General features: G+C 39.3%; 48 protein-coding genes and 1 pseudogene (2 of these 49 cut by a window edge). 12 read left to right on the top strand and 37 right to left on the bottom strand.

Translation table 11 applies throughout. The features are described from left to right. The 5 genes from ACE198_RS17325 to ACE198_RS17345 form a co-directional block, all read right to left on the bottom strand. A protein-coding gene (locus tag ACE198_RS17325; RefSeq protein ID WP_375376417.1) for an IS3 family transposase occupies positions 1–834 on the bottom strand; the annotation gives its coding sequence in 2 pieces (ribosomal slippage) (positions 1–189 and positions 189–834; 1,557 coding nt in all); it reaches 722 nt to the left of the window's first position. Between the two features lie 123 nt (positions 835–957). After that, positions 958–1,779, bottom strand: coding sequence for a formate dehydrogenase accessory sulfurtransferase FdhD (fdhD, locus tag ACE198_RS17330; RefSeq protein WP_375376418.1), 822 nt, complete (start codon positions 1,777–1,779; stop codon positions 958–960). 33 nt (positions 1,780–1,812) lie between these two features. Beyond that, on the bottom strand, positions 1,813–4,170 hold the full coding sequence (locus tag ACE198_RS17335) for an FdhF/YdeP family oxidoreductase (protein ID WP_375376419.1): 2,358 nt from the start codon (positions 4,168–4,170) through the stop codon (positions 1,813–1,815). 170 nt (positions 4,171–4,340) lie between these two features. Continuing rightward, entirely contained in the window at positions 4,341–4,697 is a 357-nt protein-coding gene (locus tag ACE198_RS17340) for a Na-translocating system protein MpsC family protein (protein WP_375376420.1), read from the bottom strand. 580 nt (positions 4,698–5,277) lie between these two features. Further along, positions 5,278–5,451: a hypothetical protein gene (locus ACE198_RS17345; protein WP_251462426.1), complete on the bottom strand. Its 174-nt coding sequence runs from the start codon at positions 5,449–5,451 to the stop codon at positions 5,278–5,280. Positions 5,452–5,776: 325 nt separating this feature from the next. On the opposite strand from ACE198_RS17345, the gene ACE198_RS17350 reads away from it, so the two are divergent. Both ACE198_RS17350 and ACE198_RS17355 read left to right on the top strand, forming a co-directional pair. Further along, positions 5,777–7,009 (top strand): benzoate/H(+) symporter BenE family transporter, encoded by a 1,233-nt coding sequence (locus ACE198_RS17350; RefSeq protein WP_375376421.1) that lies wholly within the window; start codon positions 5,777–5,779, stop codon positions 7,007–7,009. Between the two features lie 163 nt (positions 7,010–7,172). Continuing rightward, positions 7,173–7,415, top strand: a complete 243-nt coding sequence (locus ACE198_RS17355) for a glutaredoxin family protein (RefSeq protein WP_375376422.1) — start codon at positions 7,173–7,175, stop codon at positions 7,413–7,415. Positions 7,416–7,490: 75 nt separating this feature from the next. On the opposite strand, the gene ACE198_RS17360 is transcribed toward ACE198_RS17355, so the two are convergent. The 3 genes from ACE198_RS17360 to ACE198_RS17370 form a co-directional block, all read right to left on the bottom strand. After that, the gene (locus ACE198_RS17360) at positions 7,491–8,264 is read right to left on the bottom strand and encodes an arylamine N-acetyltransferase family protein (protein ID WP_251462431.1); all 774 of its coding nucleotides are present in this window, start codon (positions 8,262–8,264) and stop codon (positions 7,491–7,493) included. A gap of 52 nt (positions 8,265–8,316) precedes the next feature. Continuing rightward, on the bottom strand, positions 8,317–10,617 hold the full coding sequence (gene helD, locus ACE198_RS17365) for an RNA polymerase recycling motor HelD (protein WP_375376423.1): 2,301 nt from the start codon (positions 10,615–10,617) through the stop codon (positions 8,317–8,319). A gap of 143 nt (positions 10,618–10,760) precedes the next feature. Further along, positions 10,761–10,946 carry a hypothetical protein gene (locus tag ACE198_RS17370; RefSeq protein ID WP_098573213.1) on the bottom strand — a complete coding sequence of 62 codons (186 nt, stop codon included), beginning with the start codon at positions 10,944–10,946 and terminating at the stop codon, positions 10,761–10,763. Positions 10,947–11,142: 196 nt separating this feature from the next. Here ACE198_RS17370 and ACE198_RS17375 point away from each other — a divergent pair, with 196 nt between their 5' ends. Both ACE198_RS17375 and ACE198_RS17380 read left to right on the top strand, forming a co-directional pair. Next, the gene (locus ACE198_RS17375) at positions 11,143–12,000 is read left to right on the top strand and encodes an SPFH domain-containing protein (RefSeq protein ID WP_251462436.1); all 858 of its coding nucleotides are present in this window, start codon (positions 11,143–11,145) and stop codon (positions 11,998–12,000) included. 13 nt (positions 12,001–12,013) lie between these two features. After that, the gene (locus tag ACE198_RS17380) at positions 12,014–12,169 is read left to right on the top strand and encodes a type II toxin-antitoxin system antitoxin (protein ID WP_098573206.1); all 156 of its coding nucleotides are present in this window, start codon (positions 12,014–12,016) and stop codon (positions 12,167–12,169) included. A 269-nt stretch (positions 12,170–12,438) separates the two neighbouring features. Here the strand turns inward: ACE198_RS17380 and ACE198_RS17385 are convergent, their stop codons facing one another. The 6 genes from ACE198_RS17385 to ACE198_RS17410 form a co-directional block, all read right to left on the bottom strand. Then, positions 12,439–12,570 carry a hypothetical protein gene (locus ACE198_RS17385; protein ID WP_285851434.1) on the bottom strand — a complete coding sequence of 44 codons (132 nt, stop codon included), beginning with the start codon at positions 12,568–12,570 and terminating at the stop codon, positions 12,439–12,441. Positions 12,571–13,064: 494 nt separating this feature from the next. Next, the gene (locus tag ACE198_RS17390; protein ID WP_373561686.1) at positions 13,065–13,148 is read right to left on the bottom strand and encodes a putative holin-like toxin; all 84 of its coding nucleotides are present in this window, start codon (positions 13,146–13,148) and stop codon (positions 13,065–13,067) included. 264 nt (positions 13,149–13,412) lie between these two features. Then, positions 13,413–14,360 (bottom strand): sugar ABC transporter substrate-binding protein, encoded by a 948-nt coding sequence (locus ACE198_RS17395; RefSeq protein WP_375376424.1) that lies wholly within the window; start codon positions 14,358–14,360, stop codon positions 13,413–13,415. A 39-nt stretch (positions 14,361–14,399) separates the two neighbouring features. Beyond that, the gene (locus tag ACE198_RS17400) at positions 14,400–16,463 is read right to left on the bottom strand and encodes a PAS domain S-box protein (protein WP_375376425.1); all 2,064 of its coding nucleotides are present in this window, start codon (positions 16,461–16,463) and stop codon (positions 14,400–14,402) included. Beyond that, positions 16,405–17,229 (bottom strand): CheR family methyltransferase, encoded by an 825-nt coding sequence (locus tag ACE198_RS17405; RefSeq protein WP_251462529.1) that lies wholly within the window; start codon positions 17,227–17,229, stop codon positions 16,405–16,407. The genes ACE198_RS17400 and ACE198_RS17405 overlap by 59 nt, the downstream gene beginning before the upstream one ends. A 32-nt stretch (positions 17,230–17,261) precedes the next feature. Then, positions 17,262–20,000 (bottom strand): hybrid sensor histidine kinase/response regulator, encoded by a 2,739-nt coding sequence (locus tag ACE198_RS17410; protein WP_375376426.1) that lies wholly within the window; start codon positions 19,998–20,000, stop codon positions 17,262–17,264. 323 nt (positions 20,001–20,323) lie between these two features. Between ACE198_RS17410 and ilvB the strand changes: the two genes are divergently transcribed. After that, on the top strand, positions 20,324–21,991 hold the full coding sequence (gene ilvB / locus ACE198_RS17415) for a biosynthetic-type acetolactate synthase large subunit (protein WP_375376427.1): 1,668 nt from the start codon (positions 20,324–20,326) through the stop codon (positions 21,989–21,991). 82 nt (positions 21,992–22,073) lie between these two features. Here the strand turns inward: ilvB and ACE198_RS17420 are convergent, their stop codons facing one another. Continuing rightward, entirely contained in the window at positions 22,074–22,511 is a 438-nt protein-coding gene (locus ACE198_RS17420; protein WP_375376428.1) for an Rrf2 family transcriptional regulator, read from the bottom strand. Between the two features lie 221 nt (positions 22,512–22,732). Here ACE198_RS17420 and ACE198_RS17425 point away from each other — a divergent pair, with 221 nt between their 5' ends. Beyond that, entirely contained in the window at positions 22,733–23,584 is an 852-nt protein-coding gene (locus ACE198_RS17425) for an SDR family oxidoreductase (protein WP_375376429.1), read from the top strand. 96 nt (positions 23,585–23,680) lie between these two features. On the opposite strand, the gene ACE198_RS17430 is transcribed toward ACE198_RS17425, so the two are convergent. Next, positions 23,681–24,229, bottom strand: a complete 549-nt coding sequence (locus ACE198_RS17430) for an NADPH-dependent FMN reductase (RefSeq protein WP_375376430.1) — start codon at positions 24,227–24,229, stop codon at positions 23,681–23,683. A 106-nt stretch (positions 24,230–24,335) separates the two neighbouring features. Beyond that, complete coding sequence (locus tag ACE198_RS17435; RefSeq protein WP_098573182.1) at positions 24,336–24,524, bottom strand: Fur-regulated basic protein FbpA; 189 nt, start codon at positions 24,522–24,524, stop codon at positions 24,336–24,338. A gap of 439 nt (positions 24,525–24,963) precedes the next feature. Between ACE198_RS17435 and ACE198_RS17440 the strand changes: the two genes are divergently transcribed. Further along, positions 24,964–25,149, top strand: a complete 186-nt coding sequence (locus ACE198_RS17440) for a hypothetical protein (protein ID WP_144548516.1) — start codon at positions 24,964–24,966, stop codon at positions 25,147–25,149. 118 nt (positions 25,150–25,267) lie between these two features. Here ACE198_RS17440 and ACE198_RS17445 read toward each other — a convergent pair whose 3' ends face one another. The 6 genes from ACE198_RS17445 to ACE198_RS17470 all read right to left on the bottom strand — a co-directional run bounded on the left by ACE198_RS17445 (position 25,268) and on the right by ACE198_RS17470 (position 33,917). Beyond that, complete coding sequence (locus tag ACE198_RS17445; RefSeq protein WP_375376431.1) at positions 25,268–29,227, bottom strand: S8 family serine peptidase; 3,960 nt, start codon at positions 29,225–29,227, stop codon at positions 25,268–25,270. A gap of 184 nt (positions 29,228–29,411) precedes the next feature. Next, complete coding sequence (locus ACE198_RS17450; protein WP_375376432.1) at positions 29,412–30,074, bottom strand: amino acid ABC transporter permease; 663 nt, start codon at positions 30,072–30,074, stop codon at positions 29,412–29,414. 12 nt (positions 30,075–30,086) lie between these two features. After that, positions 30,087–30,725: an amino acid ABC transporter permease gene (locus tag ACE198_RS17455; protein ID WP_375376433.1), complete on the bottom strand. Its 639-nt coding sequence runs from the start codon at positions 30,723–30,725 to the stop codon at positions 30,087–30,089. A 90-nt stretch (positions 30,726–30,815) separates the two neighbouring features. Then, positions 30,816–31,622, bottom strand: coding sequence for a transporter substrate-binding domain-containing protein (locus ACE198_RS17460; RefSeq protein WP_375376434.1), 807 nt, complete (start codon positions 31,620–31,622; stop codon positions 30,816–30,818). 18 nt (positions 31,623–31,640) lie between these two features. After that, complete coding sequence (locus ACE198_RS17465) at positions 31,641–32,369, bottom strand: amino acid ABC transporter ATP-binding protein (protein ID WP_375376435.1); 729 nt, start codon at positions 32,367–32,369, stop codon at positions 31,641–31,643. Positions 32,370–32,564: 195 nt separating this feature from the next. Next, positions 32,565–33,917, bottom strand: coding sequence for an amino acid permease (locus tag ACE198_RS17470; RefSeq protein WP_375376436.1), 1,353 nt, complete (start codon positions 33,915–33,917; stop codon positions 32,565–32,567). Between the two features lie 312 nt (positions 33,918–34,229). Between ACE198_RS17470 and ACE198_RS17475 the strand changes: the two genes are divergently transcribed. Beyond that, positions 34,230–34,907, top strand: coding sequence for a cell wall hydrolase (locus tag ACE198_RS17475; RefSeq protein WP_375376437.1), 678 nt, complete (start codon positions 34,230–34,232; stop codon positions 34,905–34,907). A 67-nt stretch (positions 34,908–34,974) separates the two neighbouring features. Here the strand turns inward: ACE198_RS17475 and ypfJ are convergent, their stop codons facing one another. Together ypfJ and ACE198_RS17485 are read right to left on the bottom strand one after the other, a co-directional pair. Next, positions 34,975–35,814, bottom strand: coding sequence for a KPN_02809 family neutral zinc metallopeptidase (gene ypfJ, locus ACE198_RS17480; RefSeq protein WP_375376438.1), 840 nt, complete (start codon positions 35,812–35,814; stop codon positions 34,975–34,977). Positions 35,815–36,040: 226 nt separating this feature from the next. Next, entirely contained in the window at positions 36,041–37,840 is a 1,800-nt protein-coding gene (locus tag ACE198_RS17485; protein WP_375376439.1) for a S9 family peptidase, read from the bottom strand. Between the two features lie 332 nt (positions 37,841–38,172). Here ACE198_RS17485 and ACE198_RS17490 point away from each other — a divergent pair, with 332 nt between their 5' ends. The 3 genes from ACE198_RS17490 to ACE198_RS17500 are packed head-to-tail and all read left to right on the top strand — an operon-like array spanning position 38,173 to position 41,246. Further along, positions 38,173–39,333 (top strand): Gfo/Idh/MocA family protein, encoded by a 1,161-nt coding sequence (locus tag ACE198_RS17490; RefSeq protein WP_375376440.1) that lies wholly within the window; start codon positions 38,173–38,175, stop codon positions 39,331–39,333. Positions 39,334–39,357: 24 nt separating this feature from the next. Next, positions 39,358–40,095: a ThuA domain-containing protein gene (locus ACE198_RS17495; RefSeq protein WP_375376441.1), complete on the top strand. Its 738-nt coding sequence runs from the start codon at positions 39,358–39,360 to the stop codon at positions 40,093–40,095. 50 nt (positions 40,096–40,145) lie between these two features. Then, the gene (locus tag ACE198_RS17500; protein WP_375376442.1) at positions 40,146–41,246 is read left to right on the top strand and encodes a Gfo/Idh/MocA family protein; all 1,101 of its coding nucleotides are present in this window, start codon (positions 40,146–40,148) and stop codon (positions 41,244–41,246) included. Between the two features lie 127 nt (positions 41,247–41,373). Here ACE198_RS17500 and ACE198_RS17505 read toward each other — a convergent pair whose 3' ends face one another. The 4 genes from ACE198_RS17505 to ACE198_RS17520 form a co-directional block, all read right to left on the bottom strand. Continuing rightward, on the bottom strand, positions 41,374–42,945 hold the full coding sequence (locus ACE198_RS17505; protein WP_375376443.1) for a SagB family peptide dehydrogenase: 1,572 nt from the start codon (positions 42,943–42,945) through the stop codon (positions 41,374–41,376). A 23-nt stretch (positions 42,946–42,968) separates the two neighbouring features. Continuing rightward, complete coding sequence (locus ACE198_RS17510; RefSeq protein WP_375376444.1) at positions 42,969–44,918, bottom strand: TOMM precursor leader peptide-binding protein; 1,950 nt, start codon at positions 44,916–44,918, stop codon at positions 42,969–42,971. Then, positions 44,915–46,879: a putative thiazole-containing bacteriocin maturation protein gene (locus tag ACE198_RS17515; RefSeq protein ID WP_375376445.1), complete on the bottom strand. Its 1,965-nt coding sequence runs from the start codon at positions 46,877–46,879 to the stop codon at positions 44,915–44,917. Before ACE198_RS17515 ends, ACE198_RS17510 begins: the two co-directional genes overlap by 4 nt. Positions 46,880–47,038: 159 nt before the next feature. Next, positions 47,039–47,359 carry a heterocycloanthracin/sonorensin family bacteriocin gene (locus ACE198_RS17520; protein ID WP_311315848.1) on the bottom strand — a complete coding sequence of 107 codons (321 nt, stop codon included), beginning with the start codon at positions 47,357–47,359 and terminating at the stop codon, positions 47,039–47,041. A gap of 319 nt (positions 47,360–47,678) precedes the next feature. Here ACE198_RS17520 and ACE198_RS17525 point away from each other — a divergent pair, with 319 nt between their 5' ends. Continuing rightward, on the top strand, positions 47,679–47,936 hold the full coding sequence (locus tag ACE198_RS17525) for an HPr family phosphocarrier protein (RefSeq protein ID WP_251463559.1): 258 nt from the start codon (positions 47,679–47,681) through the stop codon (positions 47,934–47,936). A 63-nt stretch (positions 47,937–47,999) separates the two neighbouring features. On the opposite strand, the gene ACE198_RS17530 is transcribed toward ACE198_RS17525, so the two are convergent. The 8 genes and pseudogenes from ACE198_RS17530 to ACE198_RS17565 all read right to left on the bottom strand — a co-directional run. Next, positions 48,000–48,695: a YoaK family protein gene (locus ACE198_RS17530; protein ID WP_251463560.1), complete on the bottom strand. Its 696-nt coding sequence runs from the start codon at positions 48,693–48,695 to the stop codon at positions 48,000–48,002. A 447-nt stretch (positions 48,696–49,142) separates the two neighbouring features. Next, complete coding sequence (locus tag ACE198_RS17535; RefSeq protein ID WP_375376446.1) at positions 49,143–49,313, bottom strand: hypothetical protein; 171 nt, start codon at positions 49,311–49,313, stop codon at positions 49,143–49,145. A gap of 173 nt (positions 49,314–49,486) precedes the next feature. Then, positions 49,487–50,473 carry a Gfo/Idh/MocA family protein gene (locus ACE198_RS17540; RefSeq protein WP_375376447.1) on the bottom strand — a complete coding sequence of 329 codons (987 nt, stop codon included), beginning with the start codon at positions 50,471–50,473 and terminating at the stop codon, positions 49,487–49,489. Positions 50,474–50,486: 13 nt separating this feature from the next. Next, positions 50,487–50,579: pseudogene (locus ACE198_RS17545) on the bottom strand (SEC-C metal-binding domain-containing protein); the annotation flags it as partial. A 1,223-nt stretch (positions 50,580–51,802) separates the two neighbouring features. Further along, positions 51,803–53,926 (bottom strand): glycoside hydrolase family 3 protein, encoded by a 2,124-nt coding sequence (locus tag ACE198_RS17550; protein ID WP_375376448.1) that lies wholly within the window; start codon positions 53,924–53,926, stop codon positions 51,803–51,805. A 190-nt stretch (positions 53,927–54,116) separates the two neighbouring features. Further along, on the bottom strand, positions 54,117–55,316 hold the full coding sequence (locus tag ACE198_RS17555) for a helix-turn-helix transcriptional regulator (protein ID WP_375376449.1): 1,200 nt from the start codon (positions 55,314–55,316) through the stop codon (positions 54,117–54,119). A 27-nt stretch (positions 55,317–55,343) separates the two neighbouring features. Continuing rightward, complete coding sequence (locus ACE198_RS17560; protein ID WP_375376450.1) at positions 55,344–56,399, bottom strand: LLM class flavin-dependent oxidoreductase; 1,056 nt, start codon at positions 56,397–56,399, stop codon at positions 55,344–55,346. A 184-nt stretch (positions 56,400–56,583) separates the two neighbouring features. Then, positions 56,584–57,671, bottom strand: the 3' portion of a protein-coding gene (locus tag ACE198_RS17565) for an NCS1 family nucleobase:cation symporter-1 (protein WP_375376451.1). It continues 448 nt past the right edge of the window; the window shows 1,088 of its 1,536 coding nt (coding positions 449–1,536); the start codon falls outside the window, past its right edge — the gene reads right to left on this strand; its stop codon occupies positions 56,584–56,586.

Genomic DNA, 57,671 nt, shown 5'->3' on the forward strand with positions numbered 1-57,671 from the left:
CATTCATCTTTTCATTCTCAGGAGGGGTGCGATTAAGCCATTTATAATAAGAAGAGCGTTGAATTCTCGCAATTTCACATAATAGCACAATGGAGAATTTCTCTTTCTCATGAAGTTCTTGAATAGCTGTATATTTATCGGCCAAACGGACCTGGCTTATCTCTTTAACCGCCTCCTTTCGAGTTCCTCCAACTTTTTTAAGAATGCATTCTCCGCCCGAAGGCGTTCATTTTCCTGCTCTAACCGCTTCATTTCGCGCTGTATTTTCTCTTCAGGGGTTAACTCTGATTCCGTTTTACGCTTCCCCCTCTTATCTTCTAGACCGTCCGGTCCTTCCTTCTCAAACTTCTTTATCCATTGATACACCTGTTGATAGGAAACATTAAAGTGATCAGATGTTTGTTGATAGTTTTTCCCGTTCTGTATGCAATACATAACAATCTCAAATCGTTCCTCAAATGTCGTGGATCGGCCTTTAATCATAGAGTTCTTCTCCCTTTTCGTCTCTTCTATTTCTCTATGATCATTATAAATCCTAATCCATCCTTGTAACACTGAACGACTTGATATTTCATACTTACGTACAATCTCAACTTGAGAGAATTGACCCGAAAGAAAGTCATTAACCGCAGCTGTTTTTACTTTCTTCGAATACCGCTTCCATTCCCCCGAACCCTGAAGCCATTCAGTTCCATATGTCTGAAATTGATAAATCCAATCATTCAGAGTTCTAGAAGATATGTGGTGTTGTTTACAAAAGTCTGAAACTGAGATTTTTCTGTTTTCATAAGCCGTTATTATCTCAAATTTTTCTTGTGATGAATATTTCCCCATAGAAAAAGCCCCCAAAAAAGTAAACAGATTTTTATTATTTCATCTGTCTACTTTATCGGGAGCATATCAAAATGGAGGTGCCTGACACTATTATCTGTCCACTAAATGAATTTTTCAAAATCCCTATAAAACAGATATTGATGAACGCTTATTTTCAATCCCTTTTATGCGCTCCTGATGGGTATACACATTAAATCCGTTCGCTCGGATAAAGCCAACTGCTGTAATTCCTAGTTCTTCTGCTAAATCTAGAGCAAGATTGGTAGGTGCAGATTTTGATAGAATAATTCCTACTCCAATCTTGGCTGCTTTTAGTAACACTTCGGATGAAATTCGGCCACTGAAAGCAATGATTTTATCCTTAAGTGGTATACGGTTAATCAAGCAATAGCCAAAAAGTTTATCGAGTGCATTATGTCGACCGATATCCGTTCGTGCTGCCACAATTCCATCCCTCGTACATAGAGCTGCATTATGGACCCCGCCGGTTTGTTGAAAATGTGAAGAGTTTTCTTGCATTTGCTTCATTAACTCACGGCATTGTTCTGGTGTAACCGTCAATTTGGTCATAACCGTTTTCGCTGTCTTTACATCGTTATGAAAGTAAAATTGCCGCCCTTTTCCACAACAAGATCCAATAAATCTCTTCGAATGGAAATCTTTTTGGATAGAATGTTTATTTACAAGATCAACGTATGCAAAACCTTTTTCTTCATCGATATGGATTGATTGAATATCCTGGTAGACTCGAATCACACCTTCAGAAGCTAGGAACCCGACCACCAATTCTTTCAATTCAGAAGGGGTGCACACCATGGTGGCAAACTCCGTTCCATCTAATATAATCGTTAGGGCAGATTCGACGGCAATGTCATCCTCTTCCTCGATGAAGTTTTGTCCATTGTACTTGACAATATTTTGAGAAGTAGTAATTTCCTTTAACAAATGAAGTACCCCTTTCCATGGATTTTCTTACCCTTAACCAACCTCTGTTTCGAGATCAGCAATTGGCTTTTCTAAATATTGAGTATCTTTCCGTGCATGATATCGTTCTGCTTTTTCTACATTAACAATGATGTTATAATCCGGAATGCCGGCAAATTTCTCATAACGACCGCGCGGCAGCAAATAGTTCCCTTCTGGAAAATGAACTTCTAAATTTCCCTGTGCAATATCAACAAACTTAGCCGTACCTTGGAAGACACCAAAGCCGTTATAAACAACAATGCCTTCTCCCTCAGCAATGCTTAATTTTTGCCCATCAACAGGACTCATTAAAATATCGTAACGACCGGCACCGTTTAACGGATCCACTTCTTTATACACCATCGAGTTAAACTGCTTGCCACGGCGGGAGGTAATAATAAATTGTTCCGGTTTTTTATTTAAATCCGGGATATCAACTGGAATTAACGTACCTCTGCTATCTGGTGTTGGACAAACTCCATCTTCACATAACCAAGCACCACCCCACTGGAACACGTCTCCTTGCTTTTTCAAATGCTGAATTCCATTGTAATCAGGGTTTGCTTTGGCAATTTCCTCACGAATGGCCTGACCGTCAACAAAATCTACCAATTGGGCTGTTTCTGGTTTCACACGCTTCGCAAGGTCAAGATATATCTTCCATTCCGCACGTGCTTCTTCAATCATATTTTTGTTACCCGTAATTTCAGGAGAGAAGTAAACCATCCGTTCTGTTGATGTACTCGTGCCGCCTCCTTCTTGCTCATAACGGGTTTTCGCCGGTAACACGATGACAGCTTCTTTCGCATCAACTAACGTAGATGTGTTTAAAATAATATCTTGATGAACGCGAATCTCCAGTTCGGATAAGGCCTTCTCAATAAAGTCAGGGTCTGGCATCGTTTCTAAGAAATTACCACCAGAAAGGTAATATAATTTCACTTTCCGCTCATGATCTTCTGGAAGGACAATGTTTTCTAGGGTAACGCCAACGATATCCCCCTGCCAGTTTGGCAGGTCAAATCCCCAAAGCTGTTCGATTCGTTCTACATTTTTTTCGTCCCAGCCTCCGCCAGGTAAAACAAACGGATCTGCCCCCATTTCTCCGCTGCCTTGCACACTGGAGTGTCCACGGAACGGCATAAGACCAGCGTGCTTTCGCCCTAAGTGTCCACGCAGGAGGGCCAAATTTGCGACTTGAGAAATATTGTCTGTCGCAAAAGAGTGCATCGTCAGTCCAAGCGCCCACGCATATACCGCATTTTTGCTGTTCGCTAGAAGTTCAGCTAATTCTATGATTCTATCTTTTGAAACGCCTGATGACTCGATGATATCTTCCCAAGATTGATCTTGGACCTTCTTCTTCAATTCTTCGTAACCGTTTACATGGTCCTCTACGAACTCATGATTAATCGCCGAACCATATGCTTTTACTTCCATATCAAACCAATGCTTCATAATTCCATGCATAAAGGCAATATCCCCGCCGATATTGACTTGATAGAAATCATCGGCAATTTTTGTTCCGAATAAAGCAGACTCAGGGTTTGAAGGAATCCAATACTGATCCATGGCTGGTTCGCGGTATGGGTTAACCACAATGATTTTGGTCCCTTTTTTCTTGGCCTCAAGCATATATTTTGAAGATACCGGTGATGAGTTCGAAGCAACACTTCCCCAAAACAATAAGACATCTGTTCCAATCCAATCTAGATAATTGGATGTAGAAGCTCCCACACCAATCGAACGTTTTAAAGCTGTTTTACTGGGAGCGTGACAAATACGGGAAGCGTTATCAATATGATTCGTCCCAAGAAAACGCGCGACTTTCGCTGCAACATAATAACTTTCGTTTGTAATCCCTCGAGCGGTTAAATAAAAAGCATATTGTTTTGGATCCAACTTTTTCATTTTTTCTGCAATGAGATCCATGGCGTCATCCCAAGTAATCCGTGAAAATTTACGTTCCCCTTTGCGACGAATCATCGGATAAGGAATCCGCCCCAGCTTACGAAGTTCAGTGCTATCATATTTCTTAAGTTCATCAATGTCTGCATGCAGGATTTCAGGTTGAATCGCAGGCATTGTATTTAGGCGAAGCACATTCAAACGTGTGGTGCAAACGTGTGGTCCATCCAATGTTTGGTCATATAACCCAGACACACCAAGTGCACAACCGTCACAAACCCCTTTCGTTATAATCCGTGTGGCATAGCCGATATTATCTTTATTATCCCATGCGATTTTCATTGTATCGCGGATATGCTGCGGCTTAATCTTTCCTAGTCCAAATGGAATCGGACTTACCCAGTATTTAGGAGCAGGTAACTTTGCCTTTTTTTGTGGTCCTGGATGTTGCGTTTTCCCCATTTTCATTTCCTCCTTAATTATGTCAATTGCTATTTTTCGAATAAAAAACCACCTAAGAAAATATTCATCCGTTAAAACGGACAAATAGCTCTAGGTGGTTAGTCTTTAACAGGGTCGCTGTCAAGTGCCAACAATATGTAGTTGAATGATGTTTTATCAAAATCAACTTTTTAGCTAAACTTTTCCTCAATATCTTGATCAAACACGAAGATTGACATCCCCATATCGTCTTCAATATCAATATCCACAAAGACACGAATGAATTTTACGCCCAGTAGTTCTTCCATTTCCTGAGGGTAGTTTTTTTTATAAATCTCTTTGACCATTTCTGTACGAGCAGATCGTAACATTTGTTTCCCATCTTCAGCTGAAGCAATAAATTTTTCAATCGGAGATAAATTACCTTCCAATTCACAAATTGCCCAGTTTTTGCAAAACTTTGTACGAACTTGACTAGGGCCTTTACCCATATGACGTTTTCTGTAGGCGCGAACAATATTACTGAATTCTGCTTCATATTTATTCACATGACTCAACTCACTTGTTTTTACTCAATATTATCACTATGTTAATGATGTTTATTCTATAAGTATACTATATAACGGAATAAAAATAAAAACCATTGTAATAGATTCTTTGAAGATTCCTTAAAAAAGGCGGAATCCCATTTGAATCATTACAACGGTTCGCCTCAAACAGGTTCGCTGTTACGCACCAACTGTTATAATATTTTTCCCTTGTCATATGAGTTAAACCTTTAAACCGATCAACAGGTTCGCTGTTTCGTATTAAAAGAGACTCATATTTAATACATCGTAAATTTCACAAATTGTTCACATTTATCTTTTTAATCATAGCATGGTAGTGAAATCAGGACAATAGAAAATATTTTCAATTCCTGTTAAACCTGAATACATTATAATAAAACTTTTTTTGTTGAAAATATGCAATTAGCAATTGCCGAAAATGAATTGAATCTCTAATTGATATTTTTGACATTCGCTTTGCCCATTCATTGGACCAAATGGAGAAATATCCGCTTTTACATCTTTAGTAAATGCGGATGTAATCCAGTTTGATCAACAAATTTCATAAAACAGCACCTTCTTATTTTATTCGTTTCATTCTTTTTTCCTTTTTGGCTTTCATGAGTTTTTGCTTTTTGACCATTTTCCTTCTTTCTAACTCTTTGGAACAATCTTCACTCCATGAAATTAATTCTTCATCAGACATTGTTGGTATTCTTTCAATTATTTCGTTTAATTTTTCCCATCTATTCATGTTTAAAAACCCCTTCAAAAGATTATGTTGATAGTCTTTGTTGAGTGTAACTTCTTTTATACAATTTTTCTTTTTTCTTTTCTTTTTTCCCTTGGCTAGTTCACTGAAAGTTATAGCGACCCTTGTTTTAGTGGGTCAAAGGTTTGGATAGAATCTTTCATATTGAAAAAAGTGGATGAGAATAAAAGATTCAAATTGGACCTTTTAAAAACTTCGAAATCATCTATGATTAAAGAACAGCTTCTATTGCAACCATTATATAAAGGTACAAATACATGCGAAAGGAACTAATAGAAGAACTATTAACTAAAAAGGGGCAAAATTTATGGATCGTACCCAAGAGAAAAGCAAATGGAGAAGGAATATTTTATTAGATCTAAATACCAAAAATATAGCTGCGGGGACAGTTGCAGGAATATTCGTGATAACAGGACCATCAGCTCTAATACTAGAAGCCTCTTCAAATGGAAATTTTAGTACAGCACATACCATCCTATGGATATTTTCCGTTTATGTATTTGGAGGCTTATTAGGAATTTTCTTACCATTATACTATCGAATTCCTATTGTCGGGGGTCACTCCTTAACAGGAGTTGCATTTCTTGCTACTATGACAAACCAGTTTACTTTCAATGAATTAATAGGGGCATACATAGTTTCAGGGCTGTTGTTGTTACTCGTTGGATTACTAAGTTTTTTTTCAAGATTAGTAAATTTGGTACCTAGGGAAATTATTTCGGCGATGCTATCAGGAATGATTATGAAATATATGGTGAATTTTATTGTTTCCACAACCCAACTTTTTCTAGTTGGGGGTATTTCTCTGATCACTTTTTTTGTTTTTAGTAGATGGAAGACAAAAATTCCTCCTGTGATTGCAGCAATTGTCATTGGGACGATTGTACTATCCCTAACCTATCCCATAAATATAGGTAATTTGGTTCCAGGAGAGTTTTTTCCACAAATTCAACTACCAAATTTTAATACAGCTAGCTTTCTTTCTGTATCAATACCACTTGCATTACTAATTTTAAGTAACGATGTGGCAGTTGGGATAGGTGCATTAGAACAAAATCATTATCATACTCCCATAAATCGAATAGTTTCCTTTAGTGGAGTATTTTCTGTGATCTCGGGCTTCTTTGGGGGGCAATCGGCAAATATTGCCGGTATGGCAACCGTCATTTGTTCGGATGAAGAGGCAGGTCCGAAGGAAAAAAGATTCATGGGAGCAGTTGTTTCAGGTGCTCTCTTATTAATCTATGGCCTATTTTCATGGAAACTCGTTCCTTTTATTCAAGCCTTGCCAAAAGAATTTATCTCCATCATTGTTGGATTTTCACTTCTTGGAGTGTTCAGCAAAAATATCCATCAAAGTTTCTCTAGTCCATCAATGAAAATAAGCACAACATTCGCCTTAATTATTGCATTATCCAATATTACAATATTAAATATAAGCTCTCCTATTTGGTCCTTATTGATAGGTACTGTAATTGCTAGATATATAGAAAAGGATACAATGGGAAAAATTGAGAATGATGGAAAAAGAACTGCTTAATTCATAATTAATATAAGTAACATTTTTCGAAATGAAAAAACATGAATCTAATTCTAATGCGCCCCAACTAAACCTTAATCCTTTTTACTACTTCAGTATAAAATGGTACACATAGAAACAGAATTCATTGTACAATGGCTATAATGAAATGGAGGTAATAAAAATGAAAAAAGTAATAATTTATTCACAAGAAACTTGCCCGCCTTGCCATGCGGAAAAATTATGGTTTAAAGAAAATGGGATTGAGTTTGAAGAAAGAGACATACGGAAAAACGATCAATATTTGCATGAACTGATTGGACTTGGAGCAGCAGCTACACCAGCAACCGTTATTAAAGATGGGGATAAAGAAGAAGTAATCCTAGGATTTGATCAAACGAAATTGGCTGAAATATTAGGAATATAAAAAGTACGAAAGAAAAAACACTGTATGATCAGCGATTGTTACTGTCATCAGTGTTTTTTGTCTTCGTATTTTAATTTATAGCCCAAAATGTTGATTTGCCAGCTCTAAAAATTTCTTGTGATCAATGGTCTCTTTAGAAAGAATTCCATCTTCCCATTGGGTAAATGTGGTATCAGTTAGGGTAATATTTCCGTTTTTGGTTAGTCGGGTGATTAATCGATGTTTGTTAAATGAGGATTTCGGGTGTTCGGAAATAATCGTTTGGATTTCATTCAGATTCGCATCTTCAATAGATCTCTGCGAATCAAAAATATAGCCTATTTTCCACTCAGTATCCTTATTGTTTAGTTTCATCTCTAAACAATAATCCCCTAGTTCATGATTTACTTTTCTAACCCTAAACTCTCCATTATCAGAAGTAACAGTCTCACCCGATAAAGGCACAGGTTTTAAAGGTAAATTCCCCCCAAAGCCTGTGTCAATTAAATACGTCTGTCCCTCGTGATTTAAAAGTACCGTTACATGCGTCCTTCCAAGTTGAATATACTCTTCAGCAGCATGATTATAAACAACACCGTCTGTTAGGACTGCGTTAAAGCCATTTTCTATGAGATAAAAATAAAAAAGCGGATTTAATTCGTAACAAAGGCCGCCTTCGTTTCTTGCCACAATTTTATTGATTACGTTTTCCTTTGTAATCTTACCTGTTTTGTTTTCAATAATTGATAAATTTTCAAATGGGATGTTACGTGCTGTTTTTTCAAGAACCTCCGGTAACTTTTCAAAGGTAATTTTTTCGATATTGGGCATACCTATTCTTTTATGAAATAAGGTTGTAAGGTTTTGCATATCCTTCTCCCCCCTGTACTTTTTTTGCACTCCACAGCTTTTTAACTGACCACTAGAAACGTCCCGGTGGTACTCGATCCAATAACAAGTCCGAAGGTGAACTTGCGTATAGATACAATCGATGCATTGGTCTTGTCATGGCTACATACAACAATTTAATATCTAACTCTTCATCACTGTACTTTTCATCTAGAGCAACAATCAGTACCGCATCAAACTCCAATCCTTTTGAAAGGTATGAAGGTAAGATAACCACGCTGCCCTTTTTCATATCTTCTTTTTCTTCTAATAGCTGTATTGGAAGATTGCTATTTTCCAGCATGTTATGTATTCGTAGGCACTCTTTGTCGGTTCTTCCAATAATCGCAATCGAGTTCAACTCTTCCTTTTTGATCATCTGAATATCATCTTCAAGGATTTGTTTTACTTGTTCTAAATTTGCAGGATCGATTTTCGTAAAGCGGGGTTTGTCCCCATGGCGGATAACTGGTTCCACTTTTGGCAAGTCTTGATTCATAATGGATAGTATGTCATTGGCTAACTGCATGATCTCGACCGTGGTTCGATAACTCTTTTGTAATGTTTGATAATTCGCAGTTGGAAATATTTCCTTGACTAACGGTTCCCAGCTTTTTAACCCTCGATATGAGTGAATCCCTTGCGCTAAATCTCCCACAATCGTAAATAATTCTGTTTCAAAACCCGCTCTAAGTGCGGCAAATTGAAAATAACTATAATCTTGGGCTTCATCAATGAAAATACTCTTCATTTTATATGGTTCTTCGATTCCTTCTAATTTTGCCTTCATATAGAATAACGGGGCATAATCCTCTAGTTCTAGTGCTTTTTTATCATAATTTCTTTGACAATATTTACTTAACGCTCTGCATTCTTTCTCTGAAAGTGTACGTGCATACTTTTGTAAAAGTTCAGGCGAAGTCATCAGTTCCTTGTATAAAGTAAAAATATCTTTCTTAACAAAAGGCGCCATATAATTTTTTATCGCGACCTTCGACTCCTTCTCCACAGAACTGATTCTTTTTTCTTTTGAATCCATGAAACTGATTACTTTTTCCTTCCTTTTTTCTGATTCCGGCCGGCCGCTAAAAAGAAGTTTTTCTAAAGCATCGTCATATTTGTTATTAATTTTAGAAAGAATCATCGATTTTTTTAATCTTAGATCATTTGCTAAGATATTTTTAATTTTATCCAGTCTCTTATAGATAGGTAAGTATTGAAATTCTTGGATAAATAGTTTTTTGAGTCTCCCTCCTCTTATCAGGCGAGATTTTTCAATCATAAAATCCTCGGAAGGGGCCAAATTAAACTCAATTTCTTTTAAGTAATTGTCGATGACCTCCTTAAATTCCAGCGATCCTTTATAACTGGAAACCCATTGAATCATGTTTGATTTTTCGTTTCCGTTAATGAGTGCCATTAATTTTGAATTAGGAGAGATTAATTTCATTTTCTTCCCTAAACACTTACTCATAAATTCAATATAAGTCGTTTGTTTAATCTTGTTTACCCCGAGATCAGGAAGGACCGCGGAAATATAATCAATAAATAATTTATTAGGTGCAAGAATCATCAATTTTTCTGGAGGAAATCGATATCCAGAAGAGTATAGAAAGTAGGAAATTCGATGGAGAGCAATGGTTGTTTTTCCACTTCCAGCAGCTCCTTGAACGATAATGGGATGTTTAAGTGAGGCTCTAATGACTTCATTTTGTTCATTTTGGATGGTCGCCACAATCTCGGTTAAGCGATTATCTGCTTTTCCTGATAAGGATTTTTGTAATAATTCATCATGCGTGGTTAAATCGATATCTCTAATATCTTTTAAAAATCCATTCTCAATTTCGTACTGCCTCTTTAGCGATAAATACCCACTTTGCGTTTCTCCGTAAGCATCATACGTTACATTCCCAAGACGGCCATCATAGTAAACATTGGCAATCGGTGACCGCCAATCGACAATAATAGGGATCTGATTGACACGGTCAAACAATGAGGCTTTTCCAATATATAAAATCTCTTCGTTGGTATCACCACTGCTCGTAAAATTGATTCGAGAGAAGTACGGTTTGCCGATGATGCTCTCTAACCTTTCCAATTCACTCTCGGCTAATTCTAAAAATTGAGCATTCGTCAGGAGGGTCATGTAGCTTAAACTACTATCTGACGTATCCAAATCCGCAAAGGCTTCTTTCAAATTCTCCACGAACTGTTCTTTATTCCCCTTTGACATTTCCAACACGCTTTTAATAAATTCCTTCGTAAACTCTAAGCGTTCCACTTCTTCTTGATAATCTTTATGTTCCCGAACTGATTTTTGTTTGTTTGAACTCATTCTCTTAATCCGTCACCTCTCAATAGAGTTTATAGGGATGGAACACGCACAAAAAGAAACATCTACAATTTTTTTTGCAGATGCTTTCTTTCACAATGGAGTTATATTTTACCATTTGGCAAGTGATAATACAATATTCTTGTTTACCCTTTGAAATAAAGTAAAGCAATGAGGAAAAGAATCAATCCTATTAAAAAAATAGGACCAAGACCGGTACTGTATACAAAGTAAATTCTAATATTCAGAAGCGCATGGACAATCAGAATGGCCAATAAGCAAACCAGTATTACAATGGTTAATTGTACATTTTTATTTCGATTTCGATTCAAGGAATTTACTCCCTTCTTAAAGCTCTACAGGGACAGTTAGTTTTTTATATAAATATTTTACAAGAGCTTGAAATATTCCTTTCGATACTCTCCTCCATATTTTCTTAAATTGAAAAGAATTTCCACTTTTGACAACCGAATATGATATAATTGTGATATCACTTTTATATCACTTATTCACAATGGAGGGAACGTAATGAAGGAAAAATCTATTTTTAAAATGAATGGGTTTGCTGCACTGGTCATTGCTCTTTTTTGTATTGGTTTTGGCATCTTTTTAATCGTAACTGGAACGATCACAGAGAAAATTACTGGCGTCATCTTCATAATTTTAGGGTTAATCCTTGCAACAAGTTTGACCATTGTTCAGCCTAACGAAGCAAAAGTATTAACTTTCTTCGGTACCTATCTGGGTGTCATCCGAGACCAAGGATTATGGGCCACCATTCCATTTACATTCAAAAGAAGTGTCTCCTTACGAGTAACAAACTTTAACAGTGAGAGATTAAAAGTAAATGATCTTGAAGGAAATCCCATTGAGATTGCTGCGGTTGTAGTATATAAAGTAAGAGATGCAGCAAAAGCATTGTATGACGTTGAAAATTATAATAAATTCATCCAAATTCAAAGTGAAACTGGTCTGCGTCATATTGCAAGCAGATATGCCTATGATTCGTTCGACCATGCTGAAAATCCATTAACCCTTCGTCAAAATAGCGATGAAGTCGCGGATGTGCTTATGTATGATTTACAAAAAAGATTGGATGTAGCTGGCGTGGATGTCATCGAAGCAAGAATCATGCATCTTGCCTATTCTTCTGAAATTGCTTCAGCCATGCTGCAAAGACAACAAGCTCAAGCTGTATTATCTGCTCGAAAAGTGATTGTCGACGGTGCCGTAGGACTGGTCAAAGCTGCGATCGACCAACTCGCAGAGCAAGAAATAGTTGAACTGGATGAAGAGAAAAAAGCGCAGATGGTCAATAACCTGATGGTCGCCATTGTCTCTGAAAAGGGAACGCAGCCCATTATTAATACAGGAAGCATCTATTAAGGTCGTGTAATAAATGAGCAAACGAAAATCATTTCCACTTCGGATTGATCCGAAGTTATATGAAGTGCTGGAAAAATGGGCCGAAGATGAAATAAGAAGTGTTAATGCACAAATCGAAGTCATCCTAAAAGAAGCCGCTAAAAAGGCTGGAAGATTAAAAAAGGAATAGTTGGCACCGTTTTTTAGAAAATAAACCCCTAATTTTCTTAAACTAAGCAGAAAGAAAATTAGGGGATTGATGTCTTTATATGGGAAATGTAAGCTGGGGAAAATTCCTTCTTACATAAGCGTATGCTATACTCATCCAACCTGAGATTTTTGTACCAAACTGACCGGTTACATCATCCCCGATAACGTCTACCAAATGACTTTGGACATACAGCATCAATACGAGCCAAATCTTCAGAAGTAAGTTCGATATCTACAACCCTTACATTGTTATTGGCTGCCGGTTGGCAGTTTGTCCTTAATCGAGTAACCAGCAAAAGTATAATAAACGGAGATTTTCCGGTTATATGCAGAATGGAGCTCATTTCGGGGTAAATAAGGGAAGGTTTTCCGCTTATGCAAAGCAAAATCCCCTATTTTCGAATTTTTCGAGTTAATAGGCGGAATTTCTCCGTCTATTAAAGCCTTTTTTAATAATATTTCATAATTAAGCGGAATTTTTCCGTCTATTAATCAACCCGGTCGCTTCACTTGATCCCCCAACCAATAAGTGCGAAGCCTCTTGATCCTAGATGCGAGAATCAGCAGCTTTTTGATCGACCAGCTTATAATAAAATTGCTACTTAAAACGGTACTGAATGTACCGACTAGTTGATAATTCCATGGAAAGAATAGAATTGGTTCCTCTGGTCATCAATAAATTCATTAAAAACCTAAAACTCATACTCTATTTTCTTTTACTGGTATTTTAGTTATAATATATCTATATAATCGCATAAATTAAAATGACCGTGGGTGCTGGTAACACCTAACGGTCATGCAATAGCAGGTTCCGATGCAAGGGAATCAGCATTAAGTGTAAGTAATCCACCTTGGGCAGCTAACTTTAGGGTGGATTATTTTTTTTGATTAAATGATAGAACTGCAAGGATAAGGCTACCAAATCCAAACATAATCATAAAAGTTTCAAATACTGTCAATCAGCATCACCCCCTTTCTGATGGGAATGTGCCAATCACCCTTGAGAAATCCTACTCTATTGCTCTTTTATTTTATCATGTAATTTTAAAAATAGGAACATATGTTTTGTTCCAAAGGTGAAATAGGTCCTTACGTCCGAAATCATTCTTTGTCCCAACGTTAAAATGGTAATAAATCCCTAGGTGATAATTGAAAGTTGCTTTCACTTCGTTTGAAAAAATAAGCACCATCCATAAAATGGATGGTGCCTGACACCCATTTACTTATTTTAAAAATTTATAGAAGTCTAATCTCTGTGTTGCATTCTCTTTAATGATGATATCTACACCGGTATCAACGACTTTTTTAACATTTTTACCTTTTGTTACTTTCAATGCTGTTTCAACGGCCAAATATCCCATATCATAAGGGTTTTGGGCCACTGTACTAGATATTGTTCCATCCTTGATTAACTTCAGCATATCAGGTATGCCGTCTGCTCCAATGACTGGAATGGTAACACCTTGTTCCTTCAATTCCTTTATTACAAGCAATGCGGAGAGGTCATGAGTTGCAAAGATCCCCTTAACATCAGGATGTTCACGCAATATCTTTGTCATTTCTTTTTTTATATTCTTGGGATCAGGCGATATCCCTGCTGTTTCAGACGCTACAATGATCCCTGCATCTTTTAAAGCTTTTTTTGCTCCACTTATCCGTTCTTTAAATACGGAGACAGACAAATCTCCACCGATAATGGCCACTTTATTTCCAGGCTGAAGCTGTGAGGCTAAAAGGGCGCCTGCTTTTTTTCCTAATTCTTCGTTATTGGTTCCGATATAGGATGTTTTATTTTCCCATGGAAAATCGTTATCTACTAGTAATACAGGTATTTTTTTGTTTTCAGTAAACTTTTCCAGTATAGGTATAACTGTGGAATCAGTAGGTGAGACAATCAATACATCTGGATTTTCTTGATAGGTCTTTTCTAATAATCTACTTTGTTCTATAGCAGATTCATTAACAGGGGCAATGACTTTCCCATCCATTCCAAAGTCACTGAACGCTTTTTCTGCTCCTGCTTTCATAATTTCCCAATATTGTGAGTTTAAATTTTTAAAAACAACAACAACTCTCGGTCTCTTATCTGCAAATGAATTAGAAATAAACATGAAAATAATGACAGCAATAACTATTCCAACAAGAAATACTAGTCTTCCATTTTTGAACACTATATCCTCCCCTCTCTTTTCATATAAGAAAAGAAACAATCACTGATTAGGACTGGCACTTAGTTGAAAGCGGATTGAGAAAACAGTCCCCTCATCCCCGGTTTTTATATCTATTTCGGCATGATGTCGTTTGGCAACACTGTAGCAGATCGCCAAACCTAATCCAGTTCCTGTCTCCTTTGTTGTAAAGAAAGGTGTTCCTAATTTTTGTAGTACTTCCGGGCTAATGCCATGTCCTTGATCTTTTATTTCTAAAATGACGGCCTGTTTTTCTGTATATGTTTTGATCGTAAGTTTTCCGTTAGACGACATGGCATCCAGCCCATTTAGAGCAATATTTAGAACCAGTTGACGAATTTCTTTCTGATCGATGAATATATCCGGACACTGATTTAACTCCAGCTTAACATGTTTGCTAGCCCGAAAGGCTTCTGCTTGAATTAATGGAGATAATGCTTCAAGGATCGTATTTAAGTTTTGCTTTTTCTTCACACTGACCTTGTTTTTGGCTAGATTAAGAAATTCTGTGATAATGGAGTTCGCCCTTGTTAATTCTTCTAACATCAAATCAATGATTTCTGCTGATAAATTTGCGCTGTCATTCCTTGATAATTGTAAAAACCCTTGAACAGTAGTCATGGGATTTCTAATTTCATGGGCGATTCCTGCTGCCATCTCACCGATTAAATTCAAACGGTCTAAGCGAGACATCTCTTTCTCTAGGTGAACGGTTTCTGTAATATCTGTTAAAACAATGAGTGTACATGGTTCAGGATGGATATCAATCATTTCAGTCGATAATAGTCCGTCGCGAATATCGCCGTTTTTCGTCTTATAGCTAATTTTCTTATTACGAATTTTCAAATCTAGATTGATAGGTTTTCCTGTGGATTCATCGATAAAATTCTTAACATTTATTTTGTGATTTTCCAACTCTTCCATGCTATAACCTGTAAAGTTTAACCAACTAGTATTTACTTCAATAAAGGTTAAATTCTTCTGAGAAAAAATCGCCATTAAACAGGGACTAGATTCAAAGATTTTACGAAATCTTTCTTGGGAACGGTACAGATGGCTGGCAATCCTTTCTCGTTCCTCTATCTCATTTTGCAGCCTCTCATTAGCCCTTAACAGTTCTTCCGTTCGATTTTCTACCATTTGTTCCATATTATTGAATTGAAGTTTCTTAATCTCTTCAATCTGCTTTCTTTCTGTGACATTTCGAATGCTGCAAACAAAGAGGTGTTGCTTTTCAATGGTGGTTTCACCAATTAGAATATCCGCATAAAAGTGGCTTTCATCTTTCCGAGCAGCTACCGATTCTATCACTCTTCCTACAGATTCTTTTATTGAAGTGAAGAATGAAAACGAAGAAGCCTGGACACCCGTTCCCATCCACTCTTTAAAAAGCCCCACTACATGGCTGCCGGTTAATTCCTCAGGACTGTATCCAAACATGCTTTTTACAGCAGGATTTACTGATAATATAAACCCTTGATCGTCAAACGTGAGGATCGTATCAACAATGGTTTCACCAATTGCCTTAGATAATGCCTCTGTCCGACGTAAATTTAAGGTGGTTCTATCTAGCCTTTTATTCATTTCATTCAGTTCAACTATACGTTCTCGATCGGTTTGAACGATATTTTCTTGATGATTTTGATGAATTTTTACAAATTGTTCAATTTTATATTTCAATGTTTTGGGATTAAAGGGTTTCATAATATAATCGATGGCCCCGACTGAATACCCTTCATGCACATGTTCCATATCAAAACTAATGGCTGTTATAAAAATGATGGGAATATGTCTGGTTTTTTCTCTGGCCTTAATAAGCTTCGCTGTTTCAAAACCATTTAGCCCAGGCATTTGTACATCCAGTAAAATAACAGCAAAATCTTGTTTTAGCATACACTTTAACGCTTCTTTACCTGAATTCGCGCTAACCAAGTGATAATTGGGAGATGTAAGTACAGCTTTCAATGCTAATAGATTTTCAGGATGATCATCCACCATTAATATATTTACCTTATTAGAATGGGGACTAGTTAACTTTTCGATAGAGTTTTTCTGATCCGTCAAATTCTCCGTAACAGTGTTCATAACTTGTAAATTTTATCCCCTCTCTTATACCCAACCCAAGAAACCCTGCTGGGCTTAGGCTTTTATATAGTAACGTGTGGACATGATTTTGAAGATCCTTATTAAAATAGATTAAGACATTACGGCATATAATAATATCAAACTCGTTAAATGATTGGTCTGTTACTAAATTATGCTGGGCAAAGACTACATTTTTTTGCAAAAAGGGATGGAAAAATACTTTATCATCTACTGCCTTATAATATTCCGAAAAGGCCCTTTTCCCGTCTGCCTCGATATAATTTTTAGTGTAGAGCTGCATCCTGTCTAATGGAAAGGTCCCTTGCTTCGCCTTTTCTAAAACACATTTGTTAATATCAGTAGCAAATATTCTCGTTTTTTCGTAAATCTCTTCTTCATGCAAAAGAATAGCCATCGAATAGACCTCTTCTCCTGTAGAACAGCCAACATGCCAAATTCGAATTTCAGGATAATCCCTTACTACCGGGATGATCTTTGTTCGGAATGTCTTAAAAAATGAAGGATCCCGAAACATCTCTGTTACATTAATCGAGAAATCCGAAAGCAATTCCCCCATAACAACTGGATCACGAAGTACCTTTTCCTGAAGCGCAGATATACTAGGCAGATTTTCCTTACGAACACGATGGTTAATTCTCCTTTGGATGAAAGGAAAGGCATAGTTTCGAAAATCATAACCATAAAATCGAAATACGGCTTCAAGTAGTAAATCGATTTCTATTCTTTCTATCTCATCTGTATCCATCTGTAGAATATTAGGTTTCTTTATCAAAATCTCTACCCCTCCTTACTATACAACCATACTTGCATTAAGGAAAATAACTGGTCTAAGTTGATCGGCTTACTGATATAATCCGTTGCTCCCGCCTCTAAACATTCTTCTCGGCTGCGTTTCATTGCCTTAGCCGTGAGAGCGATGATTGGTATGGTTTGAAATTCAGTCATTTGACGAATGCGCCGCATTGCTTCAAACCCATCCATCTCAGGCATCATAATGTCCATTAAAACGAGGTCTGTTTCTGGGTTTTCCTTTAATACTTCAATTCCCTCACGGCCATTTTCTGCTACAATGATATCCATTTCAAACTTCTCAAGCGCGATGGTTAAGGCATACACATTTCGTATATCATCATCCACAATGAGAATTTTCTTGTTTTTCAAAGAAGAAATCCCCTCTTGTTTTATTGGGCCTTCTATATCTTTCAGAGAATCATCCTCATAAAGACTTATGGCGGCTTCTTCAAAAGCAGTATTTTCTACTATATGGCTGTTTGTTTGAATGAATGGCAAATATAAAGTGAAGGTGCTTCCATATCCCTTCGTACTACTTACCTCTATATATCCACCTAATAGCTGGGCCATTTCGCGACTAATGGATAGTCCTAATCCAGTCCCGCCATATTGACGACTTGTCGTTCCATCTGCTTGTTTAAAGGCATCAAATATCGTTTTTTGTTTGTCTTTATCAATGCCTATGCCTGTATCAATAACGGAGAAAGCAAGCATCGCTTGCTCTCGGGAACCTCCCTCAATAAGCTCCCCACTGACGTCTTTTCTTTCCCTCCGTATATCTAATGATACACTGCCACGTTCAGTAAACTTAAACGCATTAGAAAGGAGGTTTTTTAAAATTTGCTGTAACCGTTGTTCATCTGTATAGACTGTCCCTGCTAAACTCGGTTGCATCTTAATTGAAAACTGTACATTTTTTTGAATCGCAAGAGGGGCAAATTGTCTTTCGATAAAATCTTGAACATCATTAAGATTTACCTCTTTTGGATTTACATCTAATTTTCCTGACTCCACTTTCGCCAAATCTAATACATCATTGATTAATAGAAGTAAATCATTACCAGATGAGTAGATGGTGCGGATATACTCCACCTGTTCAACGGTAAGATTTCCATCCCCATTTTCAGCAAGTATTTGCGCTAAAATTAGTAAACTATTAAGTGGCGTTCTTAACTCGTGTGACATATTGGCTAGAAACTCGGATTTATATTGTGAGCTGAGCTCTAATTGTTGCGCTTTTTCTTCAAGATCCTCTCTCACCTTTTCAATTTCCCTGTTCTTTTGTTCAGAGGCTATATACTGCTCCTCAAGTTTTTCATTCGTCGTCCTTAATTCCTCTTGTTGTAACTGCAGTTCTTCTGATTGAGCTTGGAGTTCTTCTGTCAATGCTTGTGATTCTTGCAATAATCTTTCTGCTTTCATATGGCTCACAATACTGTTTATTTTGATACCAATATTATGAATAACTGCTTCCAATAACTTTACCTGCAGGGGACTAAAAGACTCAAATGAAGCAATTTCCATGACAGCTTGTACTTCATTTTCAAATTGAATCGGTAAAATCATAATATTTTTGGGTGATCCTGCTCCTGTGCCTGATCCTATTTTTACGTAATGGTCTGGAACATTGGTGAGTAAAATAGAACGTTTTTCAAGGGCGCATTGTCCGATAAGTCCCTCTCCAATACGAAACCGCATATAATCTTTATTATCATCTAGCGAAGCATAGGCCGATATCTTCTTTAAATACTGCTCTCTCTCTTCCACTTCCTTAACATAGAAAACTCCGCAACTTGCTCCCACCATTGGAACAAGCTTAGTAATTAATAATTCCGCTAACATAGAAACAGTTTCTACTTCAGGATAGATGGTGGCTATTTCAGCAATTTTCGCATTGAGCCAACTTTGATCTTCTGCTTCTTCTTTTAATTGTTTCTCTAGTTTACTTTGTTCCTCTAGGGCATGGGCCATTTTATTAAATGAAACAGCAATTTCAGCCAATTCACCTTTAGAGGAAATCTTAATTCGGGGTAATGAACTAAAATCACTTGTGATCGCACTTTTCATCACTTCTGTTATTTTGTTAAGATTATTTGTGATACCTCTAATAATCCAAATCGTGAACACAATCCCAATACATAAGGCAATGGCAAGATAAATGTATATGATGGTGACAGCCCAGTTGTATGTGTCTTTAGATCTTAATAGTTCATCTTTCATCTTTTGTTCTTGCAATCCATAGAGAAGATCGGCAATTTGAATCATTCTTTGACTAATCAGTTCAGAATCCGTCCAAAAATCAGCCGGAATTTCCATTTCCCTATTTAGTTTTTTGGCTGTCAAAGCCTGTTGACCCATATATAAATACTGGTCATGCAAGGTTTTAAATTTTGCAATCAGTTCCTTCGATTTCTCCTGCTTGTCCATTTTTTCTAGTGATTCTATCGCAGATTGCAATTTTGTATGGGAATCTTCCCAAGAATTCGCTGCATCTAATTGGATATCTTTACCTCGAACAGTTAACATCGAGGTTAGTTCTAGACCTATTCTCGAAGTCTCGTATTTAATCTCGGAAGCCATTTCGATTCTTTCATTTAAATCATTTACAACAATGTTCATATTAACTGTCGTTTGTTTGAGCATGTTCATTAAAATAACCGCGATGATAAAAAATAACACTAGTAATGACCCAATGCTTGTATAGAGCTTTGTTTTAAATTTCATAAGACCTCCTTAATTCCTAACGTCTTTTAACTGTTTAATTGTTTATCGAATTATATTTATTGGAAAAAATAGAATATTTCAATCGCTAAATCTTTCTATTAAACTTACATATTTTTTAATTTTACTTTATGTCATTATTATCGTCTAGATAATCTTTTAATTATAGGTTGTGTTATACTTGTCTGTTGATTTCCGAACAAGCGCTGCGCTGTTGAAGAGATTTTTGGGAGTTAATTAAAACATTCGAAAATATGATTTATTTCACATACAAATAAGTCCTGATATTTTAGAATATTCTTTAAAAATAGAAATCAGGTGAAGGAATGACTTGGATAAAAGGAAATTCAAATGTGAAACAGTTGATCGATTCATTAAGTTCGCTGGGTGTGAAATGCCTTTTTGGCTGTACAGGCCAAGAGGCTTTGCTTTCGAAAAACACAAAAATTCGTTATGTTCAGATGCAGCACGAACAAGCGGCGGTTCATGCTGCTGATGGTTTTGCGCGGGCTACAGGCAGACCTGGTGTCGTCCTGCTAACAACTGCTTCAGGAATTACCAATAGCATAACAGGAATTGCAACGGCCTATTGCGACTCGGTTCCGTTGGTCATCATTGCCGGGCAAATAGAGGATCAAACCCTTCATACCAATTGCGAAGCGTTTCAGGAATTAAACATTTCCGGACTTACCATGGCAATATTGAAGCACACGTTAAAAGTAAACTCTACCGAATGTATTCAAAAAGCTTTTAAGCATGCCGTAAATATTGCTGTTGATGGAAGACCTGGGCCTGTTTTACTTGAACTCACTACAGATACCTCGTTGAATGAAACAAAGAATCACCGTTTTGTTCAAACAAAAGCTAGACGGGAATCCTTAGAAAATTCAATCGAAATGGCCAAGCGTTTAATTGAAACGGCTAGAAAGCCAGTGATTTTCGTTGGGGGCGGGGTTATTGCTTCAGGAGGGGCAGATTCCTTAAGAGAGGTTGTAAAACTGACTCGTATCCCAGTCGTCAGCTCGCTTATGGGCATTGGTTCCATCGAAGCAAGTAACCCGTTTTACCTAGGGATGCTCGGAATGCATGGGACATTTGCAGCGAATAAAGCGGTCCATCATTGCGACCTGTTAATTAGTATTGGGGCACGTTTCAGTGACCGGGTAACAGGAAGAATTAGTGGCTTTTCACCCTCGTCGAAAAAGATTCATGTCGATATCGACCCTGCTGAAATCAATAAAATCATCCCTGTTGATTTACCGATTGTCAGCGATGCCAAAGAGTTTCTTAATAAATTGAAGAATCAATTAGATGATCGAAAAATTAATGAAAATGCAGGAAATTGGATCAGTGAAGCGATGGAATGGAAACGGACGGTCCCTCGTTTTGATCGATCCAATAGTGTCCTTAGCCCCCAGTCAGTTATTCGGCTGTTAAGTGACCATTCCACTAAGGATACTGTGGTCGTAACCGATGTGGGCCAGCATCAAATATGGACTGCCCATCATTATGCATTTACCCGGCCGCGGACTCTGATTACATCTGGCGGTTTAGGGACCATGGGCTACGGTCTGCCTGCGGCGATTGGTGCTGCGGCTGCTATACCGGGAAGGTCTGTCATTTGTGTCTCAGGCGATGGCAGCTTTCAGATGAATCTTCAGGAATTGATTACAGCTGTAAAGTATCAGCTGCCGTTAAAAATCGCCATTCTAAATAATGGCTATCTTGGCATGGTGCGTCAATGGCAAGAACTGTTTTATCAGCGCCGCTATTCACAGGTTAAAGTGTGTTCACCGAATTTCGCTCAATTGGCTCAGGCCTATGGTGTAGCAGGGTTTAGCGCCCAGACTGAAGAAGAAGCCAAGCAAGTCATTTCGGAGGCATTTCAGAAGACCGGACCCGTTCTCATCGAATTTAATATTATGGAAGAAGAAAACGTCTATCCAATGGTGCCCCCAAATCATAACAACCATCAAACCATCCTCTCAAGATAGAAAAAACGCCAGCCCATTGAAATAATTCAATGAGCTGGCGTTTTTAAGATTATAAAATGAAGATATGTTCATTTTATATTTATTAGACATTAAATTTTTCTTTTTCAACAATATCCTTAACAATGTCTTCAATAGTTACATTTCCGAGTACCTTTTCCATTGCTAATTGAGCCGTTGTCAATATAGGAGTAATAGAATCTTGAATGTTCCTTCCCACAGGGCAATTAGGGTGTGAGTTTTCATGGACACTAAACAATTCTTTTTCCTGGACTACGTCTACCGCCTTATAAACGTCAAGCAATGTTATATATGATGGTTCCTTTGCTAGTTTTGCTCCTGCAATACCTGGTTGTACGACAATTAACCCAGCTTTTTTTAACATCCCCATAATTTTTCTTATCAAGGTGGGGTTCGTGTTTACGCTGTCTGCTAAAAATTCCGATGAGTTGGTCCCCTCTTTATTTAATTCAATAAGAGCCAATATATGAATACCCACGGAAAATCGGCTGCTGATTGACATTTCATTCACCTTCTTACTATTTGATCACAATTATTGCATAATACATGTATTTAATTTGATTACAGCTTATTATACCTTAAAATTCATAAAAAATAAAAAAGGTAGATAAAATCGTTGACAAAAATCTTGGATGTATCTATTATGAATACAGGTATTCGAATTAGATACAAGAAAACATTGATTTTAGGTAAGCTATTAAAAATAATTGGAGGTAACGATCAATGAAAATATTAGTTACTGGCGCAACAGGGAAATTGGGGACAAAAGTGGTCGAGGCATTATTGAAAAATGTACCAGCAAATCAACTAGCTGTAAGTGTTCGTAACCCAGAGAAAGCAGAAGGATTACGGGCTCGTGGAATAGAGGTTCGTCAGGGAGATTTTGATCGCCCAGATACATTGGATGCCGCTTTTTCAGGAATTGATCGGCTATTAATGATTTCTGCAGACGGGGACAATGAAACCAGAATTAGACAGCATACGAATGCAGTTGCTGCAGCAGAGCGTGCTGGAGTTAAATTTATTGCTTATACTAGCCTAGCCAACGCAGCAGAAAGTAAAAACTTCCTTGCTCCAACGCATAAAGCAACAGAAGAAGCTATATTAAAAACAGGCATACCTTATTCTTTCTTACGGAACAATTGGTACTTAGAGAATGAAAGTTCAAGTATTCAGGGCGTACTTGCAGGAGCCCCTTGGGTTACTTCAGCAGGATCAGGAAAAGTTGGCTGGGCATTGCAACAAGATTATGCAGAAGCAGCAGCAGTGGTCTTATCAGGTACAGGGCACGAAAACACTATTTACGAACTTTCTGGCAAGTTATTGACCCAGGAAGAAATGGCATCAGCAGTTGGAACTGTATTGGGTAAAGAAGTCCCTGTGCACCAAGTCGATGATTCCACTTACGCTGACATTATGAAAGGGGCTGGCGTACCAGAATTCCTGCTTCCTTTTCTTGTTGATATCCAAAAAGGCATTCTAGAAGGTACACTAGCAGTGGAGAGCAACGATTTTGAGAAACTTCTTGGACGTCCTGCTACACCAATTAGTGTGGGCTTAACTCAGATTGTTTAAAGTATCTCTTAAACAGGTTATTTGAACCTAATTAAAAAACCGACCATTCACGATTAAAGAGTGGTCGGTTTTTGCTTTAAGTGATTTCCAGTCATTTCAGATCGATTTTACAAAATCAATAAATGTATCAACTTTACTATCTAAGAAACTAAGTGTCCCTTCATCCACCAACTGACCTGTTTGATCATCAAACTTCTGACTCGCTAGACCAATCAATATTTCATTTCCACCTGGCGGCAGGATTTTAGCCTGAATACCAGGTGCTGCTAGAATCTCACGTAAGTGCATTTGAGCACGAACCGTTCCGAGCTGGCCCATGGTCACTCCTAATGCCATCACAGGTTTACCAATGAAAACCTTGTCTACTCTTGAAGCCCAATCTAACGCGTTCTTTAACACACCAGGAATGGACCAATTGAATTCTGGAGTAATGATAAGAACCCCATCAGCACTTGCGATTGCCTCCTTAAATTCCTTTACAGATTGTGGTGGGTTATTCTCCTCGTCTTGGTCAAAATATGGGAGAGAACGGATATCAGCGATTTCAATCTCCATTTTATTCTCGTAACGGACTTGGATTGTTTTTGCTAGATGCATGTTATACGATTCTTTTCTTAAGCTACCTACAATTGCCACAATTTTCATGATAAACCTCCAAAGTATTATTAATTATCATATTTTTCACTATAGTTAATCGTAAATCTTTCCACAACATTCTTGCTTGCGAAAATTCCAAATAATGTATTTATTATCACTTCAGTTGTAGATTGCTGCTAAGTTCCAGCTCACTTGCATCAATATTTTGATACTCAGTTTCTAATTCACTCAAAGTCCATTCATAGAGATGTTTATTATTTTTTTTGTAAATTCCGAACCTAATGAGTTCATTTATTAAATATTGCCTTTTTTGATGAGCAGAAATTCGTTTGATTTTTTTCATAAAGAAGGCTAACAACTCCTTTCCACAAATGCAATTATAAATGACAATTTTTAATAATTTGTCGATTGAGCGTGTATTTAATGACTTTTAAAGAAATTGTCAGTCACCTTTAATAAAAGACAAAAAGTTGCCTTTTTTGTTACGATTGAAATTAACTTTTAATCAAATGTAATGTGATCGCAATTCTAAAAAGTTTTATGTATAGTACCCAAAATTAACCTTTTAACACAAATATTTTTCTACAAATAGGAATTGTAATATTTGATTTACCGTCTTAATTTGTCCTTTAAAGAAGGAATTTTCCATTTCTTCATGAAATTTGAGGATTAATGTAGATAAGTTTTTTAACGTAATAGCAGGAAAAATACCTCTCGTTACAAAAATAGTAAAGAAGACGAAACGGATGTCTAACGAATAAGTTGAAAGGTGGTCATTTTGCTTGAATATGGAATTAACCCTACAACAGATCGTCGAAGGTCTACCAAAGTCTTTATTAAATGCAACGGATCGGGATTTGGAAGGCTTCCAAAAAATTATCGAAGAAACAATAAAATTAAGAGAAGGACATCGAAACTTACAAAAGATGGTTAAAAGCTTCTCAACCTCTACGATTCAGCGAAGCTAAAATTAAATATACTAATCAATGAAGAAGGTGAAATTCACCTTCTTTTTTTTTCGCTCTTTATTAAAAGACATTTTCAAACGAAAACAATCCGGCTCAATTCTGAGCCGGATTGTTTCAATTATTTAACGGGTGTAAACTGTGTGACTTTAAATACATCAACATTAATATATGCACTTTTTGCCGCTTTAGCCTTTTTGCCCGTTGCTACAATTTTTATTTTATGTGCTTTATTGGCAAGATTTTGCTTCTCATAAACTTTCGCTTTGTACTTGTGGCTTGCAGAGTACAGGTCGATTCGATTTACTTTCACACCGTCAATGTAAATATCAGCTTTTCCCATATTCTTATATTTTAACGCATAAAGTGCAATTCCAGTTCCAGTAAATGAGTATTCAAGTGATCCAGAATTTCCCTTTGTTTGATGAATCGTGCCTCCGGAAGCTTTCGTATACTTTGGTTTAATCCAAGAACCTGAATATTTAATAGTAGAAACTGTATTTTCAATTGATTTCGTTGTTTGGACCGAAACAGTTATGCTATATTGACCGGACCCTTTTATAGCAGCGGGGACGATATAATACAGTCCTGATTTCGTTGGTTTAAATACGATTTTTTCAACGGATGCAGTACCATTTGATTTTTTCAAGGCAGACGTACCATAAATAGTAGATGTGCCTATATTGAATAACGAAAGGTTAAAATTGGTTCCTGAAGGCCCTTTTAAAGTAATTTCATAGGTTTTTCCCTGATCTAATCGTTTGGACCAAACATCATTAACATCTTTAGTTACCGTATTTAAACTTCCTTTTACGGAACCTGCCATTGGTAAACTTCCTTTGATATCATCATCGTAAACGTAAGAGATAGCCGGTGAAAAAGGAGTTTCCATTTTATCATTTGTATTAATGACTACTGTGTAGTTATAGGATTTTCTTGGCATTGCAGTGGTATCCGTAAAACTTGTTCCAGCTACAGACTTTGCAATTTGTACGTAGTCTGCTTGTGAGGTCTCCTTGCGATAAATGCTGTAGGATTGTGCCCATTTTACAGCACCCCATGAAATAACAGGAGCTTTCTTGTTCCTATCATATGACGCTTGTAAGGTAACAGGATTACTACTTACGATTAACTTATCTAGATTAATCCCGGAAGCACTTTTTCTGGAAGCAGGATCGCTTTTTCCGGTCCAGACAATTTTTACCGTGTGTCTGCCATAGGATAAAAAGTCTTTTTTATAGATTGATTGTTTTGCTTTAAACGCACTTGCATAAAGCGATGGAGAGGCAATTTTTGTACCGTCTATATAAATATCGGCAATCCCTTGTGTTGGATCTTTAAATCCTTGCCACTCAAAGCTGTATCCCACAAAAGAGAAGTTAACTTCCCCTTTTGTATTTAGAGCCATTGCCGATTCCCCTGAATATTCTGGGTTAAATACAGGCATCCATTCCCCCAAGAAAGTCATGGAGTTTGAATCATCTTCATATGATCCTCCAAAATTACCAGTGTATAACTTATAGTCTCCTGCACCTTTGTAGGCGTAAACATTAACAAAATAAATTCCTGTTTTAGGTGCAGTAAATTTAATTGATTCATTGGATGTATTTACATTCTCTGAGAAGGCAACCATTCCATTCGTATTATTTATACTCATGGCTGATTCATCGTACACATATAAATCAAAATCGGTACCTGTTTTGCTATTTAGAGAGAGCGAAAGTGCCTCCCCTTCTTTTAAGGACAAGGCGAACACATCGTTTTTATCTGTTACCGCATTCAGGGTGTCGTTTGTAACGCTTTTTTCCAACGGAATTCCTGGAGTTTCACTATCATCAAAGTGATCAAGATTCACAGTACTCACAAGTTTCCCACTTTTCACAAATCCTTTTAGTGCATTTTGGTTCTTTCCTTTTGTACTAGTATACAGCTTTAACATTTCTGGTGACATGCTTGGACGTAATCCAAGTAGCATAGCCGCGGTGCCAGTTGTATGAGGCGCGGCCATAGACGTTCCGCTATAGTAATCATATGCCTGTGTATAATCAGAAACATATTTCGTGTTGATGATTGTTTTATTTAGATCATTGGAAGTAACAAAATCAGCAAAGTAGTAAGGCGTATCAAATCTATCCACATCATATTTACTATTTTCATAGATACCACCAGATAAACCTTCCACATCCAAACCTGGTCCTATATCCGCAAAAACATTTAAATGCAAATAATCCTTAACAAATGGGGATTTCTCTTGACCAGAAAGTGCATTCTGTCCAGTTAATAGCAATTTCCCGCCACCAGACAGGTATGTTTTTAACAGATCGGTATCTTTGGGTGTTAAAGTGGTTCCATCCTCAGAGAAGAAACCTAGACCGTTTCCTGTAAACCAAATGACCCCATCATAGGCAGATAAGTCACTACTGTTCAGGTTATCAGATAGAGAAGAATTAGAACTAACCTTCAACGTTTGGACTGAAGTATGATTAGCCGTTAGTTTTTGATAAATAGGCAAATAGTTTTTAAATAAGGCGCGAAGTTCAGGCTCGTCCTTAAATATGTCTGCCAGATCACTTTCATCATCTTGGACAAGAAGAATCTTACTAGACGATTCCCCCAATTCTAAATAACTTAAGGCCTTGTCAAAAGCTTCTTGTCTTTGTGCCTCGGAAATTTTTTCGTACCCGATTCCATCAAAGATCGCCTTATAGTTGTCCCCGGCGACTTGTGCTGATGCGCCTGGCTGAGTAATATTCAATGCTTTTGTCAGTTCATCCAATGGGAATTTAGGGACTGTACTTAAAATGTCCACGCCAGGTGCAGCCACATCCACAGATTCGTAGCCATAATTGGAGAAGGGAGCTAGGATTCCCTTGTTATCGACTGCAGCAACCGATAATATATTTGCACTTTCAAAGCTTGCAGGATATGCTCCACCCTCATCATTATCCAATCCATCATTCCCTGCAGCGGCGACAAATAAAGTACCGCTATTTGCGATGGCTTCTTCGAGTAATGGGTCGTATTCTTCCCCGCCCCAGCTGTTATTGGTTATTTTTACGCCCATCGTTTTCGCATAGGCAATGGCCTCGATGGCATCCGCTGTTGTTCCCCCATCAGGACCTAAAAATTTTATCGGTAAGATTCTCACGTTTGGAGCGACACCCACAACTCCTTTATTAGTAGTTTTAGGGTCTGTTCCCTCTAGAGCAGCAGCAATCGTCCCGGAGACATGTGTGCCGTGTTCATCCCCATCAAGTGGATCATAGACCGTGTTATCATCATTATAAAAATCCCACCCATGGATATCGTCAATATAACCATTGTGGTCATCGTCTACATTTGGTGCACCATTTAACTCTTTTGTGTTTGTCCAAATTTCCCCTGCTAAGTCAGGGTGATTGATATCCACGCCCGTATCAATGACACCGACCACCACTTCTGGCAGGGATGAACCAAATTTGTTCCATCCTTCAGGTGCATCTACATCTATATCTTTTAATCCATTTATCTCTTTTATAGGCTGTCCAGAATTCTCCAAGCCCCATAATTGATCATAATAGTTAGGAGCGTTATTGATGTCAGAAGGATAATATTTGTAGTTTGGTTGTACGGATTCAACCGTTGAATCTTTTTTAAGAGTATTTATGTATTCATTCGTACTCTGACCAGCAGGGATTTTTACAACCTCTGCATTTAGAGATTTAAATTTTTTCGTTGATTTTAGTGAAAACTTCTTTTGAAGTGTACTGATTTCCCCACTAGTCACTTTTTTCTTATATTTAATAATTAACTCGCCAGATTCGTATTTATTTTTACTCTGTGAATCTTCCTTTTGCAATTTCCTCTTAATCTCTGTTACTAGTTTACTCTGTGTCTTCTGGCTAATAGAAGCTTTGTTGTTCTTTGTCTCTACTTTCTTCATTTGGCTTTTTCTGAGCATTTTACTAGAGTTAATCTGATTATCACCCGTTATGACCTTTGTTGGTCCTGTTTGCGCTGCCACATGCCCTGTTCCTGCGAAGATGGTTGATGCTAACAAAAAGGCAGATACCGGTAAAGATATAAGTGTTTTTTTCTTCATTCATGCACCTCTTCTTACTAGATTTATAGAAAATATTATCTATACTAGAAGAATTATACAATATTTTCCTATCAATATATAGTATATATTTCATACGACAAATTTCTTGCTAATATGTCGAAAATAGTACTATAGTATTATTTTTAAATAATAAAAATCCGGCCCCATTACTGAGCCGAATCGCTTACGATTGCTTTAATTCTAACTTTCTAGCGACTAGTGACAAGGCGTAATTCACAATAAAGTACATGAGCGCCATGATGATAAAAACAGGTATCACATACGAGCCCTTTTGCGCGTATATGATTTGTCCGTTGTGTAATAAATCCGGCAAGGCAATGACGACAGCTAACGATGTATCTTTGAGCAGTGAAATAAATTGACTTACGATGGGTGGAACCATCCTTCTCAGCGCCTGAGGCAGGATGATGTACCGTAAAGTCTGGATGTAAGTTAATCCAGATGCCCGTCCTGCTTCAATCTGGCCTTTTTCAATCGAATTTAAGCCGCCTCGGATAATTTCTGATATCATCGCAGATTCAAAAACAGTCAAAGCCGCAATTGCCGCCGTCGATATCTCCATTTCAAGTCCAATTTCCGGCAAAGCGAAATAGGTAAAGAAAATAATGAGCAGCAACGGCAGGTTCCGAATGGTCTCGACAACTAGAGCCAATAGTTTAGAAACCACGGGAATCCGCGCATATCTTAACGTCCCAATGAGACCGCCAATCACAAAGCTGAGCACTATGGAAATGGCTGCAACCTTTAGAGTGACCGCAAATCCCTCGAGTAGAAATTTAAAATGGTCCAGGGTATATACTTCAATGAACGGTGCTAGAAATTCCAACTCTGCACCTCCTTAATGACTTCGAGCCATGCGTTTTTCTAAAAATCCTACACCAAGACTTAAGGGGATTGTTAAAATTAAATAAAAGAAAGCAACTAGAATATAGGTATCAAAGGTGACGTATGTCTTTGCCGAAATTAGATCCCCTTGATACATTAAATCTCCTCCTGCGACAACAGCTAATAAGGATGAATTTTTCACTAGATTGATAAATTGATTGCCAAGTGAAGGGATGACGATTTTAATAGCTTGAGGAAGAACCACCAGTCTCATTGCCTGGCCATAACTCAATCCTGTCGAGCGGGCGGCTTCCATTTGTCCTTTTGGGACTGACATAATTCCAGCACGAATCGCTTCTGCAATGAAAGCAGCTGTATAAATCGTCAGACCAATCGTTCCAGCAGCCATCCCTCCAAAGTTTCCAGCCAAATAAGTGAAAAAGATAATCACCAGCACAGGGATATTACGGATAAATTCAACATAGGCTGTGCCCAGCCAGTTAAGGGGTTTGACTGGAGCCATGCGCAGGACAGCGATCAATGTACCCCCAATGAAACTGGATAGTAGGGCGATTAGGCTCGAGATAATCGTTATTTTTAATCCTTGTAAAAATGCATCAAGATTATCGGTTAGTATCGAGAAATCCAGCAAATGTTCACCTCCTCATAAAACAGGATGAGGAGGACCATACTCTTGAAAGCAGGCTCTAACCATCCTGAAGAGAAACTGTGTATATATGGTTTAATTTTTAATCCATTTATTCTTAATTTCATCGTACTTGCCTGAATCTTTTAGACTTTTCAAGGCTTTATTCAATTCATCGACAAGTGCTTTATTACCTTTTTTCACAGCGATTCCGTATGGCTCCTCTGTAAACGTTCCTCCAACTAGCCCATATGACGGATCTTCTTCGGCCATACCATAAAGGATGGCATCATCCGTTGTCAGGGCATCCCCTTTACCAGCCTTTAGGGCGGTAAAAGCTTCCGCATAGTTTTCGAATTCAAGGACCGTTGTTTCAGGAGCTTTTTCACGAATATTGATCGTCGAGGTCGACCCTTTCACCGCAAGCACCTTGGTTCCTTTCTTTAAGTCTTTGATGCTATGGATCTTACTTCCTTTTTTCACCAGCAAGGATTGTCCGGCATCAAAATAGACATCGGTGAAATCCACTTCTTTCTTCCGTTCCTCCGTGATGGTCATCGTAGCAACAACCGCATCCACCTTTCCATTATTCAGAAGGCCGACCCTAGTTTTCGATGTTACCTCGACGTACTCAGGCTTCACATCTTTGCCAAACATTTCTTCGGCGAGGGCTTTAGATAGATCAATATCAAACCCTTCGACCTCACCAGTTGATGGATTTTTTAAGCCAAACAAACGAGTATCATGTTTAACGCCAAAGACAATCTTTTTCTCTTCTTTAATCTGAGCAAGGACATCCTTGCTGCTCCCTTTAGAGTCCTTGTCCCCACCGCAGCCAGCGAGAAACAAGGCCGCCATTGTGGTTACTAACGCGATTTTCATGAAATTTTTTGTTTTAAACATTTTTCCTCTTACCTCCAATTAATGATTTAAGATACGGCTGAGAAATAGACGCGCCCGTTCTTCACGCGGGTTTGCATAAAATTCAGCCGGAACTGCTTCTTCCAATATCCGCCCCTCATCCATAAAGACGATTCGGTCGGCCACCTCCCTGGCAAAGCCCATTTCATGGGTTACCACAACCATCATCATCCCCTCCTTGGCGAGGGCTTTCATCACATCGAGGACTTCCCCAATCATTTCGGGGTCCAGTGCAGAAGTGGGTTCATCGAAAAGCATAATTTCCGGGTTCATGGCTAGGCCGCGAGCGATAGCTACTCGCTGCTGCTGACCTCCGGAAAGTTGAGAAGGATACGCATTCGCCTTATCCAATATCCCCACCTTATTAAGATAATGTTTGGCAGTATCTGTCGCTTCTTCTTCGGATTTGCCCAGCACTTTCATTGGAGCAAGTGTGATATTTTTAATAACCGTTTTGTGCGGATATAAATAAAAGTGCTGAAAGACCATGCCAATATTCCGTCTTAATTGATTGATATCTGATTTTTTCTCTCCAACGGATATACCATTAACAGTGAGTGTTCCTCCCGAAATTGTCTCAAGTTGATTAATGCACCGGAGCAAGGTGCTTTTTCCTGAACCGGAAGGCCCGATTACGACGACCACCTCACCTTGATAGATTGTGAGGTTAATATCTTTTAAAACATGAAAATCCCCATAAAACTTATTTACCTGCTTAAATTCGATCATTCTTGACCTCCTCAACTAAAACGAAATAAATATGGCAATTTTCAGGATTACTTACATGTTATTCAAACCTTGTCCACTTCAAACCGCGACCATAGTCTTGTTTTAGAGATAGTAAAAAAGGTGGATAAAGTAAAAAAGGTGTCAGGCACCATGTGAAAAAAATTCACATGGTGCCTGACACCTTTACTGACACTACTACTTTTTAAAACGGTAACCGACATATAGGACTATAAACCAAACTGGTGCTACTATTAATGCGACTCGCATTTCTTCTATAAAGGCCATTAAAACGACGACTACTGCTAAGAAAGCAAGGGCTAGATAGGATGAAGCTGGATATAGCGGCATTTTAAATGCTAGTTTTTTTACTTCTTCTTTTGTTTTTGATTGTCTGAACTTGATTTGTGTGACCAATATAATGGTCCAGCTCGTAATAACCGCAACGGTTGCCACAGAAGAAATATACATAAATACTTTTTCCGGAACAATATAATTTAAAAATACCGCCACTAGTAAAAAAGAAGACGAAAACAGGATTCCGCGTCTTGGAGTAGAATGCTTGTTTAGCTTTCCAAAATATTTCGGACCGTTATTTTGAAGGGATAAATTGTAAAGCATTCTGCCTGTACTGAACAGACCACTATTAAAAGCAGACAATGCTGCAGTTAACACAACAAAATTGATGATATGAGCTGCTCCAGGAATTCCAACTTTATCAAAAATCAATACAAATGGGCTGCCATTGGTTCCTACTTCATTCCAAGGATATAAACTCATCATGATTCCTAATGCAGCAATATAAAAAATTAAAATCCTCCAAACTACATTGTTGATGGCAGATGGAATTGATTTTCGAGGATTTTTCGCTTCCCCTGCCGTTATTCCGACCAGTTCCACCCCGCCAAATGAAAACATCACGAGAACCAATGACATTAAAATACCATTCATTCCATTTGGCATAAATCCACCATGTGCCCATAGATTAGTAAAACCGATTGGCTGGCCTCCGTTACCGATACCTAGGAGGATCATTCCTAATCCAACCACAATCATTCCAATAATAGCCACCACTTTGATCAGCGCGAACCAGAATTCAAACTCTCCAAATGCTTTTACACTAGTTAGGTTTATCATCGTAATAACCACTAGTGTAGCCAATGCAGTCACCCATTGTGGAATATCCGGAAACCAGTAATTTACATACACGCCGACCACTGTAATTTCTGCCATTCCGACGACAACCCACATAAACCAATAGGTCCAACCTGTTAAGTAACCCGCAAACGGGCCTAAATAACGATTCGCGTAAGAACTAAATGAACCGGACACTGGCTCATCAACAGCCATTTCGCCCAATGCTCTCATTATAGTAAAAATAACTAAACCACCAATTAAGTAGGAGATTAAAATAGATGGTCCAGCCATCTGAATCGTTGCACTTGAACCGTAGAATAAACCTACACCAATGGCCCCTCCTAGTGCGATTAATTGGATATGCCGATTGTCTAAACCTCTTTGTAATTTTTCACCTTCGTGATTTTTGCCCACACTATGTATCCACCCTTCTTAATTATTCTTTTAGAATAACTAAGTTGGATTACCCTTTCCACATGAAAGAATATTCATATAAATCAAATTATTATTTCTTTTCCGTTATTATTTCAACAAATCCTCAGTAAAATATTCCTCTATTTCGTAAAATTGGCTTGAATATGTCATTAATACAGGAAATTTGTCATAAATCAATTTTACCTGTAATGTTGTTCAACAAACTATAATGAAATGTAACAGTGGTGTTCTGTAATTCGTGTACTAGCACATGCTAAAGTATGTACATACGAATTTACAGGAGGTAGCAACATGAAAAACAATTCCATGAAGAAGTTAATTGTAGCTTGTGTAGCTACATTTGCATTTATAACGCTACAACATAATACGGCAGAGGCAATTACACAATCTCCACTTGTAAAAGAGGTTAACCTCTATGAACTTGGTAAAGAAAATGGATTAAATACAATTAATATAGAACAAGAGAATAATCGTCCCGATAATTGGGTGGATCTAGAGAAAAAATTGGAAAATCCTATTCACCCAAAAGCAGCAGTAAAAAAGGCATCCAAACCTAATAAAAAAACGCCAAAAAAAGAAAAAGAGAAGCCAGCTGTTACCATTTCTAATAAAGAGAAAGACTTATTTGCCCGATTAGTAAATGCTGAAGCAAAAGGTGAATCCTTTGAAGGAAAAGTAGCCGTAGCGACTGTCGTTTTAAACCGAGTTGATTCTCCTGATTTCCCAGATACAGTTACAGGTGTAATTAATCAAGTCGTCGGGGGTACCTATGCCTTTTCACCAGTTCAAAATGGTGAAATTAATAAGCCAGCCTCAGATGAATCGAAACGAGCCGTAGAAAAAGCACTAACCAGAAAAAACCGATTAAATAATTCCGTCTATTTCTATAACCCAGAAATTGCAGAAGATCAATGGATTCGTACGCGTACAGTTGTAAAGACGATCGGTGATCATGTTTTTGCAAAATAAAGTTTGAAAAGCCGTTGAATGACGGCTTTTTTGCTTATAAAAAATGGAAACACACGGTTGACGCTATTTAAAGGTTTGCTGCATTAAAGGTATCTCCACCCTCGATGGTTCCATTTTTGAAGCCTTTAGTGAACCAGCGTTTTCTTTGCTCAGAAGTTCCGTGTGTAAAGCTTTCCGGCACCACATAGCCCTGCGATTTTTTCTGGATATTATCATCACCCACAGCACTTGCTGCATTCACTGCCTCTTCAAGGTCGCCTTTTTCTAAGTAGCCTTTCCCTTGCGCGTAGTGTGCCCATACCCCCGCCAAGTAATCAGCTTGCAATTCAAATCGAACCGAGTACTCATTAGAACGCTTCCGTGCCTGTGAAGCTTGATCTCCTGAATGCAAGAGGGTCTGGACATGGTGGCCTACTTCATGGGCAATGACGTACGCCATCGCAAAGTCCCCAGGCGCCTGGAATTTTTGTTTCAGTTCCTGATAAAAACTTAAGTCAATGTACAGTTTGTGGTCGCCAGGACAATAAAATGGTCCTACCGCTGAACTAGCTGATCCACAGGCAGACTGGACACTGCCGGTATACAAAACAAGCTTAGGATTCTCGTATTGCAGCCCTTTCTTCTTGAATTCATCTGACCACACATCCTCTGTATCAGCAAGAACGACAGAAACAAAGTCCGCTAATTCCTTCTCCCCAGCAGACTCTTGATAAGGTGCAGGAGCTTGTGAACCCGTATCAGAAGCTTGATTGCTGCCTAAAAGATCTCCTGGATTCCCTCCAAGCAGTGTAAAGAGAAGAACGATTATTATACTGCCGATCCCGCCTCCTATCACAGTCTTGCCACCCATTCCCATTCCTCTTCGATCCTCAACGTTTGAACTTTGCCGTCTTCCTTTCCATATCATTTTTTTGCCTCCTTTAAAAAGCCAATTAACTTTGTTATACCCACAATATCGAAGATTAAAATCAGATACTTTTTGGAAATTGTTTACTAAACAGCCCTGTAAATACAAAACGGCCCCCGAATTTGGGAGCCGTTTTGTCTCTCACCTATTTCAATTCCATTTTAACTAGTTGTTTGCTGAATTTTCAGTACTGCTCTAACGCAGTTTGGCCATTTATTTCTTATAGTTAGGATCGATTACCAATATAACGATCAAGAAACCTTACCATTTCCTTATAGGCAGTAATCTTATTTTTTTGTTTTATGATGGTATGCCCTTCGTCTTCGAAGCGAATAAAGTCAACAGCGTGATTTCGTTTCTTAAGTTTATCAACTATTTGCTCAGATTCTTTTATATGGACTCGGGGATCGCCTTTCCCGTGAATAACTAATAATGGAGTGGTAATTCGATCTGAAAAATTCAATGGATCAATCTGATCAAAAAATTCTCCGTCGCTTTCTATTGTTCCATATTCACTCTCCCTATGCTTCTTTCGCCATGGACTGGTTGTTTGAAGGAACGTTCTTAGGCTGGACATCCCCACAATATCAATAGCAGCTGCCCAAAGATGTGGATAGTGACTGATGGCAGCAAGCACCATAAACCCGCCATAGCTTCCACCCATGATTGCGATTTTTTTAGAATCGATATTCCCATTCACCTTTAGCCATTCCACTAAAAAAAGGAGATCCTTAACAGCGTCCATTCTTTTTCGAACATCATCCAAATGTGTATACCTTTTTCCATAACCTGTACTTCCCCGAATGTTTGGTGTACACACGGCATAACCCTGGTTTAGTAAATACTGCTGAATAGGGTTGTATACTGCACGAGCTTGACTCTCCGGCCCGCCATGGATATAAATAACAACTGGGGGCTTTTCTGTGGAATTTTTCGGCCTAGAAAAAAAGGCTGGAACTTCGAGGTTATCAAAAGAGCGAAAAGAGATAAGTTCCGGCTCCACTAATTTATGTTCTAGTACAGGTGAACGGGAAACATATGTAAGCCTCTCCGCCTGAATAGTCTTTAAGTCAAGTTCCCATATATCTGAGGGATTTGCCGCTCCCTTAAACACATAGGCAAGTTTTTGGCTATCAGGGGAAAATTTCAGATTTGTAATGACTCCGATTGGAGTTTTCCACGTATATAGGTAACTACGGTTTATGTCTAAAAGTACCCCCCTGGAAGTTCCTCCCTCATTTATCGAATAAGCTAACAAATTTTTATCCTTATTCATAGTCAAATCCTCAAAGTCCCACATTCCCTGCTCTAGCCATTCGAGTTGTTTGGTTTTTAAATTGATAAGAGCCAGCCCATAGAATTCTTTGTCTTTATTCGATAATACATACAGATGGTCCCCATCCTTATTAAAATGGGCGTCTCTAAAACTAGCTTCCCCTGTATGTTCTGTTAACCAATTTATATCCCCCGTTGAAAGGTCGATGATACCTAAATCATTATCTAAAGGGGAATTTAGCTTCTGAATCAAAATGGAATTACCGTCCGGAGACCATTTCACTGCTGAAAATACCCCATTTCCAGCATTCAAAAGACGAATATCCTTCGATTCCAAATTTTGAAGATAGATATCAAAAAAAGCTGGATTCCGGCGGTTACTCGACCAGGCAATCCATTTTCCATCGGGAGAGCTTCCGCCAAAACGGTGGATATGGTCTGGTGAGTTTGTCAGTTCAATTAGTTTTCCTTCTTCCTTAAGTAAGTACAATTGCTGATTTTCATTTCCGCCAACATCCATTCCAATAATCAAATTTGATTTTCCATTTAGATAGCTGATAAAAGTGATTCTTTCTTTTGTAAAGGAAGTTTGGACAGGCCATCCATCACTCCCTTCCCCTAGATTCAATTCCCACACTTGCGGCAAACCAGTATAATCCGCAATGAAACTAAGCTTGTGTCCAGTTGGTGCATATACTGGATTGTTGGCAAAACGAACATGCAAATACGGCTCTATATCAATGGTCGCCATAAACATCCCCCATCCAATTAATTCATTTTTGAAACACTCTGATGAATATGAAAAAGAGTCATGTGAAGGATTCATAAATGAATTTATCCATTCGAAGGATCACTTAATTTTTCGTCAATCTATCCAATCAATTATATTTACAACCCATTCATATTATTCAGAGTTCCTATTGAATAGTAAGTGACTAAAAAATTGACCATGAAAAATAAACTCAAAGTAGAAAATTAATAATTTTAATATTGACAATTGTTTGAAAAATAGAGAGAATGAACGCGGTTACCTATATTGAACGGGACTCTTCATAACTGCTTAAATAAGAAGGGAGATTAACTATGGAATCAATTAAAATCGGAATGGTCGGTTACAAATTTATGGGTAAGGCCCACAGTCATGCATACCGGGATCTTCCCCTTTTCTTTCCAAATACGACTCATCCTGAAATGAAAATGATTTGTGGTCGTGACCAACAGGCTGTTGCTGTAGCAGCAAAGCAATTCGGTTGGGAGGAATATACAACTGATTGGAAAAGTCTTTTACAAAGAGATGATATCAATTTAATCGATATCAATGCACCAAGTGATGTACATAAAGAAATAACGATTGCTGCTGCCCAAGCAGGCAAACATGTTTTTTGTGAAAAACCGTTAGCACTTACACTTAAGGATTCTAGAGAAATGCTTGAAGTCGTTGAGGCCGCTGGGGTTAAACATATGGTTGGCTTTAATTACCGCTTTGCCCCTGCTGTCATGCTGGCTAAAAAGCTTCTTGACGAAGGGAAGTTAGGAGAAATCTATCATTTCCGTGCTTGGTTTTTGCAAGATTGGCTGGTTGACCCCAACTTCCCGCTCGCCTGGAGACTTCAGAAAGATATCGCCGGTTCAGGTTCTCATGGAGATCTTGGAGCCCATCTGATCGACCTGGCACACTACCTCATTGGTGATATGAACGAGGTTATTGGAATGAATGATACGTTTATCAAGGAAAGACCACTTCCTGCTCAGATGACTGGCTTATCTGCGAAGGGAAGCGAGAGTGCTGAAAAAGGCGAGGTCACAGTTGATGATGCGACTCTATTCCTAGCACGGTTCGCAAACGGTGCTTTAGGAAGCTTTGAAGCTACACGATTTGCCACTGGACATCGCTGCAAGAATTCCTTTGAAATTAACGGCAGTAAAGGCAGTGTCATCTTTGACTTTGAACGCATGAATGAGCTTCAGGTCTATTTAACGGATGATAGAGATGATGTTCAAGGCTTCCGCCGGGTATTAGCGACAGACCCTTCCCACGCTTATGCGCAGAACTGGTGGCCTCCAGGTCATACGATTGGTTATGAACATACGTTTATTCATGAAATGGTTGAGTTAATGGAGGCTATCCGTGAAGATCGGCAGCCGGTTCCAAATTTCCGAGATGGCGTCAAGTGTCAAGAAGTTTTGGAAGCGGTTGATTTATCAATCGAAAAACGCCAATGGATCCGTATTTCTGACGTCTAAAAATCGAAAGGGAGTGCTTCCATAATGAAGAAAAAGGCATTGATTGTATGGGGCGGATGGGATGGCCATCAACCAGAGCAAGTGGCAGAAATTTTTAAAGGCATCCTTGAGGAAGAAAACTTTGAGGTAGAGGTTTCCAATACACTTGAGTCTTATGGAGATTCTGAAAAGCTAAAAAACCTGGATTTAATCATCCCCCACTGGACTATGGGTACTATTGAACAAAAGTATGTTCAAAATATATCCGAAGCTGTTATTCAAGGTGTGGGGTTAGCGGGATGCCACGGAGGGATGTGTGACTCTTTCCGTAATAATGTGGACTGGCAATTTATGACCGGCGGAAATTGGGTCGCTCATCCTGGAAATGACGGTGTGGAATACATGGTAAATATCAAACATTCGACCAGTCCGCTCTTTGAGGGGATGGCTGATTTTAAAGTAGTCAGCGAGCAATATTACCTTCATTATGATCCTGCTGTGGAAGTGTTAGCTACTACTCGCTTCCCTATTGTTAATGGTCCTCATGCTGCCAATAAACCAGTTGAAATGCCTGTGGTTTGGACAAAACACTGGGGCCAGGGAAATGTATTCTATAGTTCATTAGGCCACCAAGCGAACATTATCGCCATGCCAGAGGTTTCCCTTATTATGCGGCGAGGATTTCTGTGGGCTGCTGAAGGAAAGAAACGATCTGAAGAATTAGGTCCAACCTCTATTTATGGTAATGCAGGGATGTACACAGGAATGGGCGACAGCCAGTAATCCGGCTTGAACTTTCAGAGACCAAAATGATTAAAATGGAGGACCTAATCGTGAAAAAGCTTAAAATCGGTATCATTGGATGCGGAAATATTAGTTCTATTTATATGGAAAATTGTCCAAAGTTCCCGCACCTTGAACTTGTTGCCTGTGCAGACCTAGATGAAAAACGTGCCCAAGCTCAAGCTGGAAAATTTGGTATTCCAAAAGCATGTTCCGTCGAAGAGCTGCTTTCTGATCCAGGGATTGAACTCGTCATTAATTTAACAATACCAAAAGCGCATGCGTCTGTTTCCCTCCAAGCCCTTGAAGCAGGAAAGCATGTCTATTCAGAAAAACCACTTGCGATAACTCGCGAAGAAGGTAAACAAATCTTAGAAACAGCGAAAAGGAAAAACCTCTTCGTCGGGAGTGCACCAGACACTTTCTTAGGTGCTGGTATTCAAACAGCGATTCATTTAATTGAACAAGGTGAAATTGGTGTCCCTGTTGGTGCTTCGGCCTTTATGATTTGCGGCGGACATGAACATTGGCATCCAGATCCGGCCTTTTACTATGATATCGGCGGTGGGCCAATGTTTGATATGGGACCCTATTATTTAACAGCTTTAGTCGCTTTATTAGGACCAATCAAACGAATTTCTGGTTCTGCTCGAATTAGTTATCCAGAACGAACTATTAGGAGTAAACAGAAAGAAGGAACAAAGATTCTCGTCTCTACCCCTACACATCTTTCTGGTGTAATGGATTTTGCCTCAGGTGTCATCGGAACGATTACAACAAGCTTTGATGCCTTTGGAGGAACATCCCTGCCGCCTATCGAAATCTATGGAAGTCAAGGTACGATTCTCGTTCCTGATCCAAATACATTTGGGGGCCCTGTTCGTATAAGAAAATGTGATGAAAAAGAATTTACGGAGGTCCCGCTTTCCTATGGATTCGCCCAAAACAGCAGAGGGCTTGGTGTCGCTGATATGGCAAAAGCAATCCTTGGAGGCGGTAACTATCGAGCAAATGGCGAATTAGCGTACCATGTTTTAGAAGCGATGCACGGACTGCTTGAATCATCGGAAAAGGGAACCCATTATTTCATGGAAAGCACCTGTGACAGACCGGAATCCGAGTCAAAGGTATTACAGTTTGCAAAGGAATAATTCTGATTACTTTACCCCCTTATATGATTCTATTTCGAAAAATAAGAGTCTCCTTTTGAATGGGGAGACTCTTTTCTGTTCTCTGGTATCAGGTATTTTTGTATGGGACAAATTGAACCCATTAATCCTAACTATGCAAGCTTCCTTTTAACCATGGACGTTGTCGATAGGGACCAATTGGAATTTGGATGAGACTTGTTTTTCCATGTGGCTCCATCTTGTAAATCTGATCACTCAAGTTTGCATCAAACCCGAGAAGTGGATGCCCCCCCATTCCGAGGGCTGACGCCGTTAACAGTAATCGTTGCACGAGCATACCAGCTTCCATTTGTTGAATGCGGTATCCTCTGTATCCCAGTGCCTTTCTAAATGATTCCCTGTCCCCTGCCACATGAAGACAGAGCGGTACTTGTAGCAAATTTACGTTATCTAGCGACATTCCAGATTGCAACTGGAGTCGAAAATCTCCCAGATGTACTTGTCGTAACGCATGAGCAAGTCTGTCATAATAATAGGCTCCATTTGGAATACCTTCAACGTTATATAAACATCCATACAAGGAAACACGAGGCTCGTTCTTCCAATCTGCTCCATCCAAATCATTCCGATACGAGAAGGAGGCGGTCGATTCCTGCAATAGTGTGGTCAGTTGAAGTTTACTTACCCTTCCCAAGACAAAATCCATATCTGGTGAAAATCGCTCGAGACAAACCGACCGCAGATCATAAGATAACCGATTCATGTGAGGCAGAGTTTCCGCTTCATCGTCCGAATCTATACTTTCTTTTGCCTCAAACAGTCGAAACGCCTGCGTTGAATCCAGCATGGACGCTTCATTCAACTTGGTTACGATCGGATACTCTTTAATTCTCTTTGACCGGACATAATGATGAGGCTGAATAGCTGTTAACTCTTGACACAATTCCGCCGCAGTGACGTCAATTTTACTCCCGTTAGTAGACCAGCGGGTTGGTTCTACGGAAAGCGGAATAACTGCATAAACACTCTCCTCTTGTTCGGAAAGCCCAACAAGATGATTAATGGCCCGATCAAGAAACTGGAAATAAACCCCCGTTGCAAAGCCAAAACGTTTCGCTACCTCCAGGAGCTGTCCTATCAACACGCCGGCATCCAGCCCTTGCAGCCGGTAAGAAAAGTTATTGTATTTAAAGTAATTTTTCCAAAACATAGTCGACACAAATACGGTCCCAAAGCAGGCAGATATCTCACATCGATTACCAAGAGCGCGGCCTATATATGAATCAAAATTTCCTTCTCGTAACAATAACAAGCGGTGATGTGCCACATCATAATGATACATCCCAACAGGCAAATCCTCTATCTTAAGATATACATATAATTCATTGGGATATAATGCCCCGCCGGAAGGAACAAACCGTCGATACGACTGTACTAGTTTCGCTGTTTTAGCTGTGGCATCCATGGGAAAGACTGACTGACTAACTTGATTCAGTCCATATACATACCAGAGAAAATGACCAATTTTGCTAAGATTAGGCTTGGCGGGTGATTCTTGTCTCTCGAGTGACAGCGGTACCTCTAGAGAAAATGGTACTTCTGGCAAGCCACGATAAAGCTTATAAGGAAGTGGCGCATCTTCCCAATCCACCTCCCAATTAGGTACGCTTGCTTTATCAATGTCAAAATGTAGATTGAGCAAAAACTCCTCTAGACTCATCCTTATTGCCTCCTAGTCGCCGCTTATGGAAACGGATGCGGATATGGGTTTAGTTGTTCAAGTGTTAACGGTTGTTTTGAATATCCGAGTTCCATCGGTACACGGAGCACCCGCTCTAGCCCAGTTATGCGAATAAGATGTTGTCCGAATGTCATCGGCAGCATTCCCGGAATTAGAACCTTTACGCAAAAAAGCCCATTTCGCTTCAATTCTGGTGCCGTCTGGTCTACTACAATCACATCAAGATTTAATTGACGAAAAACTTGAAGAATGTCCTGAAGATCGTCAGTAAGATCTGAATGCCCCGACTTCCACTTGAATTCCTCTGCAAATGTTCGCAATGGACGAGTATCTTGAAGTAAAAAATCCAGACGCTCCTCTGCTTCCGGCAAACCGTACAGCATGCCATGTTCCTCCATATTCTGTACCATAGATGAATCTTGCAGCATTCGGCTATACTTTTCTTGGTTCGACTCCAATTTCTCATCCAGGGTTAGCATCATGCCAGCCAATTCATGAACCGCACTTTTAACCGCCCGTACGGGGTCGAGATGTGCACCAGCAGCACAAATAAGATTCAATCCCTTTTCTTTCCTGTTTTTTGCAATCGCACAAATACTCGGAATTCCGTGCTCCATCGTCGAGTTGTACAAATACAAATCATATCCTGCGACCACCCGAATTCGTTCAATCATTAACTTCAATTCTTGGTCATCAGCAGAGGATGGGTCAAGACGCGGCAAGTTCAGCTTCGCGTACCAAGTCATCAGAAATGAATCACGTTCCACCACTTCCATAATTCCGTAAAAAATGGACTCCTCCAAACTTCCTCCTAACGCGCAGCCGTTGGAAGTTTCATAGACAAATCCACGCTGCCCAGAGCCCAAGCTATAATAGGCAAGCAGCTCAGGCACAAGGATTGGTCGCTCTTCCAAAAACGAATAACCCCAAACCCAATTCATTGGTCTTTCAGGATTAAACGGTTGAAAAGGAAAGCCATGGAGCTCATATTGTTCTTTTGCGTGCACACCTACTTTTATCGGATTAAGTGCCTTATTCTTCAAATTGCGGAAACTATCAAAAACGACTGTACGTTTCCCGCGTGGCTCTAGACCGCAGTACCGCTCCAGTCCTTCTAAAATGGCCGTCAGCTCGCTTACTTCATATGAATTTGTCCGGCCGGCTGTTCCCTCATCCCCCTCGAACAAAGGCAGATTAACACTGACATCTGCAAATGGCCGCACCAGGTCAACCATCTTAGCATTCAAAAGGCCCGTGCGTTGATCTAGATAATCTGTTCCTAAAACTTTACTTAGATCTTCCAACGAGCGGCAACGGTAGCTATCGGAACTGACCTTCGGACTTGGCTGCAATGAGATTCGTGCCATGTTTTCCGCATCGTCGGGTAATTGGCTGCAAACTGGACACAAAGGGTCAGGAAGAAAGGAATGCCATGAACTCCTTAATGTTTTCAAATTGATTAAACATATCTGGCATTCCGTAAGAGGATGATCACCCTGCAAAATCCGCTGTACCTCTGCACTGAATTGGTGTGCCAGCTGACGGAGTCCTGTGTATGATGCCCACCCTTCAGGCTGAACACCTCTGTACTCCTTCAGTCTCTGCTGTATCCCCCACACTTCTGTACGGTCGCTGCCAGCCATAAGTCGTCTCAAGTCTGCACACTGTGAACATCCCGATGATCCTTGTCGAACTAGTGGACCCACTACTCCCTCTCCAAATGAAACGAAGCCACGCAGCCAGGGAGTGCCTGTTCGTCGAAACATCTTTTCTGCCTTTTGATGAACAGAAGGATTCCATACATCGTGGAGAACGAGAGCCAAATCAGTTTGTTTCGGTACAACCGCCTCGAATTCGGTTTGGCGAACTACATGGTAATGGGCGAAAAGTTCTTCGCACACACTGTCTGCCACCACTCCTTCTCCTATAACCAAAACGACAGGAGCGCTCACCTAATTTCCTCCTCTCTAAGCAACACACCGAACACCCCAGCCAAAGCTTCTTTTAGAAATGGTTCCATTTCTTGTTCAAACACCGAAAGCTGCTTATGATTTCGTTTCAAGACATCCAAAGCGGACTGCAAGTTCTCCAATTGAAACCTCTCTTCACAGGCAGGGATTACAAGACTTTGCGACACCTTCTCTTCCAGATGCAAGGACGATCCATCAAACGCTTCCTCCGATAAGCTGCCTTCCGGGTTTTGTACTTTGCTAATTGCTTGCTGTAACGCATTTCGTAACGCCATTGTGAGATTCAAATCTACGCTGCGAAACCATCCTTCTCTCGTACGGACATATACTACGGGGAAACCGGACACTTCCTCCCCTAAACCGATAAGTGGTTCTCTTTGAATCGTAGATAGTGCCTGCAAATAAAACCGGCATCGTTCATCTTCTACAGCACTCAACTGTACCTGCGAGATAGATAACTTCTGATTACGCTGTTGAATGTTCAATTCTTTGACCAAACACTTTTGTAACCCACGGCAAACACCTTCCGCATACGTTTCCCCTGCACCAACTCCTATAAATTCCTCTAAATCTACCATTTTACCCTCTACTATCTGATCAAAATATAGATTTGTTATGCGTGAATTGATTATTCGTGAAACATATGCTTCAATTCCAGCAAGACCAGCTTCCCTTCGTGCCTCTTCATGTGTCAGACCTGAACAGACCTTATCACTTAACAGCTCAGCAGGTCCCACAGACAACGGGTCAACTGCCTGAACACGACACTGTGCTAAGGGCAGCTGTATTAATTCTTCCTCCCCCCAGCGATGGAAAATCCCCGTCTCTTTTGATGTCAACTGGTAGAAGTATAGAAGCAATTTACTGGACTCACCAGTGACTAATTCCTGTTCAGGTCGTCTATCGTAATCTTCAACCCATTTAGTCGATATTCGTCCCGTCACCAAGGGATGAGGCAAAAACGAATGCCAGTTTCCTTCTAACGTATCCAGATCTAGCAGGAAGAATTGATTCTTCTGTTCTGGCTCGGTGACTCCTGTTACCTCTTTAAACAATTCAAATACAATCACATTGGCTAACATGGCTCCGGCTGCCGAAGAGTAGGCAGATAATTGTTGTTCTTTAAATAGCATAGATTTGTGCAAGCGGCGCCAAGCAGACTCCCAGCATGCCTCTGAGTCCGGTTTTACTAACGGACCTGCAATACCCGTCTGTTGTATGCAAATAGCAGGAAGAAACATCTTTTTTTCTTCCCTGCAAACCGTATGAATAAGTCGCAGTTCCTCTAGATTCCCCTCCTGCGACACATACAAAATCGAATCAAACGGCTGCACACTTTCCCGCCAAGAGCTAACCCTATCTTCCCTTAATCTTACCTCTTCTACCTCCACCTCGGGGTCTGATTTACTGGCATGTGCCACTATTTCCATCAACCGCCGTCTATTAGTCGGTACCGTGTCGGTGATTAGCAGATTGAACTTGGGCAATCCAGAATCAATCAACGAAGAAACTAACGAAACAAAAAAAGGGCCAGATCCAACAGCCAACACTTTGGCCTGTCGATAGGTTTGAAAACGGTACGCCCCCGAATTTACAAAACTATCCACAAATTCTATTTGTGAAGCATGCCTTTTAAGAACCTGATCCTCCAATTGATGGGGATGATCTTGACTTACATCGCGGACAAACCCATTTCGATACAGCACTTCTGCAATTTCATACACCCGATCACGGTATGGACCAGGTAATCCTTCTGTTAAATTACCCAAGGTATACTCCCCGTTGAACATGGGGATCAGCTTTTCCACCCACTGCTCGATCGTACTGCCCTTCATACGAAATGAGCTTATATTATTTCGTAAATACACACCACTGTTTGAATCGGGAAGAAAAAACGTGTCCCTTTTCACTTTCAAACGCATAGAAGGGTTCAAACTTGTCATTTCGCTCCTCCTTAGCCTTAGCTTTTCTCCAATCAGGATCATGACTTTACTATAATTCTATGTAACGCAATTTGTCCCATATGTCTAAACTAATAGAGAAGAGCCTCTGCAAAGCTCTTCTCAATAAAATGCCAGTGTTTCATTAGAAAAAGGTTCCAATTAACCGTGGCAACGACCTCCGCCGCCGCAGCGATGTCCGCCTCCACAATTAGAGCAATGTGAACAATTAAAGCAACTAGAGCACCGGAAACAACTAGAGCAGTTAAAGCAGTTAAAACAGTTAAAACAGCTAGAGCAACTAAAACAACTAAAACAGCGGAAAATACCACCAATGCCACCAATACCTCCAATACCTCCAATACCACCAATTCGAGACTGATCAAGATAGTATTGGTTTGGATCAAAAGGAACCGCCTGGCTCGCTTGAAAGTCGCCAACATTCAACATTTGGAGTTCATTTTGTAAGGGATTCATTTTCATACCTCCATCTATTTAATAAAAATAATTTGTGTTAGTACATTAAAGTTCAAGTACTCTCTTCACCAAAATATGACCTTTAGCTGGGTATTGCTACTGATTCAAAAGCCTATTTTATTAGGACATTCCTAATATTTGGCTTAAAATCCTGATTAAGCTAAAGGTGTAGGGGGCTAAAAGGAGGGATTTAAGCTGTGATCAGGGAGACTAGCACACAAAATGGCCCATATTGAATCAAACAGTGCATTTTTTATGAGCTAGTTTCATACATAAGAGAAGTGCATTATTTAGAACTTCTACAAAGAGCACTTGGGGGGAAATCATGATACAACAAACAGTGACAATCAACAGAAATGCAGGTTTATATGCTCAGCCGGTCAATCAATTAGTTCAACATGCTTCTCGATTTAATGCGGATATCTTTCTGACGTATAAAGGACGAAAGGTGAATGTAAAATCGGTCCTCGGCTTGTTATCGTTAGCGATTCCTAAACAGGCAGAGATTATTTTGGAAGTTTCAGGGGACGATGAAATTGAAGCCCTTAGAGAGGTCATTTATAAGTTGGAAATGCTAGAATAGAAATATATGAATAGAAAAAAACGGAGGCTGGACCCGATTTGGGTTCCAGCCTCTTCTTACAATCTATTTAAATGTTAATGATTTGCTAACATATCCCCGGTCCCGATGATACAAAATAAGTGCAATCACTAAGATACCCGAGGCGATCCAGATTGATGTGTTCCCTATAAAGGTGGTGGAAAATGTCCCGGTTAATGCACCTAATAAAAATGAAAGAATAATTGCAAAGAATTCTTTGAATTGCTTTTTTGCTTCTTCATTATGTTCTTTTAAAGCCAAATAGGCTGCTTGTGTGGCTGTCCGAAGATTTCCTGTTGTCATCGTTGAATTATAAGCCCACTTGTCTAGTTTATTGAAAGTGGAAATTTGTAAAGACGAGACAAACGCTATACATACAGTTACCACGATATTCGGCACACTGCTTGGTAATAGACCTACAATAATTAAAACCAAGCATTCCAAGATAAGAATAGACCTTCTATAGCTATGCAGGACATGTCTTATCCGGGGAATTTTAGCAATTTCTGAGACCAAAACACCTAAAATAAAAGCCAGAATGGGCGGGATATAAAGCAGCGCTCCTTGCCATTCCCTGTTTGCAGCTTTAACTGCAAGGAGTACCATATTTCCTGTTTGGGCATTAGCAAAAACACCGTCCCTGCTGATAAAAGTGTAGGCATCTAAAAAACCTCCAACCACCGCTAGCAACATGCCTAAATAAAATGAGTTGGACGATAACGAAGGGATTTTATCTTTCATTGGTCGTATGTTCTCCTTGTTCTGATTTATTGCTTGAATAGTATCTCCTAAATCCTGATTTTCTTAAAATATCATGAATTTTAGCGAAAAAGTTACCTTATTTTTGACAATAAAAGAAAATTATTTAAAAACACGAGAAATTGAGTTTAAATTTATATGATTTTCCAATTCTATAGTTATAGGATTGGATGGTTTTAGATTTACTGGGCGAATATTTGCATTTTATGAGCGAATTCTAGCATCTATTGAGCGAATTCTACCCTTCAATGAGCGAATAGCGAAATCTCTCTCAAAGAATCCTAGTTCTATCAGCGAATTTCCACGTCCAATCAGCGAATTCGATATTTAGTGAAATCCCCAAAAATAGTTCTGCAATTGCATCTTCAAAATCCACAGCAGCCGTCCCGTCTTCAGGTTAAAAATCAATAAAAAAACGCCTAAAGGCGCTTAATAATTGCACTTTGGACAAGGTTGAAAGCGGTCTTTACCATGTCCGCATTGTCTGCACTTGTCTGAGTATTTTTTCCCATTTTTACATTTCCATTGTTCATACGTGATGCCATGTGAATCTTTATCGTTTAAGTACTTGATATAATCATTCCCATAAGGATAGATCATCAACAACACCTCCAGTGCTCACTATCAATGTATGCGCTTACATACATGAAAAACACTGGAAAAATAAATAAAAGTACCTGTGCCATTTTTCATATGTACAAAAATACAGCATGGTTAAAACCATGCTGCATTCAATGCGTCTATATCCTTTTCAATAATAGTTCATTACTAGTTTAGTAATAATTCCTCACCATTTCTCCCATGACCCAATTCGTTCTCGCACCTGAAACCCCTGTACTTGGGCACTGGGAGCCACCAGTTGTTAAGTCTGCAACAATTGTTTCAACAAGTGGTTGATGAACGTGCTGTGGCCGTTCGAAACTCCACTGCTCTGTTCCGCCAGCTGTCGTCAAAACGATGGGCTCATTTCCGAAGGTGGAAAAGCTGATTTTCCCTTCGCTCCCCACGATTTCATTCAAATCGACATCTTCAAAAGCCGTGAAACACCAATTTCCTACGCCATGGATCCCAGATTCAAACTTATATGTACCCGTTACAATATCCTCCGCCGAATAATACCCAGCTTGATTGGAAGCTAAACCTTGAACGGACGTAATCGGTCCAAGCAGAAAATCTAAAAGATCAAGCGTATGGCTGGCTAAATCAAAAAAAAGTCCCCCACCAGCCAATTCGGGTTGTACCCTCCAAGGAAGATGTTGCGGATCCAACACGTCTTCAGAAGCCTTTTGATATTGGGTAGACGATACAAAACGGACCTCTCCAATCGCACCGTCTTCCAATAACTCTTTAATTATTAAAAATCGCTCTTGTGCCCTGCGATAGTACGCCACATATAAGGGCACGCCAGCTTCCTCACAAGCCGCAATCATTTCTTGGCATTCAGCATAATTGCGAGCCATTGGCTTTTCTACATAAACAAGTTTCCCTGCCTTTGCTGCCTTGATGGTATATTCTTTATGTGGTCCTGGCGGTGTGGCAATATAGATTGCATTGACCTCAGGATCGTTAATGAGTTCATCGGCATTATCGTACCATTTGGGGACACCATGCCGTTTTGCATAATCCTCGGCAAGCTCCCCTGATCTCCTCATAACCGCTACCAATTCTGAATGATTGATTTTTTGGAAAGCTGGGCCGCTTTTCACTTCCGTTACGTCACCGCATCCAATAATTCCCCAACGAACCTTATCCAACTTCATCCTGCATCTCTCCTTATTTGCCACAGCACTTTTTATATTTTTTACCGCTCCCACAAAGGCATGGATCATTTCGGCCCACTTTATTTTCCTTTTGAATCGGACTGCTTTGGGGATTGCCCCCCCGATTGCTAGCATTTCTGAAATCAATTTCTCTTGCAAGTGCGGAAAGTTTCCAATCCAATAGTTCCGGGTGTGACTCGCCTAAAATGGAATAATACCCATAAACAGTCTGTTCAATATCAACTAGGCCAGAGAAGTATTCATTTTTCATATGATTACTTATTACAGGTAATGCTTTTCGAGATAGCTGATGACAGAGGGCTTCAATCAGCATATCTTGTTCATCTAGTTCATCTGTCCCCCGATAAGCTTTTATTAAAGCCTGTACTGCCCGGTCAGATTTAATATTTTCAACAACGGAACTCGCATAAATAATCGAATCGGAATTTTTTAAATATGGTTCTACCGCCTGTACAACATCATCCGATTGAAAACCAATTAATGCGGCTGAAACCTCTTCTAACAAGGTATCATCATCACGGTCCAACAAACTAGCTAGGAGGGGGATATGCTTTTCTAGTTTCAGTATTCCAATCATATATACAGCCAAGATACCATGAAATGAAAACCATTTTTCGTTTAATTCCTCTTGCAGAATTTCCTCGATAACCTCTTCTGTGATCCAGCCATTTTGAACGATACAGGCAGCAAGTTTTTTCGCTTCAATAAATTGTGAATGTTCATACGTTTTGGCTTTGTCGAGAGCATTGATTTTTTGTGCAAATTCTTCCCAAACTTCTTCCTCATCCCCATTTACGATCAGTTCAGCTAAAGACCAATGCTCTTCATTAAGATACTTTTGCAGCGGTTCTTTATATTTAAGGCTAAGCATGGGTTCGATCCGTTCTAATAAATTCACTGCCAAGTGGATTTGGGTCTTATCCATCTTTGGGATATTCTCTAACAGAAGCTTGACACCCTCTTCATTGATCTTCATGTTATCAATGTAAATTAGTATCGACGATTGCTTGTCCTCGTTCGTAAACGCTTCCTTCAATAATCTTATCGTCCATTCTTCAGGAACGTTTGGATAATCGTGTAAGGCATGAAGCACTATTTCTTGAATTAAGATATCCTGGCTAATTACATGTGGTTCTATTTTTTCTAAAAAAATCATCGTATCCGTCCTTTAACCATCTTTATTCTCCTTAGTATTATAATTGATTTTAGCGGCATCACCAAAAGAAAACCTTAATGGAGCAATCAAAATACAAAAACTCGCCGCAAATCTTTTTGGGCGAGTTTCTGATTTATAATTGTTTTACTATCTTAAAATGTTAATCCATGACCAAGCTTATAAATATTACCATCACTATCTTTATAAGCATACCGGAGACCTTCCGGCATATACTTATCCTTGTCATAGCCTGGTACATCATTTCTTGACACACAATTACCTTCTTCATCAACCGCAATGACGGCTTCACTCGCTGGCAATGTTAACGGTAAAACACCTACTGGGCGGCTATTACCTGCCATAACCTCATACTGTGCCTTAAAGTAGGTATCGTAACCCGCGATTAGAACATCTGCTAAAGGCTCAACGTTTCCAAGGATCCATGGCAAAATGACATTCACACTCATAATCACTTTTCCGCCGCGGATATGGATACTGTCTGCCACTTCTTTAAGATGGGCCATTCCACTTAAGGTGGTTTCCTGATAGGTAGTACCATCCAATGCTGTTTCTGTCTTATCTTCGCAGATTTCAAGTTCTAACAATCCTGGGGTTGCATTGAAATATGCTCCAGACTTTGGACTTAAGAATAGAATTGCAATGTCCGCTTCTTCGTAGTTATCCGTCAACGAAAATTGACCAAGCTCCTGACATTCCTCTCTTGCTTTTTCCGTATAAGCTGCAGCCCGCTCAGGTTCTTTGTGGAAAACTTCCACATAAACTTTCTTAGTACCAAGGATATCAGCTGTTAAAGGTAACGTCTGATTGGTATTTTTAAGAACGGTTACTGATTTTTTATGAGCCTCATATGCTGCTTCCCAGCTAGCAGGATTATTAACTACTGCAGCAGCATTCTCTGGAGAAACATAGGTACGATCATCGAATAGTCCTAACGCAAACATCTCTGTAAGAAGTCTTACATTCGCTTCATTAATCCGCTCTTCACTAATCCAGCCATTTTCGATTGCTGTCTTAAGGTTTTCAATATCGTTCGTATCAGAAATAAGATCTGTGCCCGCATTAATTGCTTTTGCAAAACGTTCCGCCTCGCTTAAGGTTTCAACGCCCCAGCTCATTTTACTTGTGACTCCGCTGTCACTATTGATATAGCCTTTGAAGCCTAATTTTTCTCTAAGGATTGAATTTAAGAAATAATCATTAAAGGTAAAACCAACCTCTTCGAATGGAATGCTTTCACCTTCGAATTCTTGGACTGCACTTTTCTTGATGCTAGGGATCGAATAATATGGCATCATCGATGAAGTCCCATGCTCTACTGCTGCTCTAAACGGAGGCATATGATACTTTTCTAAGCTTCCAGGTGTTGGGTATAGGTTCCATTTCCCCTCTTTATAATGTGGGTCAAATCCATTTTCCCTTGGTCCACCACCGGGAAAATGCTTAGTTGTCATAGCGATACTATGATTTCCAATGGCCTTCCCCTGAAAGCCGTCAATTATGCGGCCGATGGCATCCGAGATAAATTCCGGGTCTTCCCCGAAGGTACCATAGATCCGCTGCCATCTCGGGTCCGTAACAGTATCCGCCATGTACATATATCCTTTTCTTAACCCAACAGCATCCCACTCATCATGGGCGATTTCGGCAAATTGGCTAAAAAGGGAGGCATCGCCGCCATTTTTTAAATCGCCTTTAGCTGCTGCTGCAAGTCCTAACGTTCCTGGCCAAGTAGAAAAAATCCCAGCTGCATCATTCATCCCAAAAATGAATTCTGTGTTTTCGTTTCTGGAATTCGATGCGATTAAGCAAGGAATACCCAGACGTGTTCCCTCACATACTTCATTCATGGTATTGACCCACTCGGCCATTTGAGCAGGGCTCCAGTTATCTCTGAGAATGAAGTGGCGCAGATGCATGTTCTCAATTGTATGCGTTGTGCCATATACTTTCGCCAAAGCAAAAATAGTTTCGCCTTTTTCAACAATACCTTCATCTAACACGCCATCATGACTTGTTTTACTCTTATCTTTTTGAGTAAGTCCCATTTGACGCGTGTTTATAAGCATCATTCCGACCTTTTCGTCGATATTCATTAATGAAACTAGATTCTCCGCACGTTCCTTCGGGCTTAAGCGCCAGTCCTTATATGGTTCTAGTTTCCCACTATTATTTAAATCTTTAAATTTTAATCCATCCACTTCAATGATGTTCTTGACTCTTACTTCTAAAATCGGCTGTTTATGGTTTTCTTTCATTTTAATGCCTCCTAAACTTGTAAGCACTAGTAATAGTAAGTACAACTTCATCTTAGCAATTTCAGGCCATATTCACACACACTATTGCTATTTTTTATATAATATTGTGCTTTTAATGATAGTTTTTTCATTCGCCATTTCACCTAAAATAAAAAAAGTACATGAATTTATCATGCCCCACCTTTTCTTTCTATTTGCAATCTCTATACTCTGTAGCCGTCATACCTTTTACTTCTTTAAATACTTTACAAAAGTAATTATAGCTGCTAAAGCCGACTTGAATACCAATATCTGTAATAGATAACCGCCCTTGTTCAATAAGAAATATTGCCTCTTTGATCCGCTTATTATGGATATAATCAATCACACTAATCTTCAATTCTTCTTTAAATTTCCTGGCAAGATAGGATCGATTAAAACCGATTTCATCTGCAATAGATTGTACATTGATCGATTCTTTAAAGTAGACATTTATATACATTAACGCTTTTTTGACAACAGTACTATATCCTTTAACTGCAAAATTTTTAACCGCATCACAATATTCTTCCACCATACTGAAATTTATTGCATCTAAATCGGACATCGTCACAGCAGCCTCAATTTTAAATGCGAATTTTTCCGATATAGCATGTAAATATTGAGGTTCGACCCCTCCTTTAGCTGCAGCCAGCCGATTCATTGTATTACTTGAAAAGCTAAGATTTTTTTTCGCCCGTAAAGGATTCCCTGGAACTCTATAGGAAAAGTCACCTGTAAAATCAATCAATGCCTTCAGTGCAGAATCTTTATCCCCAATTTCGATAAAATGTAAAAATTTCTTTTCAGCGGCATATCTGAGCTTCACCTCCATACCATCTTGATCATAATCCAGAGGCTGTACCTCCGGTTGATTATGCTCATTATGATTTGGAGCCGTAACAAATTGGGAGTCAACTCGCGGATTCGTTAATAGATTCACTAATAGATCACCAATTGCTAAGTAGGATTGTCCCAAATATGGCAATGATTTATAAAACTTCTCAAGGGGTTTACCCCAATTATTTTCAAGCCGATTTTCTCTGATAACACTCCAGATAAAATGGTCAGTGATCTTTTCTAACATGAAAGGTCCGACGATAACCATTCCATGAAATTGTTCATCCATGTGCAGGGCCGCTGCCAAATACGAAAGTTGGAAAGAATCTGTATGAAAACAAAAACTATTTTTATTGGCTGCTTCTAATGCATTTTTAAGATCCAAATAGATTTTCTTGCGTGCCTCCACAAATAGGAGAGGGTCACTATCATCAGATATATGTAAAATGGTTTGAAATTGATGATCAATGGCTTGTACATCTATTTGAAAAGCATTCTTAATTAGCCAGCATTTACTTTGAAGTTCATCCACTTTAATCACCTTTCAGATTCATTGGATTCACAGATCGTTTTCAGCTTCCCATCTCCCTATTTCATTTCTAACGATAGGAGCAACTTCTTTTCCTAATAGTTCGATGGCTTTCATTACATCATTATGGGGCATGGAACCAACAGGACAGTGAAGCATAAACCGTGTGATTCCAACATTCTTCCGTAAATGGATGATTTTCTCAGCTACTGTTTTCGAATCCCCTACGTACAATGCTCCTTCCAAACTGCGAGCCGCATCAAAGCTCGAACGGTCATACATCCCCCATCCGCGCTCGCGTCCTAACTTATTCATAACCTGCTGGGTGGAAGGGAAAAACTTCTCAGCTGCTATTTCGCTCGTTTCCGCGATGAAACCGTGCGAGTGCGAGGCAACCGTTAGTTTAGACATATCATGACCAGCGTGAACGGCTGCTTTTTTATAAAGTTTTACAAGTGGCTCAAATTGCAGCGGGCGCCCGCCGATAATGGCTAGAACGAGTGGCAACCCTAGCAGACCTGCACGAATTACGGAATCACGACTGCCTCCACTTCCAATCCAAACAGGCAAAGGATCTTGAACCGGCCTAGGGTACACACCGAGATTTTGGATAGCTGGTCGATGGCCGCCATCCCAGGTCACTTTCTCCGACTCTCGTATTTTTAATAATAGCTCTAGTTTCTGGTCGAATAATTCATCATAGTCTTTTAAATCATAGCCAAACAGCGGAAACGACTCAATAAAAGAGCCCCTGCCTGCCATGATCTCGGCCCGACCATTTGAAATCGCATCAAGTGTTGCAAAATCCTGAAAAACTCGAACCGGATCCGCGGAAGACAGAACCGTTACCGCACTGGTTAATCGGATTCGATTGGTTTGTGAAGCGGCAGCAGCTAACACAACGACAGGAGAAGAGGCCGCAAAATCCTCGCGATGATGCTCACCGACACCAAAAACATCGAGTCCAACCTGATCTGCAAGGACAATTTCCTCTACCACTTCACGGATTCGTTGCGCATGACTAATTACCTTCCCGGTTTTCACATCTGGCGTGGTCTCGACAAACGTGCTTACACCTATTTCCATAAAGAATCCCCTCCAATTAAGCTAAGGCCGCTAATAGCCTGAGTATATTTAAATGTAATTTAAGAAATACCAAGCGTAATTATCCTACATTTCCCGATATATTTCAAAATAATCGGATTTTTATTACTAGGAAGTAAAACAAAAATGAGTGTCAGGCACCCAAAGGTGCCTGACACTCATTTTTTTAATAAAAAAATTCTGTTTCATTATGTGCAACTGAATCTGCTTTATTACCCGGAGTTGACGATTTGAATGCCGTAATCTTTTCATATTCTCCTGGTTTTAGAACACTTTGATCCCCTCTCATTAAGTAGGTGTAAGCGATAATCGAGATAAATAATCCGAATGTCCAGGCGTTATCCCACATAAAGCGAAGACCTGGGATGAGAAGTCCAAGTACAGGAACAGCGACACCAATTATCAGGGCGAATACACCGTTTTTATTAAAACCGGATGTATAGCTATAGCGGCCGTTTACATCATATAGTTCGTTAAGGGCCATTTGCCGCTTGCGAACAAGCCAGTAATCCGCAATGGCAATTCCATCAATCGGACCGAGTAAAGCACCGTACGTCCCCAGCCAGCCAAAGATATAGTTTCCAAAGTTCTCCATGATATACCAAGGCTGCATTAAGATCGCAAAGATTCCAGTGATTAATGCACCGATGCCAAACGTAATTCGTCTTGGATTTAGATTTTCAATGGCACGGGCCGGTGCAACAATATTTGCCCCGACATTAATCGTTAAGGACGCAATGACAATGATTAATGTTCCCAAAAAGATAACGAATGGCGGGAATTTTGCAAGCAATTGAACAGGATCCCATAGTGCAGTCCCGAAAATAACTACGGTCGCAGATGTGACCGCAATTCCAATAAAGGAGAAGATACTCATTGTAAGTGGAAGAGAGAAACTTTGAGCCAACATTTGTGATTTTTGACTTTTCGCATAGCGGCAAAAGTCAGGTATATTCAAGGCAAGGGTTGCCCAAAAGGCAATGACGCCGGTTAATGCAGGGAAAAATACTTTTAAAAATGCCCCTGTGGTCGTGAACTTTGATGGCGTGTCCAGGATTGGCCCCCAGCCTCCTGCATTCGTATATGCCCAGATAAAAAGAATAATAGCAGAGATACCTACAATCGGTGTGGCAATTAAGCCAAGGACTTTCATCGCTTGAGGTCCTTTATAAGCAACAACGACATTTAATCCCCAAAACAAAGCAAATACAATCGCCGTATGTCCTGGGATGTTTCTCCAAGCGGCAAATGATG

The sequence above is a fragment of the Neobacillus sp. KR4-4 genome, assembly GCF_042136325.1.
Classification (GTDB): domain Bacteria; phylum Bacillota; class Bacilli; order Bacillales; family Cytobacillaceae; genus Neobacillus.

Coding starts and splice junctions, on each gene's coding strand:
- ACE198_RS17335 (WP_375376419.1), bottom strand. CDS start 4,170: ATGGGGAAAACGCAACATCCAGGACCACAAAAAAAGGCAAAGTTACCT.
- ACE198_RS17345 (WP_251462426.1), bottom strand. CDS start 5,451: ATGAATAGATGGGAAAAATTAAACGAAATAATTGAAAGAATACCAACA.
- ACE198_RS17350 (WP_375376421.1), top strand. CDS start 5,777: ATGGATCGTACCCAAGAGAAAAGCAAATGGAGAAGGAATATTTTATTA.
- ACE198_RS17355 (WP_375376422.1), top strand. CDS start 7,173: ATGAAAAAAGTAATAATTTATTCACAAGAAACTTGCCCGCCTTGCCAT.
- ACE198_RS17360 (WP_251462431.1), bottom strand. CDS start 8,264: ATGCAAAACCTTACAACCTTATTTCATAAAAGAATAGGTATGCCCAAT.
- helD (WP_375376423.1), bottom strand. CDS start 10,617: ATGAGTTCAAACAAACAAAAATCAGTTCGGGAACATAAAGATTATCAA.
- ACE198_RS17375 (WP_251462436.1), top strand. CDS start 11,143: ATGAAGGAAAAATCTATTTTTAAAATGAATGGGTTTGCTGCACTGGTC.
- ACE198_RS17380 (WP_098573206.1), top strand. CDS start 12,014: ATGAGCAAACGAAAATCATTTCCACTTCGGATTGATCCGAAGTTATAT.
- ACE198_RS17400 (WP_375376425.1), bottom strand. CDS start 16,463: ATGAACACTGTTACGGAGAATTTGACGGATCAGAAAAACTCTATCGAA.
- ACE198_RS17405 (WP_251462529.1), bottom strand. CDS start 17,229: ATGGATACAGATGAGATAGAAAGAATAGAAATCGATTTACTACTTGAA.
- ACE198_RS17410 (WP_375376426.1), bottom strand. CDS start 20,000: ATGAAATTTAAAACAAAGCTCTATACAAGCATTGGGTCATTACTAGTG.
- ilvB (WP_375376427.1), top strand. CDS start 20,324: ATGACTTGGATAAAAGGAAATTCAAATGTGAAACAGTTGATCGATTCA.
- ACE198_RS17420 (WP_375376428.1), bottom strand. CDS start 22,511: ATGTCAATCAGCAGCCGATTTTCCGTGGGTATTCATATATTGGCTCTT.
- ACE198_RS17425 (WP_375376429.1), top strand. CDS start 22,733: ATGAAAATATTAGTTACTGGCGCAACAGGGAAATTGGGGACAAAAGTG.
- ACE198_RS17430 (WP_375376430.1), bottom strand. CDS start 24,229: ATGAAAATTGTGGCAATTGTAGGTAGCTTAAGAAAAGAATCGTATAAC.
- ACE198_RS17435 (WP_098573182.1), bottom strand. CDS start 24,524: ATGAAAAAAATCAAACGAATTTCTGCTCATCAAAAAAGGCAATATTTA.
- ACE198_RS17445 (WP_375376431.1), bottom strand. CDS start 29,227: ATGAAGAAAAAAACACTTATATCTTTACCGGTATCTGCCTTTTTGTTA.
- ACE198_RS17460 (WP_375376434.1), bottom strand. CDS start 31,622: ATGTTTAAAACAAAAAATTTCATGAAAATCGCGTTAGTAACCACAATG.
- ACE198_RS17465 (WP_375376435.1), bottom strand. CDS start 32,369: ATGATCGAATTTAAGCAGGTAAATAAGTTTTATGGGGATTTTCATGTT.
- ACE198_RS17475 (WP_375376437.1), top strand. CDS start 34,230: ATGAAAAACAATTCCATGAAGAAGTTAATTGTAGCTTGTGTAGCTACA.
- ypfJ (WP_375376438.1), bottom strand. CDS start 35,814: ATGATATGGAAAGGAAGACGGCAAAGTTCAAACGTTGAGGATCGAAGA.
- ACE198_RS17485 (WP_375376439.1), bottom strand. CDS start 37,840: ATGGCGACCATTGATATAGAGCCGTATTTGCATGTTCGTTTTGCCAAC.
- ACE198_RS17490 (WP_375376440.1), top strand. CDS start 38,173: ATGGAATCAATTAAAATCGGAATGGTCGGTTACAAATTTATGGGTAAG.
- ACE198_RS17495 (WP_375376441.1), top strand. CDS start 39,358: ATGAAGAAAAAGGCATTGATTGTATGGGGCGGATGGGATGGCCATCAA.
- ACE198_RS17505 (WP_375376443.1), bottom strand. CDS start 42,945: ATGAGTCTAGAGGAGTTTTTGCTCAATCTACATTTTGACATTGATAAA.
- ACE198_RS17515 (WP_375376445.1), bottom strand. CDS start 46,879: ATGACAAGTTTGAACCCTTCTATGCGTTTGAAAGTGAAAAGGGACACG.
- ACE198_RS17520 (WP_311315848.1), bottom strand. CDS start 47,359: ATGAAAATGAATCCCTTACAAAATGAACTCCAAATGTTGAATGTTGGC.
- ACE198_RS17525 (WP_251463559.1), top strand. CDS start 47,679: ATGATACAACAAACAGTGACAATCAACAGAAATGCAGGTTTATATGCT.
- ACE198_RS17530 (WP_251463560.1), bottom strand. CDS start 48,695: ATGAAAGATAAAATCCCTTCGTTATCGTCCAACTCATTTTATTTAGGC.
- ACE198_RS17535 (WP_375376446.1), bottom strand. CDS start 49,313: ATGATCTATCCTTATGGGAATGATTATATCAAGTACTTAAACGATAAA.
- ACE198_RS17540 (WP_375376447.1), bottom strand. CDS start 50,473: ATGAAGTTGGATAAGGTTCGTTGGGGAATTATTGGATGCGGTGACGTA.
- ACE198_RS17550 (WP_375376448.1), bottom strand. CDS start 53,926: ATGAAAGAAAACCATAAACAGCCGATTTTAGAAGTAAGAGTCAAGAAC.
- ACE198_RS17560 (WP_375376450.1), bottom strand. CDS start 56,399: ATGGAAATAGGTGTAAGCACGTTTGTCGAGACCACGCCAGATGTGAAA.